This window comes from Acidobacteriota bacterium (genome assembly GCA_009838525.1).
Lineage (GTDB): Bacteria > Acidobacteriota > Vicinamibacteria > Vicinamibacterales > UBA8438 > VXRJ01.
Window position 1 is genome coordinate 5001 of sequence record VXRJ01000004.1, and the last position, 57671, is coordinate 62671.

Annotated in this window: 48 protein-coding genes and 1 pseudogene (2 of these 49 cut by a window edge); 19 read left to right on the plus strand and 30 right to left on the minus strand. The window is 67.6% G+C overall.

The genetic code is table 11. The annotated features are described in order from the left end of the window. From F4Y45_00750 to F4Y45_00795, 10 genes are all read right to left on the minus strand, one after another. A protein-coding gene (locus F4Y45_00750) for a tyrosine--tRNA ligase (protein MXY23036.1) crosses the window boundary here: on the minus strand, window positions 1–1154 show its 5' portion. 82 nt of this gene lie to the left of the window's left edge; 1154 of the gene's 1236 nt are visible here — the first part of the coding sequence; its start codon is at window positions 1152–1154; its stop codon lies beyond the left edge, outside the window. Between the two features lie 71 nt (window positions 1155–1225). After that, window positions 1226–1879: a phosphoribosylglycinamide formyltransferase gene (locus tag F4Y45_00755; protein ID MXY23037.1), complete on the minus strand. Its 654-nt coding sequence runs from the start codon at window positions 1877–1879 to the stop codon at window positions 1226–1228. A gap of 17 nt (window positions 1880–1896) precedes the next feature. Continuing rightward, window positions 1897–2946 (minus strand): phosphoribosylformylglycinamidine cyclo-ligase, encoded by a 1050-nt coding sequence (locus F4Y45_00760; protein MXY23038.1) that lies wholly within the window; start codon window positions 2944–2946, stop codon window positions 1897–1899. 33 nt (window positions 2947–2979) lie between these two features. After that, window positions 2980–4176 carry a HEAT repeat domain-containing protein gene (locus tag F4Y45_00765; protein MXY23039.1) on the minus strand — a complete coding sequence of 399 codons (1197 nt, stop codon included), beginning with the start codon at window positions 4174–4176 and terminating at the stop codon, window positions 2980–2982. Continuing rightward, on the minus strand, window positions 4173–5687 hold the full coding sequence (locus F4Y45_00770; GenBank protein ID MXY23040.1) for an amidophosphoribosyltransferase: 1515 nt from the start codon (window positions 5685–5687) through the stop codon (window positions 4173–4175). Before F4Y45_00770 ends, F4Y45_00765 begins: the two co-directional genes overlap by 4 nt. Beyond that, window positions 5684–7954, minus strand: a complete 2271-nt coding sequence (purL, locus tag F4Y45_00775) for a phosphoribosylformylglycinamidine synthase subunit PurL (protein ID MXY23041.1) — start codon at window positions 7952–7954, stop codon at window positions 5684–5686. The genes F4Y45_00770 and purL overlap by 4 nt, the downstream gene beginning before the upstream one ends. Continuing rightward, the gene (purQ, locus tag F4Y45_00780) at window positions 7951–8697 is read right to left on the minus strand and encodes a phosphoribosylformylglycinamidine synthase subunit PurQ (GenBank protein ID MXY23042.1); all 747 of its coding nucleotides are present in this window, start codon (window positions 8695–8697) and stop codon (window positions 7951–7953) included. Before purQ ends, purL begins: the two co-directional genes overlap by 4 nt. After that, on the minus strand, window positions 8694–8936 hold the full coding sequence (gene purS / locus F4Y45_00785) for a phosphoribosylformylglycinamidine synthase subunit PurS (protein MXY23043.1): 243 nt from the start codon (window positions 8934–8936) through the stop codon (window positions 8694–8696). The genes purQ and purS overlap by 4 nt, the downstream gene beginning before the upstream one ends. Next, window positions 8933–10312, minus strand: coding sequence for an adenylosuccinate lyase (locus F4Y45_00790; protein MXY23044.1), 1380 nt, complete (start codon window positions 10310–10312; stop codon window positions 8933–8935). Before F4Y45_00790 ends, purS begins: the two co-directional genes overlap by 4 nt. Before the next feature lie 85 nt (window positions 10313–10397). After that, entirely contained in the window at window positions 10398–11696 is a 1299-nt protein-coding gene (locus F4Y45_00795) for an insulinase family protein (GenBank protein ID MXY23045.1), read from the minus strand. 49 nt (window positions 11697–11745) lie between these two features. Here F4Y45_00795 and rlmN point away from each other — a divergent pair, with 49 nt between their 5' ends. Then, the gene (gene rlmN / locus F4Y45_00800) at window positions 11746–12918 is read left to right on the plus strand and encodes a 23S rRNA (adenine(2503)-C(2))-methyltransferase RlmN (protein ID MXY23046.1); all 1173 of its coding nucleotides are present in this window, start codon (window positions 11746–11748) and stop codon (window positions 12916–12918) included. Between the two features lie 10 nt (window positions 12919–12928). On the opposite strand, the gene F4Y45_00805 is transcribed toward rlmN, so the two are convergent. Continuing rightward, window positions 12929–13144 (minus strand): hypothetical protein, encoded by a 216-nt coding sequence (locus F4Y45_00805; GenBank protein ID MXY23047.1) that lies wholly within the window; start codon window positions 13142–13144, stop codon window positions 12929–12931. Between the two features lie 230 nt (window positions 13145–13374). On the opposite strand from F4Y45_00805, the gene F4Y45_00810 reads away from it, so the two are divergent. Beyond that, window positions 13375–14664 carry a MiaB/RimO family radical SAM methylthiotransferase gene (locus F4Y45_00810; GenBank protein ID MXY23048.1) on the plus strand — a complete coding sequence of 430 codons (1290 nt, stop codon included), beginning with the start codon at window positions 13375–13377 and terminating at the stop codon, window positions 14662–14664. Between the two features lie 51 nt (window positions 14665–14715). Here F4Y45_00810 and F4Y45_00815 read toward each other — a convergent pair whose 3' ends face one another. The 3 genes from F4Y45_00815 to F4Y45_00825 are packed head-to-tail and all read right to left on the minus strand — an operon-like array spanning window position 14716 to window position 17332. Beyond that, window positions 14716–15273 (minus strand): hypothetical protein, encoded by a 558-nt coding sequence (locus F4Y45_00815; GenBank protein ID MXY23049.1) that lies wholly within the window; start codon window positions 15271–15273, stop codon window positions 14716–14718. 18 nt (window positions 15274–15291) lie between these two features. Next, on the minus strand, window positions 15292–16332 hold the full coding sequence (locus F4Y45_00820; protein ID MXY23050.1) for an SMP-30/gluconolactonase/LRE family protein: 1041 nt from the start codon (window positions 16330–16332) through the stop codon (window positions 15292–15294). A 55-nt stretch (window positions 16333–16387) separates the two neighbouring features. Continuing rightward, window positions 16388–17332, minus strand: a complete 945-nt coding sequence (locus tag F4Y45_00825; GenBank protein ID MXY23051.1) for a sigma-54-dependent Fis family transcriptional regulator — start codon at window positions 17330–17332, stop codon at window positions 16388–16390. 239 nt (window positions 17333–17571) lie between these two features. On the opposite strand from F4Y45_00825, the gene nhaC reads away from it, so the two are divergent. The 3 genes from nhaC (at window position 17572) to F4Y45_00840 (ending at window position 20592) form a co-directional block, all read left to right on the plus strand. After that, window positions 17572–19119 carry a Na+/H+ antiporter NhaC gene (nhaC, locus tag F4Y45_00830; protein ID MXY23052.1) on the plus strand — a complete coding sequence of 516 codons (1548 nt, stop codon included), beginning with the start codon at window positions 17572–17574 and terminating at the stop codon, window positions 19117–19119. Then, window positions 18974–20110, plus strand: coding sequence for a 1-acyl-sn-glycerol-3-phosphate acyltransferase (locus tag F4Y45_00835; GenBank protein ID MXY23053.1), 1137 nt, complete (start codon window positions 18974–18976; stop codon window positions 20108–20110). Before nhaC ends, F4Y45_00835 begins: the two co-directional genes overlap by 146 nt. A 212-nt stretch (window positions 20111–20322) precedes the next feature. Next, on the plus strand, window positions 20323–20592 hold the full coding sequence (locus tag F4Y45_00840) for a hypothetical protein (GenBank protein ID MXY23054.1): 270 nt from the start codon (window positions 20323–20325) through the stop codon (window positions 20590–20592). Window positions 20593–20626: 34 nt separating this feature from the next. Here F4Y45_00840 and F4Y45_00845 read toward each other — a convergent pair whose 3' ends face one another. From F4Y45_00845 to F4Y45_00860, 4 genes are read right to left on the minus strand one after another with little or no spacing between them, the layout of a single operon-like run. Then, a complete protein-coding gene (locus tag F4Y45_00845; protein ID MXY23055.1) occupies window positions 20627–21646 on the minus strand; it encodes an FAD:protein FMN transferase in 1020 nt (339 codons plus the stop codon). Beyond that, window positions 21643–22116 carry a hypothetical protein gene (locus F4Y45_00850; protein ID MXY23056.1) on the minus strand — a complete coding sequence of 158 codons (474 nt, stop codon included), beginning with the start codon at window positions 22114–22116 and terminating at the stop codon, window positions 21643–21645. The genes F4Y45_00845 and F4Y45_00850 overlap by 4 nt, the downstream gene beginning before the upstream one ends. Continuing rightward, window positions 22113–22709 carry an FMN-binding protein gene (locus F4Y45_00855; GenBank protein ID MXY23057.1) on the minus strand — a complete coding sequence of 199 codons (597 nt, stop codon included), beginning with the start codon at window positions 22707–22709 and terminating at the stop codon, window positions 22113–22115. The genes F4Y45_00850 and F4Y45_00855 overlap by 4 nt, the downstream gene beginning before the upstream one ends. 12 nt (window positions 22710–22721) lie before the next feature. Beyond that, window positions 22722–24044 carry a hypothetical protein gene (locus tag F4Y45_00860; GenBank protein MXY23058.1) on the minus strand — a complete coding sequence of 441 codons (1323 nt, stop codon included), beginning with the start codon at window positions 24042–24044 and terminating at the stop codon, window positions 22722–22724. Window positions 24045–24415: 371 nt separating this feature from the next. On the opposite strand from F4Y45_00860, the gene F4Y45_00865 reads away from it, so the two are divergent. The 3 genes from F4Y45_00865 (at window position 24416) to F4Y45_00875 (ending at window position 27474) form a co-directional block, all read left to right on the plus strand. Continuing rightward, a complete protein-coding gene (locus F4Y45_00865) occupies window positions 24416–25744 on the plus strand; it encodes a hypothetical protein (GenBank protein MXY23059.1) in 1329 nt (442 codons plus the stop codon). 43 nt (window positions 25745–25787) lie between these two features. Beyond that, window positions 25788–26624: a phosphatase PAP2 family protein gene (locus F4Y45_00870; protein MXY23060.1), complete on the plus strand. Its 837-nt coding sequence runs from the start codon at window positions 25788–25790 to the stop codon at window positions 26622–26624. A gap of 70 nt (window positions 26625–26694) precedes the next feature. Next, entirely contained in the window at window positions 26695–27474 is a 780-nt protein-coding gene (locus F4Y45_00875) for a VOC family protein (GenBank protein ID MXY23061.1), read from the plus strand. A gap of 45 nt (window positions 27475–27519) precedes the next feature. Here F4Y45_00875 and F4Y45_00880 read toward each other — a convergent pair whose 3' ends face one another. From F4Y45_00880 to F4Y45_00895, 4 genes are all read right to left on the minus strand, one after another. Beyond that, a complete protein-coding gene (locus F4Y45_00880; protein MXY23062.1) occupies window positions 27520–28677 on the minus strand; it encodes a Fic family protein in 1158 nt (385 codons plus the stop codon). Window positions 28678–28873: 196 nt separating this feature from the next. Next, on the minus strand, window positions 28874–30094 hold the full coding sequence (locus F4Y45_00885; GenBank protein MXY23063.1) for a hypothetical protein: 1221 nt from the start codon (window positions 30092–30094) through the stop codon (window positions 28874–28876). A gap of 9 nt (window positions 30095–30103) precedes the next feature. Continuing rightward, the gene (locus F4Y45_00890; GenBank protein MXY23064.1) at window positions 30104–31564 is read right to left on the minus strand and encodes a PDZ domain-containing protein; all 1461 of its coding nucleotides are present in this window, start codon (window positions 31562–31564) and stop codon (window positions 30104–30106) included. A gap of 40 nt (window positions 31565–31604) precedes the next feature. Beyond that, the gene (locus F4Y45_00895) at window positions 31605–32426 is read right to left on the minus strand and encodes a pyrroline-5-carboxylate reductase (GenBank protein MXY23065.1); all 822 of its coding nucleotides are present in this window, start codon (window positions 32424–32426) and stop codon (window positions 31605–31607) included. A 69-nt stretch (window positions 32427–32495) separates the two neighbouring features. Here F4Y45_00895 and F4Y45_00900 point away from each other — a divergent pair, with 69 nt between their 5' ends. Next, entirely contained in the window at window positions 32496–33623 is a 1128-nt protein-coding gene (locus F4Y45_00900) for a metal-dependent hydrolase (GenBank protein MXY23066.1), read from the plus strand. 13 nt (window positions 33624–33636) lie between these two features. Here F4Y45_00900 and F4Y45_00905 read toward each other — a convergent pair whose 3' ends face one another. Then, on the minus strand, window positions 33637–34521 hold the full coding sequence (locus F4Y45_00905) for an ion transporter (GenBank protein MXY23067.1): 885 nt from the start codon (window positions 34519–34521) through the stop codon (window positions 33637–33639). A gap of 11 nt (window positions 34522–34532) precedes the next feature. Beyond that, entirely contained in the window at window positions 34533–35261 is a 729-nt protein-coding gene (locus F4Y45_00910; GenBank protein ID MXY23068.1) for a hypothetical protein, read from the minus strand. Between the two features lie 210 nt (window positions 35262–35471). On the opposite strand from F4Y45_00910, the gene F4Y45_00915 reads away from it, so the two are divergent. The 3 genes from F4Y45_00915 (at window position 35472) to F4Y45_00925 (ending at window position 40064) form a co-directional block, all read left to right on the plus strand. Beyond that, a complete protein-coding gene (locus F4Y45_00915) occupies window positions 35472–36839 on the plus strand; it encodes an alkaline phosphatase (protein ID MXY23069.1) in 1368 nt (455 codons plus the stop codon). Window positions 36840–37100: 261 nt separating this feature from the next. Then, window positions 37101–38423, plus strand: a complete 1323-nt coding sequence (locus tag F4Y45_00920; GenBank protein MXY23070.1) for a sodium:proton antiporter — start codon at window positions 37101–37103, stop codon at window positions 38421–38423. A gap of 42 nt (window positions 38424–38465) precedes the next feature. Further along, window positions 38466–40064: a potassium transporter Kef gene (locus F4Y45_00925; protein ID MXY23071.1), complete on the plus strand. Its 1599-nt coding sequence runs from the start codon at window positions 38466–38468 to the stop codon at window positions 40062–40064. A 1712-nt stretch (window positions 40065–41776) separates the two neighbouring features. On the opposite strand, the pseudogene F4Y45_00930 reads toward F4Y45_00925, so the two are convergent. From F4Y45_00930 to F4Y45_00940, 3 genes and pseudogenes are all read right to left on the minus strand, one after another. Further along, window positions 41777–41893 (minus strand): annotated as a pseudogene (locus F4Y45_00930) (cell division protein ZapC). 102 nt (window positions 41894–41995) lie between these two features. Further along, window positions 41996–44989, minus strand: coding sequence for a TonB-dependent receptor (locus tag F4Y45_00935; GenBank protein MXY23072.1), 2994 nt, complete (start codon window positions 44987–44989; stop codon window positions 41996–41998). Window positions 44990–45116: 127 nt separating this feature from the next. After that, window positions 45117–45620, minus strand: a complete 504-nt coding sequence (locus tag F4Y45_00940) for a histidine phosphatase family protein (protein ID MXY23073.1) — start codon at window positions 45618–45620, stop codon at window positions 45117–45119. A 140-nt stretch (window positions 45621–45760) separates the two neighbouring features. Here F4Y45_00940 and F4Y45_00945 point away from each other — a divergent pair, with 140 nt between their 5' ends. The 6 genes from F4Y45_00945 to F4Y45_00970 all read left to right on the plus strand — a co-directional run bounded on the left by F4Y45_00945 (window position 45761) and on the right by F4Y45_00970 (window position 52283). Then, on the plus strand, window positions 45761–46558 hold the full coding sequence (locus F4Y45_00945; protein MXY23074.1) for a c-type cytochrome: 798 nt from the start codon (window positions 45761–45763) through the stop codon (window positions 46556–46558). A 2-nt stretch (window positions 46559–46560) separates the two neighbouring features. Then, the gene (locus tag F4Y45_00950) at window positions 46561–48216 is read left to right on the plus strand and encodes a PQQ-dependent dehydrogenase, methanol/ethanol family (protein ID MXY23075.1); all 1656 of its coding nucleotides are present in this window, start codon (window positions 46561–46563) and stop codon (window positions 48214–48216) included. Window positions 48217–48287: 71 nt separating this feature from the next. Continuing rightward, window positions 48288–48719, plus strand: a complete 432-nt coding sequence (locus tag F4Y45_00955) for a DUF2384 domain-containing protein (protein ID MXY23076.1) — start codon at window positions 48288–48290, stop codon at window positions 48717–48719. Between the two features lie 3 nt (window positions 48720–48722). Further along, window positions 48723–49190: an RES domain-containing protein gene (locus tag F4Y45_00960; protein ID MXY23077.1), complete on the plus strand. Its 468-nt coding sequence runs from the start codon at window positions 48723–48725 to the stop codon at window positions 49188–49190. Window positions 49191–49260: 70 nt separating this feature from the next. After that, entirely contained in the window at window positions 49261–51282 is a 2022-nt protein-coding gene (locus F4Y45_00965) for a M1 family metallopeptidase (protein ID MXY23078.1), read from the plus strand. Continuing rightward, window positions 51279–52283, plus strand: a complete 1005-nt coding sequence (locus tag F4Y45_00970) for a hypothetical protein (protein ID MXY23079.1) — start codon at window positions 51279–51281, stop codon at window positions 52281–52283. The genes F4Y45_00965 and F4Y45_00970 overlap by 4 nt, the downstream gene beginning before the upstream one ends. Window positions 52284–52343: 60 nt before the next feature. On the opposite strand, the gene pap is transcribed toward F4Y45_00970, so the two are convergent. Further along, complete coding sequence (gene pap, locus F4Y45_00975; GenBank protein ID MXY23080.1) at window positions 52344–53822, minus strand: polyphosphate:AMP phosphotransferase; 1479 nt, start codon at window positions 53820–53822, stop codon at window positions 52344–52346. 30 nt (window positions 53823–53852) lie between these two features. Between pap and F4Y45_00980 the strand changes: the two genes are divergently transcribed. Then, entirely contained in the window at window positions 53853–54611 is a 759-nt protein-coding gene (locus F4Y45_00980) for a BON domain-containing protein (protein ID MXY23081.1), read from the plus strand. Here the strand turns inward: F4Y45_00980 and F4Y45_00985 are convergent. Both F4Y45_00985 and F4Y45_00990 read right to left on the minus strand, forming a co-directional pair. Next, window positions 54502–56943, minus strand: coding sequence for a glycoside hydrolase family 65 protein (locus tag F4Y45_00985; GenBank protein MXY23082.1), 2442 nt, complete (start codon window positions 56941–56943; stop codon window positions 54502–54504). The two genes, F4Y45_00980 and F4Y45_00985, sit on opposite strands and share 110 nt — an antisense overlap. Next, on the minus strand, window positions 56943–57671 hold the 3' portion of the coding sequence (locus F4Y45_00990) for an HAD-IA family hydrolase (GenBank protein ID MXY23083.1). It continues 84 nt past the right edge of the window; only the last 729 of its 813 coding nucleotides appear in the window; its start codon lies off the right edge, out of view; the stop codon is at window positions 56943–56945. The genes F4Y45_00985 and F4Y45_00990 overlap by 1 nt, the downstream gene beginning before the upstream one ends.

Genomic DNA, 57671 nt, shown 5'->3' on the forward strand with positions numbered 1-57671 from the left:
TCGGCTGGTACCGTGTGGAACCGGTCCTGGATCCTGGCGCCATCCACGCGGACGCCTCCCTGGCCGATCACACGGGTCGCCGCGCCGCCGGACGGGGCGAGACCCGCCGCCACCATGATGGCCGACAGGCGTCGCCCCTCGGGCGGCGTCCGGTCCGTCCATTCGTCCACCTCGTCAGGCAGCTCGCGCCTGGAGAACTGCCGTTCGAAGGCCTCCGCGGCGGCGCGCGCGGCTTCCCCGGAATGGAAGTCGCCGACGATCCGCACCGCCAGGTCGACCTTCGCCTGCTTGGGATGGAGGTCACCCGCGTCGACCCGGGAACGCAGCGCGTCGACTTCCGCCGTCGACCGGTCGGTCAACAGCTCCTGGTAGCTCCACATCAGTTCGTCGGAGATCGACATGAGCTTGCCGAACATCTCGCCCGCCGGCTCGGTTATGCCCACATAGTTCCCGGCTGACTTCGACATCTTCTCGGTCCCGTCGAGGCCAACCAGAAGCGGCGTCGTCATGACGATCTGCGGCTCGACGCCAAACGACGGCATGATGTCGCGGCCGACGTTCAGATTGAAGAGCTGATCCGTTCCTCCCAGCTCGACGTCGGTCCGCAGATGGACCGAGTCGTAGGCCTGCGCCAGGGGGTACAGAAACTCGTGGATCGCGATCGGCTGGCCCGCCTCGTAGCGCTGGCGGAAGTCGCGACGCTCCAGCATCTGGGCCACGTTGTAGCGGGCCGCGAGCCGAATCAGCCCCTCGCTCCCGAGCGCGCCGAGCCAGGAACTGTTGAAGTCGATCACCGTAGCCTGAGGATCGAGCAGCTTGAAGATCTGCCGCTTGTAGGTCTCGGCGTTGGCGTCGATCTGCTCGCGCGTCAGGGGCGGGCGGGTCTTCGAGCGACCCGTCGGGTCGCCGATCAGGCCGGTGAAGTCGCCGATCAGGAAGATCACCCGATGTCCCAGGTCCTGAAAGTGCTTCATCTTCCGGATCAGGACGGTGTGCCCCAGGTGCAGGTCGGGAGCAGTCGGATCGAAGCCCACCTTTATGGTCAACGACCGTCCGGTCTCGGACGCCCCGGTCAGCTTCGCGCGCAGCTCCGTCTCGCGGACGACGTCGACGCACCCCTTGGTCAGGTACGCAATTTGTTCGTCAAGGGTCATCTGAACCATTCATTGTACCGGCGCGCCCGCCAGCGAGTGGCGCCACCCCGCGCTTCAGCGCCCGCTGCGGATCAGGCCGGCGCGATGAAACGGCGGCCTTCAATCCGCCAGCCTCCCGCCAATAGTGTGGCAATCGCCTCCGGATAGATCCGGTGCTCTTCGATCAGGATACGGGAGGCGAGGGTCTCCGGCGTGTCGTCCGGCTCCACAGGGACCGTGGCCTGCCGAACGATCGGCCCATCGTCCAGCTCCGGCGTGACGATGTGAACCGTGGCGCCGCTCACGGCCACGCCGTGCGTCCACGCCTGGCGCTGCGCGTCGAGTCCGGGGAAAGCCGGCAGGAGCGACGGATGGATATTCAGAATCCGGTTCGGGAACGCCTTGACGAACGCCGCGCTCAGGAGACGCATGAAGCCGGCAAGGCAGACGACGTCGACCGAGCGGCGCCGCAGCTCGTCCGCCATGGCCAGGTCGAACGCCTCCCGCGAGGGATAGTCGGTGTGGCGCATGACCAGCGTCTCGACACCCGCTCTCGCCGCCCGTTGCAGACCGGCGGCGCCCGGCTTGTTGGAGATGACGACGGCCAGCTCCGCCGCGAGCCGCCCGCCGGCAATGGCGTCGATGATTGCCTGCAGGTTGCTGCCGCGGCCCGAGATCAGGACGCCGATTCGCCGGCCGCCGATCCCGGGCTCCGCCGCCGAATTGCCGCCCCCGCCGTTGGCCATCGCTCTCCGGTCAGCCGTCAGAAGGACGCGGCCTTGTCGAGCGGGGCGTACTCCACCCCGCACTCACCGGCCCGCACCTCGCCGATTACGCCCGCTCCCACCTCGCCACAGGTGATCAGCTTGGCAACGACGTCGTGCACATCGTCCGGCGCACAGACAATCACGAGGCCGATGCCCATGTTGAACGTCCGGTACATGTCCGCGTCCGGCACCGCTCCCTCCTCCTGGAGCAAGTCGAAGATCGGCAGGCGGGACCAGCGATCCGGATCGATGACAGCCTTGCACCCGGCCGGCAGAATGCGGGGCACGTTGTCGGTCAGGCCGCCGCCCGTGATGTGCGCAATGCCCTTTGTCCGGCCCATGTCGATCGCCGGGCGGACCGTCGGCACGTACGACCGATGCGTCCGAAGCAGCTCTTCGCCCACCGTGCAGCCAAGCGCGTCTACCTCCGAGTCCACGGCGAGGCCGAGTTTGTCGAACAGGATCGCGCGGGCCAGGGTGTAGCCGTTCGTGTGCAGACCGCTCGAGGGCAGGCCGATCAACGCGTCCCCCGGACGGATTGAGCGGCCGTCGAGGATCCGGGCGCGGTCGACCAGGCCGACGACGAAACCGGCCAGGTCGTACTCGTCGTCCGCGTAGAATCCCGGCATTTCCGCCGTCTCGCCGCCGAGCAGCGCGCAGCGGTTCTCCCGGCAAGCGGTCGCGATTCCCTGGATAACCTCCGAAGAGACCTCCGGAGACAGCCGGCCGGTCGCGAGATAGTCGAGAAAGAAGATCGGTCGAGCCCCCTGCACCAGGATGTCATTGACGCAGTGGTTTACGAGATCGGCGCCTACCGTGGCGTGGACACGGGCCGCGAACGCGACCTTCAGCTTTGTCCCGACGCCATCGCAGCTTGCCACGAGCACCGGTTCGTCCATCCCCCCGAGTTCGGGGCGGAACAGCCCGCCGAACGTCCCTATGTCGCTCAGCACGCCCTCGCTGAACGTGCTTCGGGCGAGGTGCTTGACCCGCTCGACCACCGTCTGGCCGGCATCTATGTCTACCCCGGAGGTCTTGTAGTCCATCGTCCGCAGCCCGTCGTCAACCGCTGCCCGCGGTCAGAACTCCAGCACCTCCATCGCCCTCTCGACGGCCGCCCGCACCTGGCCCGATTGCCCGTCGGCCCAGTAGAGATCCCGCATCAGGACGTAGAACCGCTCCTCCGCCAGGTCCTCGTCCAGCATGTCGAACGCGTCGCGCAGGAGCAGCAGTACGTCTTCCAGATCGCCCCGCGCCACGATCGCCTCCAGCGCCCGTTCCGGCGTCCGGAGCGCAACCGCCCCGAGCGCAAGGGCGATCGGCGCGCGCCCGGGATCAGCCGCGCCCACACCGGCGTCCAGCAACCCGCCAAGCGCCTCGGCATGTCCCGCCATCGCGAGTGCGGCCGCGGCCGACGACGCCGCACGCAGCAGTTCCGGGTCGCCGCCGGCGCCGCTCGCACCGTACTTCAGGGTTCCGACGACATAGTCCACCTGGCTCCGGCAATCGACCCCGAGCAGGCAGGTGGTAGCCGAGACGATCGGCTGATCGGGATCGTCAGGGTCCACCGCGGTTCCCGCGAGTGCCCGGAGCGCCCTCTCGTCTCCGATCTTGCCGAGGGCAAGAAGCGCGTCGTCCCGCAGCGGTCCCTCCTCGGAAGCGAGAGGCAGCAGTTGGTCGACCGCCCAGGCGGCGCGCTGATCGCCAAGCGCCTCGATGACGGCCGAGCGAAACGCCGACTCGCCCCGGTTGATGTCGGCCGTCAACTGCCCCCGCACCGCCGGGTCCGCGGAATGCGCGGCGAGCGCCCGAATCAGTTGCGGCCGGACGAACTCGGAGGCCTCCTGCTCCAGGGCCCCGAGCAGCCGGCGCGCCAGGGACGGGTCGGGACGGTACGCCGCCGCTTCGTAGGCCACGGCGCGAACGCGGTCGTTCAGCGACTCGAGCGACTCGCGGAAGTACGCGTCTACTCGCGGATCGGGATAGCCGGAAAGGATCACCGCGGCGCGAAACTGCACGTAGCTGTCAGGATGCGTCCGGGCCGCTTCGAGCAGCGCCGGCACGACGATCCCAGCGTCGGTCCGCCGCACGACGCGCGACGCCTCGGCCCGGACCTGATAGCTGAAATCGCCCAGCGCGGTGATCGCCTGTGCCAGATCAGGTGGCGTCTGAGCGTAGACGGACGCTCCACCCGCCGCCGCGCCGGCGATCACCCACGCGCAGGCGGCGACCGCCAGGGCTTCACCACGGGCTCGCGGGGAAAGGCGCACCCTCACGGTTCATCCTGCAACCCGCTGCCCGCCTCGGGCGCCATCTTGAGCACCATCTGCATGTAGGCATCGGAATCCTGCGGTGGGGGGACCGGGTACTGGCGCGTATAGCAGGCAGTGCAGTACTCGACGTTCCGCTCGCCCACCGCGGCGCGCAGCCCCTCGACACTCAGGTAGGCCAGCGTGTCGGCCCCCATGAAATCCCGAATCTCGTCGACGCTGCGGGAGGCCGCAATCAGTTCGTCGCGATGGGGTGTGTCGATGCCGTAGTAGCAGGGCGCCACCGTCGGCGGGCAACTGATCCGCATATGGACTTCGGTCGCGCCCGCCGCCTTGATCATGGCGACAATCTTCTGGCTGGTGGTGCCTCGCACGATCGAGTCGTCCACGAGTACCACCCGCTTTCCTTCCAGAACGTTGCGGACCGTGTTCAGTTTCACCTTCACCTTCAGTCCGCGGACCGCCTGGTGCGGCTGAATGAAGGTGCGACCCACGTAGTGGTTCCGGATGAGCCCCATCTTGAGCGGAAGGCCGGAGCTCTCGGCGTACCCGATGGCCGCTACGAGGCCGGAGTCGGGAATGGGCACGACAACGTCGGCGTCGACGGCCGATTCCTTCGCCAACCGTCGGCCCAGGTTCGTCCGCACCGCATTCACGCTCTGGCCGAAAACGTAGCTGTCGGGCCGCGCGAAGTAGACATGCTCGAAGACGCAATGCGAAACCTGGGTCGGCGGGAACGGTTTGTACGACCGGAGGCCGTCGCGGCCAATCACCAGCACCTCGCCGGGCTCGATCTCCCGCTCGTAGGTGGCGCCGATCAGGTCCATCGCGCAAGTCTCGGAGCAGACGACGTAGGCGTCATCGATACGGCCCAGCGCCAGTGGACGGAATCCGTGGGGGTCGCGCACGGCGATGAGGTTCTCCGGTGTCAGCAGGACCAGCGAGAACGCGCCGCTCACCTGCGAGACCGATTCCACGATCGCGTCCTCCGGCGTGGCGGCGGTGGACTTGGCGTAGAGATGCAGCACCACCTCGGTGTCGCTATTGGTCTGGAAGATCGAACCCTGCCGGACCAGCCGCTCGCGAAGCTCCGCCGCGTTCACCAGGTTGCCGTTGTGGCAGAGCGCTATCTGGCCGTGCGCGCAGTCGATCAGGATCGGCTGCGCATTGACGATCCGGCTGTCGCCGAACGTCGAGTACCGCACGTGGCCAATGGCCGAAGCACCCGGGAGGTTGGCGAGCAGGCCATCGTTGAAAGTGTCGCCCACATAGCCCATGGCGCGCGAGAGCTTGACGCGGCCGTTGTTCGCCGATGCGATGCCGGCGGACTCCTGGCCACGGTGCTGTAGCGCGTACAATCCGAGATAGGCGAGAGACGACGCGTCCGCATGGCCATGGATGCCGAAGACGCCGCACTCGTCGTGGAACTTGTCGTCGTCCAGCGGCTCGCACCGCGCCCGCGTGGTGACGTCCCGTTCCCGCCCGACCACCGACGCGTGCCCTTCCCCTGCACTCATGCGGCCGTCTCCTCAAAGTGACGCGACAGGCCGGTCGACCAGGCCCGTTCCGCCTCCGCGAGCCCAACGTCGACCAGCGCTTCCGTTCCTCCCTCGATGGCAAACCGCAACCGCTCGCCGCCGGTCCGCCCCAGAACACACGCCGGCACGCCAGCCGCGGCCGCGACCGCGGCCACCCGGTCGGCGTCCGCTTCGCGCACCGACACGACAATCTGCGACGCCGCCTCGCCGAAGAGCGCCGCGGCCGCCCCTCCCGCACCGGGAGCGGCGGGTGGCAAAGTCACATCGCCGCCGATTCCGCCGTCGCTGTCGAACGCGCATTCGGCCACCGTCACCGCCAGGCCGCCGTCGCTGCAGTCGTGCGCCGATCGGATCAGCGACTCGGCCGTAAGCATCAACATCAGTTGCTGCAGCGCCCGTTCGTCGGCCAGGTCGATTGCCGGCGGCGCGCCCCGAACGACGCCATGCACCACCTTCAGATACTCGCTGCCGCCCAGTGTGCCGCCTGGCGGCCCAAGGAGCAGGATGACATCGTCCGCCGCGCGGAACGATCGTCCCACACACCGGTCCGCATGGTCCATTATCCCAACCACGCCCAACACCGGCGTCGGAAGGATGGCCTGACCGTCGGTCTCGTTGTACAGGCTGACGTTCCCGCCCGTTATCGGGATCTCCAGCTCCCGGCAGGCATCGCCCATGCCGGCAATCGCGCGTGCGAATTGCCACATGATCTCGGGCCGCTCCGGGTTGCCGAAGTTGAGGCAGTTCGTCGCGCCGACCGGCTGTGCGCCCGTGCAGACGACGTTGCGGGCCGATTCCGCGACCGCGAGCATCGCGCCGCGGTGCGGGTCGAGCCAGCAGTACCGTCCATTGCCGTCAACGGAAAAGGCCAGCGCGCGGCGGGTTCCCTTGACCCGCACGACACCCGCGCCGGCTCCCGCCGGCGCAATGGTGTTGGTCCGGACCATGTGGTCGTACTGCCGGTAGATCCAGCGCCGGCTGGCGATGCCGGGTGACGAGACAAGGCGCAGGAAGCTCTCGCTGGTCACGGCGTCCGCCGCCAGCGCGGCGGTGTCGAGCGCTTGCCGCTCCGCCAGATCGTCCGGCTCGCGCACCGGCCGGTCGTACAGCGGCGCCTCGTCGGCAAGGGGCCGATTCGGAATCTCCGCCACCACCTTCCCGCCGTCGCGGACCCGCAGCAGGCCGTCTCCCGTGACGTCGCCGATACGGACCGCGTGCAGATCCCACTTCTCGAAGATGCGGTCCACCTCCGACTCCCGTCCCTGCCGGACGATGAACAGCATGCGTTCCTGCGATTCGGAAAGCATGATTTCGTACGGCGTCATCTTCGACTCGCGCTGCGGCACGCGGGCCACGTCGATGTCGATGCCGGCGCCGCCGCGCGCTCCCATCTCGCACGACGAACAGGTCAGCCCGGCCGCCCCCATATCCTGGAGGCCGACCAGCGCGTCGGTGCGCAGCACCTCGAGGCAGGCCTCGAGCAGCAGTTTCTCCATGAATGGATCGCCCACCTGCACGTTGGGACGCTTCTCGGCGGAGGCGTCGTCAAACTCGGCCGACGCCATCGTGGCGCCATGGATCCCGTCGCGGCCCGTCTTCGCTCCAACGTAGTAGACCGCGTTGCCGGTTCCCTCCGCACGGCCACGGATGACGCCCTCCGCCGGCGCAACGCCGAGGCAAAAGACGTTCACCAGCGGATTGCCGGCGTAGCTCTCGTCGAACCCGACCTCGCCGCCGATCGTCGGCACCCCGATGCTGTTGCCATAGCCGGCGATCCCGGCCACGACGCCGTCGATCAGCCGGCGCGTCGGCCCGGTTTCGGGCGGTCCGAACCGGAGCGAGTCGAGCAGCGCGATCGGGCGCGCGCCCATCGTGAAGATGTCGCGGATAATCCCGCCCACGCCGGTTGCCGCCCCCTGGTACGGCTCGATGAACGACGGATGGTTGTGCGATTCAATCTTGAAGACGGCCACCAGGCCGCCGCCGATATCGATCACGCCGGCGTTCTCGCCCGGCCCCTGCACCACTCGTGGCCCGGAGGTGGGGAGCGTCCGGAGGTGGATTCGGGAACTCTTGTAGCTGCAATGCTCCGACCACATGACCGAGAAGATGCCCAGCTCCAGCAGGTTCGGATGGCGGCCGAGGATGGCGACGATCCGGTCGTACTCGTCCGGCGTCAGCCCGTGCGCCGCGATCGTCTCGTTATCGATCCGCACCGCGCCGGGCACCGCGTCGCGACCGGTCATCTTGCGGTGGGGCCCGCCACGGCACGGCCGGGCACGGCGGCTGCGAGGCCGTCCCGAGCCAGCGCGGCGGCGACCGACTCGAAGATGATGCGGCCGTCGGTACTGCCGACCGCCGCCTCGCACGCCCGCTCCGGATGCGGCATCAGACCGACCACGTTCCGGGCGCGGTTCGCAATGCCGGCGATCGCGCCGACCGACCCGTTGACGTTCCACGCTTCGTCGAGCGCGCCGTCGGGCGCCGTGTAGCGAAAAATCACCTGGCGGTGCACACCCAGCTCGGCCAGCGTGGCCTCGTCGGCGTAGTAGTTCCCTTCGCCGTGCGCGATCGGAATGCGGAGGACTTGTCGCTCCGCTGCCAGGCCGGTGAACGGGGTGTCCGTCGCCTCGACGCGCAGGTGCACATGCTCGCAGATGAACTTCAGATCGCGGTTCCGTCGCATGCCGCCGGGCAACAGTCCCGCTTCGAGAAGGATCTGGAACCCGTTGCAGATGCCGATCACCGGTCCGCCCGCCGCCGCGAACTCGACGACGCGCTGCATGATCGGCGAGAAGCGCGCAATGGCGCCGGTCCGGAGGTAATCGCCGTAGGAGAAACCTCCCGGAAGAACCACGAGATCGGCATCCGCCAGCGAATCCGCCTTATGCCAGATCAGGTCGACGTCATGACCGAGCACGTCGCCGAGCGCGTGGGCGGCGTCGTGGTCACAGTTCGATCCCGGGAACACGACCACCGCCGCCTTCACGCCTCCACCTCCACCCGGTAGCTCTCGATCACCGGATTGGCGAGCAGCCGATCGGCCACCTCGGCGCCGAGTGAACGCGCCTCGTCGGCGGACGCCGCGTCGATGTCCAGCTCGAAGTACTTTCCCTGGCGGACATCGCGCACCGCGCCGTAGCCGAGCGACTCAAGCGCGCCCGTGATCGTCTTGCCCTGCGGATCGAGAATCGACCGCTTCAGGGTGACGTACACCTTCACCGTCACGAGGCTGTATCCCGCGCGCCGGCGCCGACGGGTTCCCGGCCATCGCCCGCGTCACCTGCATCGCCCTCGCCGACGGCGTCGCCCGCGGCAAACGCGCGGTCCATGATCGTGTCGACATGCCGGAGCTGCACATCGAGGTCGAACGCCTCCTCGATTGCCTCCGGCGGCAGCGCGGCGGTCACTTCCGGGTCGTCGAGCAGCAGCGTCTTGAAGTCGCGCTGCTCGTCGTGCGACCGCATGGCGTTCCGCTGAACCAGCAGGTACGCGTCCTCGCGCGACACCCCCCGCTTCGCCAGCTCCAACAGCACGGTGCCCGAGAAGACGACGCCGCGAGAGCGCTGCAGGTTCTCCAGCATCCGTTCCGGATAGACGACCAGGCCGCGGACGATCCGGGTGAATCGCCGGATCATGTGATCGAGCGCGCAAAAGCTGTCGGGCAGAATCACGCGCTCGACCGAGGAGTGGGAAATGTCCCGCTCGTGCCAGAGCGCGATGTTCTCGAGGGCGGCCATGGCGTTCGCGCGCACCACGCGCGCCAGCCCCGTCACCTGCTCGCACCCGATTGGGTTCCGCTTGTGCGGCATCGCCGACGAGCCCTTCTGTCCCCTGGCGAACGGCTCGGCCACTTCACCGATCTCGTTCTTCTGCAGGCCCCGCACCTCCACCGCGAACTTCTCGAGGGACGCCGCGGTGATCGCCAGCGCACCGAGCAGGTCGGCATGGCGGTCACGCTGGATTACCTGCGAGGCAACCGGCGCCGGAGTCAACCCGAGGCGGTCGCAGACGCCCCGCTCGATGGCCGGATCGAGATGCGCGTAGGTTCCGACCGCGCCGGACAGCTTCCCGACGCTGACTCCCTCCCGAGCCCGCACGATCCGGGCGCGACCCCGCCCGAGTTCCGCGTACCACAGCGCCAGCTTGACGCCAAACGTCATCGGCTCGGCATGGACGCCGTGCGTCCTCCCGATCATCGGTGTGCGCCGGTGCGCATCCGCCTGGGCACGCACGGCGGCGCGCAGGCCGTCGAGGTCGGCGAGCAGCAAATCGCAGGCCTCCCGCATCTGCAACGCCTGTGCCGTGTCGATCACGTCGGACGAGGTCATGCCGAAATGGAGCCAGCGGGCCGAGGGTCCCACGACTTCCGCAACTGCCGTCGTGAAGGCGATGACGTCATGCTGCGTCGTCTCCTCGATCTCGGCCACTCGCGCCGCAGCGACCGCTCCCTTCTCTCGGATATCGCGTGCCGCATCGCGCGGGATGAGGCCGTGCTCGGCCATTGTCACGGCGGCGGCGATCTCGACGCTCAGCCAGGTGTCATAGCGACGCTGCTCCGTCCAGAGGCGTCCCATCGCGGCCGGCGTGTAGCGGGGAATCATCGGCGCTGCCTCATCCTCTTGTCTCCACGCCGTTCAGCCGGGATGCATCGCCGCTCGACTGTAGCAGGGGTTCCACCACGGCCTCCTAACCCAGGTCGAGCCGGGAAGGCTCTATCGGCTCGGCGACCGGACCGACCAGCGCGCCGCCTAGCGCGCCGTTACGGAACAGGTCGTTCGCGACGCGTTGGACATCCCCGGCGGTCACCGCCGCGTAGTTCGCGAGCGCCTCCGTTACCGTCATGTGCCGGTCGTAGTACATCTCCGCATGGGCGAGCTCCGCCATCCGCCCGCCTGGACTCTCGAAACCCAACAACAGGTTGCTCTTTACGTGATCCTTCGCGCGCTGCAACTCGTCCTCCGGCGGAGGCGTGTTCTTGAAGGCGCGCAGCGCCGCAACAATCAGATCGACCACCTCACCCACCGAAGGCTGTCCGCAGCCGGCGTGTATGGTCACCAGGCCGGCGTCACGATAGGCGATCATGCCGCTTCCTACCGAGTAGGCAAGACCCCGCTGCTCGCGGATCTGCTGGAACAGGCGGGAGCTGGTCGGCCCTCCCAGCATGTCGATGAGGAGCGCAAGCGCGTAGCGGTCCGGATGCCGCTGCGGGTAACCGCGCGTACCCAGACAGACTTGCACCTGCTCCAGGCCCTTGTCGCGCACGTCGAGCCGGACGCCGGTCCGCGGTTCCACGTCCTCCACCGGTTCGCATCCGGTCGGCACGGCAGCGAATGCCTCCCCCACGAGCGCGCCGAGGTGGTCCGGGTCGACGTTCCCGGCCGCGGCAACGATCAGGTTCTCCGCCCGATAGGCCCGGCCGAAGTAGTCATTCAGGGCGGCCCCATCGAACGCGGAAACCGTCGCGGCGGTTCCCAGAATCGACCGGCCAAGCGGATGGCCGGGAAAGAGCCCGGCAGTGAGCAGTTCGTAGGCGAGGTCTCCCGGCGTGTCCTCAACCTGATTGATCTCTTCGAGGACGACGTTCCGCTCCCGCACGATCTCCTGCTCCGGGAACACGGGATGCAAAAGGAGATCGCTCAGCAGGTCGACGGCGTGCGGCACGTGTTCATCCAGGGTCAGGATGTCGTAACCGGCGCTCTCGTGCGATGTGTACGCGTCGAGATTGCCGCCGATGCTGTCCACCTCCTGCGCGAACTGTTCCGCCGTGCGCGTGGCCGTCCCCTTGAACAGCATGTGCTCCACGAAGTGCGCGATGCCTCCCTGGGCGGGATCCTCGTGCCGCGATCCGCGCGCCAGCCAGACCCCCAGACTGACGGAGCGGACGCCAGGCATCGGGTCGATCAGGAGGCGGAGTCCGCTCGGCAGGACCCGTCTCGTGATCGATCGCTCGGTCCGATCGGGAGGGGCTACTGCCGCCGTCGCCACGGGAGCGGGACGACCAGTCGTTGGGGACACGTAAACGTCTGTAAAATCTATGGTTAAGGAAATCTCTGGAGATGTCGATCATATCATGGCAGCCTTCCGCGCGGCAATGGCGCGTATACGATTGGCGCCATCCACCGGCCCGCATGGCATGACGACGCACGCGGTCTTGACCGAACTCGAACCGGAGGCATTGGCGTCCGCACTCGCCGCGCTCGACGCCCCAGGGTTCCACGCCCGGCAGATCTATCAATGGATCTACCGCCGCGGGATCACCGACTTCGCCCGAATGACCGACCTCTCCGGCGACCTTCGCGCTCGCCTGGACGACACCTTCACCATCCCGACTCCCGACGTGGTCGCACGGCATGACTCCACCGACGGCGCGGTGAAGTTCCAGCTTCGCTTCGACGACGGCCGGGAAGTGGAGACAGTATTCATTCCGGACACTCCGGCGATGACCTTCTGCGTCTCGACGCAGGTGGGCTGCGCGATGCAGTGCGGCTTCTGCCTGACCGGGAGGATGGGACTCCTGCGGAACCTCACGGCGGGCGAGATCGCGGCGCAGGTGCGGCTGATGGCCCATGCGCTCGACCTGGCCGGCCGTCGCTTCAACATCGTGCTGATGGGGATGGGAGAACCTCTCCACAACTACGACGCCACCATGAAGGCCCTCCGAATCCTCGCCGCGGACTGTGGCCTGGCGGTCCACCCGCGCCGCGTGACGCTCTCGACGGTCGGCGTGCTGCCGGCGCTCGAGCGGCTGGCGCACGAGCCGCTGATGCCGAACCTGGCGGTCTCGCTGCACGCGACGACGGAAGCGCAGCGCGACCGTCTCGTTCCGGTCAACCGGGCTTATGGCCTGGCCGACCTCATCGCCGCGTGCCGCCGCTTTCCGACGAAGCGGCGAGATCGGATCACCTTCGAGTACGTCCTGTTGCAAGGCGTCAACGACAGCGTTGCCGACGCCCGGCGGCTGGGCCGGCTGCTGCATGGAATCCGCTCGAAAGTGAACGTGATTCCGCTGAACGAGGCGCCCGGCATTCCGTACCGCCGGCCGACCGACGCCGAGGTCGACCGCTTCGCGCGCACGCTCGCCGGGCGGGGCGTCACCGTCTCGGTCCGCAAGAGTCGCGGCCGCGACATCCGCGCGGCGTGCGGACAACTGATTGTGGGCGGGACGCGGCCCAGCGCTGGTCAGCGCGCCGCGGCGCTGCTGCCGTAGCTTCCAGCGTCTAGCCGATGAAGCGAAGGACGGCGCCGATGGCGGCCATCGCGCCGACCAGGCGCCACGTCAATCTCGCTTCCAGTGCGGCCAAGTCCGCCTTGGTGGCCATGTCGCCGTTGTGGCAGCCGGCCGCGGCGGCAATACCGGCAGTGATGGCGTCCACCTGCGCCGACGTCAACTGGGTGGCGCTCAATGAACGGGCAATCGCATGGGTGTCAAGCATGTTGAGGTCCCCTCCGATAATCGGTAGACCCCCCAGCGCACGCGACGGTAGTCCGCCCAGCGGTGCGGGTGATTCTTCTTCCTCACCTTGAAGTTCGACTATACACCTGTAAACCGCTGGAGGCGCCCCAGTATCCCTACCCGCGATGCTGCAAGCTTCATTCCGTCGCGCGCGCCAGCACGGGTTCTGGGAGGAGTAGCAGGCTCCCGCCGGCTGTATGATCGCGAGCCGTGACGTTCGCGATCATTACGTTCGGGTGTCGGGTGAACCAGGCCGACTCGTTCGGGCTGGAGAGCCGGCTGCGTGCAGCGGGTGCGAGCCGCGCGCCGGTGGAACACGCCGACCTGGTGGTCGTCAACAGTTGCACGGTGACCGCCAACGCCGATCAGGGGACGCGGCAGGCGATCCGGCGGATCGCGCGGGTGAACCCGCGAGCCCGAGTGATCGCCACCGGCTGCTACGCCTCGCGCGACGCTGAGGCGGTGGCGGCGCTGCCGGGCGTCGTCGCGGTGGTGCCGAACGCGGAGAAGGAAGCGCTGGCGGAGCGGATCCTGGAGGCTGCCGCTCCCACGACGGCGGTCCGGTTCGGCGGCGGCGATGGGGCATGCGGCGCCCTCATCCCGCCGGGAGAGCATGGCCGGACCGCCTGGACGCTGCGGGTGCAGACGGGATGCGACGAGAAGTGCGCCTACTGCATCATTCCGTCGACCCGGGGCGGGGGGCGGAGCGTGCCGCTTGCCAGGGTTCTCGACGAGGTGGACCGGGCGGTGGAAGCGGGCTATCGCGAACTGCAGTTGACAGGCGTGCACCTCGGCTCGTACGGCCGCGACCTCGATCCGCCGTCGTCACTCGCCGCGTTGCTGCGGGCCCTCGACGCACACGCGTCCGATCTGCTCGTCCGGATCAGCTCGCTGGAGCCGATGGACTGCACGCCGGAGGTGGTCGAGCTGGTGACCGGCAGCCGGCGGTTCGCGCCCCACCTGCATCTGCCACTGCAGCATGCGAGCGACGCAACGCTGCGGCGGATGCGCCGGCCGTACACGCTGGGCGCCTACCGCCGCGTCGTGGACGACGTCCGCGCGCGCCGGCCGGATGCCGCGATCGGGAGCGATCTGGTGGTCGGCTTTCCGGGCGAGACCGACGCCGATTCCGACAGGACGCTCCGCTACGTCGCCGAGAGTCCGATCACCTACCTCCATGTGTTTCCGTACTCGGACCGGCCGGGCACCGAGGCAACCGGCATGCGGGACAAGGTGCCGGGCCCGGTAATCCGCGAGCGGGCACGCGCGCTGCGCGACGTCGGCGCGGCGCTGTCGGCGCGGTTTCGCGCGTCGCAGGTGGGGGCGGTTCGCGACGGCCTGACGCTGGCCGGCGCCGCGGACGGGACGGGCGGCGGCACGACCGTCCTGACCGACAATTACCTTCGCGTCCACCTTTCCGATCCGCTTCCCGGCAACGAGCGGATCCGCGTGCGCCTGACCGGCGCCGGGGAAGCGATGACGGGCGAGCTCGTTCCGTAGGGTGCGTCGACGCTGCCGCCCGATCCCGGCGGGCGGCTGGGTGCGTCCGCTCTACTGGGTCGCCTCGCCGTAGCCTTCGAGCACCTGATCGAGGGCGAGTACGCGCCGCACCGCGTCGCTGATCGCCCGGCCGGTGAAGGAAGAGCCGGCAATGGGCCGGATGCCGGCGCGGATCCGCAGAGAGTCGTGAAGGACCTGGTCGTCGAACTGGCGGAGGAAGTCGGATGGCGCCATGTACTGGGCCGGCTCGAAGAAGACGGTGACGTCGACGCGCTTGATCCGGCCCTCCGTATCCAGCGAGATGAGCAGGCTCTGCCGTTCGGTCTTCGCCGTGTGCGTGTCGATGTAGGCCCGCCCCACCACGTCGTCGCCATCGCGCGCGATGTAGCGCGGAAAGATCCGCCCGTGCATGCCGACCCGCGCGATGGCGGCGACCGCGGACATCTGCTCCGGCTCCAGGATCACGCGATCCCGCGTCACCACCGAGCCGGGATAGGCGAGCTCGAGCGCTTCCGCGCGCGTCATCACGCCTTCCTGAGCGTGCGTCCGCGCCGCCGACGCCAGGAGCGACAGCGTGATTGCGAGCGTAGCCGCAACTGGTCTGAGCATCGCCACGCCGGGCGCGGCTTACCGGCCCGGCATCAATCCGGTCACTTCCGTCCGGACCCGGTAGAGACCGGTCCGCGCCGTCATGTAGAGGGTGCGGCCGTCGTTGCCGAAGGCTGCGTTTGCCGGCTGCTCGTCGGGGCGGACGGTCCCGAGAAGTTCGCCTTCCGGACTGATCACGGCGATGCCGCCCGGGCCGCTTGCCCACAGGTTGCCCATCGTGTCCACCGCAAAGCCGTCCGGGACGCCTGCATCTTCGCTGTCGGTGAGGTCCAGCAGAACGCTTCCCTCGCCGACCGTCAGGTCTTCATTCACGGGGTACGCCATCCAGATGCGCGCTTCCTGATCCGAATTGGCCACGTAGAGCGTCTGTTCATCGGGCGACAATCCAATGCCGTTCGGCCGCGTCTGCCCGTCGGCCAGCAGCGTCACCGTCCCGTCCGTGTCAAGGCGGTAGATGCCGTTCCAGTCGAGCTCGGCCGCCTCCGGACTGGCGAGACCGTACGGCGGATCGGTAAAGAACGCGGCGCCGCTCGAGTGGTAGACGATGTCGTTCGGGCTGTTGAGCCGCATGCCGTCGTACCGGTCCGCCAGCGTGATGCGCGTGCCGTCGGCCTCGATCCGCGCGACGCGGCGGTTGCCGTGCTCACAGAGGACGACGCGGCCTTCGCTGTCGACGGTCAGTCCGTTCGATCCCCCCTGGCCATTCGTCTCGAGCTCGGGCAGGAAGACAGGATCCAGGAAGACGCTGGAGCCCTCCCGCTCGGACCACTCGTAGACGCGGTCGGCGGGGATGTCGCTGAAGAGGAGGGAGCCGTCCTCGGCGCCTCCAATCCAGACCGGCCCCTCAGTGAACTGAAAGCCCTCGCTCACTTTCTCGACGACCGCGCCGGCTGCGACCAGGCCTTCGAGACCATCTACGGTCCCCGCCTCGTCGAAAACCGGTGGCGCGTCGGCCGACGGTTCAGGTGCGGGCGCCGGCTCCTCGGCCGGTCCGCCGCACGCGGCGAGGAATCCCGCGGTGATCAACGCCAGGGTTGTCATGGTAAGTTCTCGACGCATCAGTAGTCCTCCACTCTTGTCTGAACCGATCTTAACGAATCGGAAGAGGGGAGTATCACGGCACCGGTTCGATCTTCAACCGCCGCCGCTTTGCACGCAGCGTCTTCAGCGAGATTCCCAGTCGGTTGGCCGCGGCGGTCACGCGCCCGTCGACGGAATCGAGCGCCCGGACGATCAAGGCGCGTTCCACTTCTTCCAGAGCCGTTGCCAACGGCTGATCCGTCGAGAGCGTTACCGTCTCGCGCGACACGTCCGGCGGCTCCGGCGTGCTATCGCCGTGCTCGAGAAAGGGAAGGCGTTGCGTCGTTATGCGCGTTCCCCCGGGGGCAAGCACCACAAGGCGATGCATCTCGTTCACCAGTTGGCGCACGTTGCCCGGCCACGGGTACTGCATGAGGGCCTCCATGGCATCGCCGGACATCTGAAGGCGCTGCCTGCCGTAGTGTGTCGCGAACAGGTGGAGAAAGTACCGGACGAGCGGCGGGACGTCACGCCGCCGCTCGCGCAGCGGCGGAAGGTGGATGTGGACGATGTTCAGGCGGTAGAACAGGTCCTTCCGGAACCGCTGCTCCTTTACCCTCTGCGCCAAATCGGCGTTGGTAGTGACTAGAATGCGGACATCGACGATGGACGGGCGGGACTCTCCTACCGGATGCACCTCGCGGCTCTCGATCAGGCGGAGAAGTTTCGGTTGCACGCGCGGGTCGATGTCGCCGATCTCGTCGAGCAGCAGTGTGCCGCCGTCGACGCTCCGTACCACCCCGAGCGCATGTTCGTGCGCGCCCGTGAACGCGCCGCGGCGGTGGCCGAAGAGCTGTGCATCGACCAGGTCGGCCGGCATGCTGGTGCAGTTGTACGGAGCGAAGAGCTCGCGCGGGCGCCCGGAGTGGTTGTGTATGAAGCGCGCCAGCACTTCCTTGCCGGTGCCGGTCTCCCCGGTGATCAGGACCGGCAGGTCGCTTGGCGCCGCTTGCCGCGCGAGGTTCGTGAGTCGACGCATTTCGCCCGAGGTCCAGACAAGATGAGGAGAACGAACCGCGCGGGCCGCCCCCCTGGGCGCGTAGCGGCTCGTCGGACTATTCCGCTGTGCCCTGAGGTTCCTGGTGGTGTTCACAATCCGGTCGGGTGGGGGCGTCTGACACGCCGACGAAGAAATGAACAATGGTGATGGGCTGAAGCAGGTAGTGTTTTATCACACCTGCGGTAGCACCATCCAGATCGGCGCAACTACCTGTCTCCATGCCTGACTACCCTGCCGGGGAGCGCCCCGACGTACCCCTGCATCTGGCGCTCGTCCCGGTCGTTCTGCTCATCGCGCTGCTTGGCGCTTCCGTCTACCTGTTCGGGGACGATTCATCGTCCGGGCCGAACCAGATTGCGCTCGTGCTCGGCGCCGCGGTCGCGGCAGTCGTCGGCCTGGTGGGCGGTCAACGTTGGAAGGACCTGGAACGGGCGATCAGCCAGGGCGTTTCCACCTCGATGGGAGCGATCCTGATCCTGCTGACGGTGGGATCGGTAATCGGCACCTGGATCCTCGCCGGCGTCGTGCCGACGATGATCTACTACGGGCTGTCGATTCTGGCGCCCTCGGTTTTCTACGCCGCCGCCTGCGTTGTCTGCGCGGCGGTGGCGCTCGCCACCGGCAGCTCGTGGACAACCGCCGGCACGGTCGGCATTGCCCTCGTCGGCATCGCCGCGGCGTACAACCTCAACCTCGGCCTGGCGGCCGGCGCGATCATCTCGGGCGCGTACTTCGGCGACAAGATGTCGCCGCTATCGGACACGACGAACCTGGCGCCCGCCGTCTCCGGGACGGAGCTCTTCACGCACATCCGCCACATGGTCTGGACGACGACGCCCAGCTTCGCCATAGCAGTTGTGCTGTTTGCCGTCGCGGGAGCGGTCGCCGGCACGCCGGAGGGGACGGGTGATGTAGGAGCCGTCCTCGCCGCGCTCGACTCGGCGTTCATCATCGGTCCGCACCTCCTGATACCGGTGGGCTTGGTCCTGGTGCTGGTGATCCGCAAGATGCCGGCCTTCCCGGCCCTGCTGATCGGCGCGCTCACGGGCGGACTGTTCGCCGTGCTGTTCCAGCCGGAAGCCGTACTCCGCTACGTTGGCGAACCTGAGCTGCCCCGGCCGGTGGCCCTGGTCAAGGGGGTCTGGCAGGCGCTCTACGGGGGTTACGCGCTCGACTCCGGCAATCCCGTGCTCGACGACCTGCTGTCGCGGGGTGGAATGGCGAGCATGCTCACCACCGTCTGGTTGATCATGACCGCCATGATGTACGGCGCGGTACTGGAGGCGACCGGCATTCTGCGGACTCTCGCCGGCCGGATCCTCCGCTCGGTCCGGAGCACCGGGTCGCTCATCAGCGCCACGCTCGCCACCTCGTTCAGCATCAACGTTCTGGCGTCGGATCAGTACATCGCGATCGTCCTGCCGGGACGCATGTTCAAGAGCGAGTACGAGCGTCGCCGTCTCGATCCCAAGAACCTGTCGCGCACGCTTGAGGACTCCGGAACCCTCACCTCGGTCCTGATCCCCTGGAACACCTGCGGCGCGTTCATGGCGCAGACGCTCGGCGTCTCCACGCTTACCTATGCCCCGTTCGTTTTCTTCAACCTGATCAACCCGTTCGTTGCGGCCTTCTACGGCTTCGCGCAGATCGGCATCGCGCGGCTGCCGCAATCGGCGCCCGGCGCAGCAGCGGCGGCCGGCGCAGGAGCGGCGCCCGACGCAGACGTCGCCGCGGCCGACAGACATTCCGCGGGTGACCGCCCCTGAGCGGCGGTCCGAACCGAGAACCGTCGTGCAGTCCCCCGAAGGCGATCCTCTCGTCAGCCGTGACCGGCTGATCGACACGGTCATCAAATCCCTCCCGGAGTTCGACGCCGGGAGCGTCAAAGACATTCGCCGACTGTTGAATCGCGAGGTCGACGGGGCCGGCCCCGATGCCCTCTATGCGCTCAACCGGCGACTCGCAAGCGTCGGTTCCGACTGGAGCTACTACCCGCGGGATCCGCTGGCCGGCCGAATTCACGAGCTGCTCGCCGAGCGGGTCCTCAACAAGGGTTCGCGGATCGTGGGTCCCCGGCACCTGCTGAGGGTCGCCGGCGAGCCCGTCGTCATCTTCGCCAATCACCTGTCCTACGCCGACGCCAATCTGCTGGACGTGCTCATGAGGCGCGCAGGCGCCGTCGCGCTGGCCGACCGTCTGACGGTCATTGCCGGACCGAAGGTCTACTCGAGTCTCAAACGGCGTTTTTCCAGCCTGTGTTTCGGCACCGTCAAGACGCCTCAGAGCAGCGGACTGTCAACGGAAGACGCGGTCATGTCCCCGCGGGACGTGGCCCGCGCCGCGCGCCAGTCCATCGAGATCGCCCAGGAGCGGCTTCGTCAGGGCGAGGCGCTACTGGTCTTTGGTGAAGGGACGCGAAGCCGCGACCGCGGCCTGCGCAGGATGCTCGCGGGAGCGACACGCTACCTGGTGGAGGTTCCGGGGACGTGGGTGCTGCCGATGGGCATTGCCGGCACCGAGACGCTGTTCCCGGTCGGCGCCGAGAAACTGCATCCGACCGAGACCGTGGTGCGGGCGGGGCGCCCCGTCCTCGCCACCACCCTGATGGAGCGGGCCGGCGAGGACCGGCAACTGGCCATGGACGTTGTCGGTCTCGTTCTAGCAAGCCTGGTCCCCGCGGAGTACCGGGGGGAATACGGCGATGACGCCGCCGGCTTCGATCACGCGCGGCGGCTTGTCCAGACGCTGTACGCGTGAACTCTGACCGGGCTCATTCGCCCGCCCGGGCCCAGGCGACGAGTCATGCCTAGCCGCCATTGTGCGACACCCGCGACCTGTATAGTTGACTTCAGTGGGCAAGAAAACTTCAGTCCGCAACCAGGTGTTCGCCAATGCGAATCACCTGCCTTTCCAGCCGGGCTTCCGTAGCGAGCGTTGGAGGGTCTGCCGATTAACGGAGGGACCCCAACATGCTTGATACCCACGCAATTGCTCGTTCGTTGAGCGCCACCAAGCTTACGCCCGCTCAGGTGGACGCCATCACGGCCGGGATCGCCGCCGCGGCCGAACGCGGTAGCGGCGACGCGGCAACCAAGGCAGACCTGGCCGCGACGCGCGCGGACGTTACCGCAGAGCTTGCCGTACTGCGTGCGGAAGTGGCCGCACTGGAGACCCGGCTTACATGGCGCCTCGTCGGCGCGATGGCCGCCATCGGCGCCGCCCTTCGCTTCATCGGCTAGACGTCGCCGGTTCCGGTAGTAGCCGCCCGGCCCGTCAGAAACGCGCTTCGAAGGCGGACGTCGCGCGGACGTCGACCTCGTCCACCTCGTCGGCTATGAGAAAGCAGGCGGCGATCCCCCGCGCCTCCGCCCAGGCGATGCCTTCCTCCGGACCCATGACGTAGAGGGCAGTCGAGAGGATATCGGCGTCGAGTGCGCGCTCGTGCCACACGCTGACGCTGAACGGTTGGCGCGCCGGCGCGGGACGCCCGGTGCGTGGGTCAAGGATGTGACCGATGCGCGTGCCGTCCGGCAACGTCAGGTCGCTCTCGGAGCCGCCGCTCGTGGCGAGCGATCCCTCCGACAACGTGATTTCGAGCGCGGCCTCGTTCCGTTTGACCGGATGGGCAATCGCGACCGGCCAGCTCCCGCCCGCCACGGCCACCTGCCCGCCGAAGTCGATCATCCACGCGTCGGCTTCGGCGCCCTCCGCGCGGCGCACCCGGTCGATCGCCTCACCCTTGCCGAACGCGCCCGCATCCAGTGTCACGTCGGCCGTGCGCGTGATCGCACATTCCGCCGCGCCGCCGAGCCCGACCGTCAGATGTTCCCAGCCTGCGTTCCGGCGGGCCGCCTGCAGCGCGGCGTCATCCGGCTGACGACCCTCGCCGCGCAGATTCCAGGCCTCGATCAGCGATCCAATCGCCGGGTCGAACGCACCGCCAGTTGCGTCGTGCCAGCTCTCCACGCGCTCGAGCAGATCGCAGACCGCAACCGGCGCGGACATCGCTTCGCCCACCGGTTGCCGGTTCAGCCGTCCAAGCACGCTGTCATCGCGCCAGGTGCTCAACTCCGCCTCGGCCGCCTCCACGACACGCACCATCCGTTCGAGCTGCCGCAGCCCCGCCGCGCGATCCGCCGCATCGGCCGCGAGGGTCGCGATGGTTCCCATCAGATAAACGGACCGCTCCACCGGCACGGGAGCGAGAGTGGTGGTTCCCGGCGCGCCGCCCGCGCCGAGCAGGAAGCCGGCCAGCAATCCGTACGCGGCGCGCCGCGCGGCGCGCCGGGTCATGTCGAAACCCGTGCGGGAGCGCCAACGCCGTGCGTGCCGGACGGGAGCCGGTTGATGCGCCAGCCGTTCAGCCAATGGCTCGTGTAGCCCAGCAGGAAAACGACGCTCGCCGCGACGTGCGTCCAGACGGCAACGCTGAGCAGCAAGGCCGACGTCACCACCTGAATCAGGTACCCGGAGAACGCCATGATGGAGAAACTGACGAGCGACGTCCAGCCGGTCCAGCGGTTAGCGGGGTCGGGCGAGTAGAGCTTTCGGAACGTGTGCGACCGGAACACCATCCCGAAGAACGCGATGAAGAACGGGGCCGCGATCACATGCGCGGTCAGCATCGCCGGTTCCCACGGATGGTTGACGATCGCGAACGGATCGTCGGTTGCCAACAGGTACTTCATCCAGAAGTAGACGATGCCGGTCGCGGCGACGGTTACGTGCAGCGTGTTGAAGGACCAGCGCTCCCACCAGGTCACGGCGCCGCCTCTCCGCTGCCAGCGCCCGAGCCGGCCTGGAGTACCCGGTCGAGGGCGAGGATGCGGCGAACCGCCTCGTTCACCGAGCGCGTCGTCAGCGTGGCCCCGGCGATGGGACGGATCGCGCGCTGAATCGCCAGGTCGTCGTCCAGCGGCTTCTCCAGGTACTGGTTCCTCCATCGCTCAGAGGGGATGTACTCCGGCGGCTCGAGAAACGCGGTGACGTCGATGCGCCGAACCCGGCCGTCCGCCTCGAGTGAAATGAGCAGGCTCGCCCGCTTCGTACGGACCACGTGCGTATCGACGTAGGCGCGGCCCACAACCGCCCCGCCCTCCGTCGCGACGTAGCGGGCGATGATCTTCGTCACCAGGTCGCCGCGGGCGAGATCGGCGATCCGGTCCGCCTGCGCGTCGGTCAGATAGACCCGGTCGGCGTCGATCGCCGCGCCCGGGAAAACCTCCGAGAGCGCCTCCTCGCGCGACACGACACCGGACTGCGCCGACGCCGCGCCGGCGGCGAGGATGGACATCGTCACGGCTGCGATCGCCGCGCGGCGCCACGTCGTCCATCCTCTGCCCACCAGTCGCGTCATGGCCCCTGCCTGTCAGAATGCGTAGCCGACATTGACGTTGAACTGGTTCACGCCGCTGTCGACCGTGTTGTTCACCCACATGTGATCGACCTTCAGGACGATTCCCGGCACCGGCTTCAGCTCGACGCCGAGGGTCGTGTAGGTGTTGTTCTTCGAAGGATTGCGCGTGAAGCCGGCGGCCACCGCCGCCTGGGTGTCCACTTTCTCGTAGCGGACATACGGCGTAAGCCCCACGCCTCCCGCCTCCGGCACCTGCGACAGGAGGTCGTAGCCGAGCTGCACGTAGCCACCCTTCATGGACTCGCCGACACCGTTGTTGCCCGTCAGGCCGAGCACGTGGTTCAACTCGGCGGTGTCGTCGAGACTCGCCTGCGCATAGAGGGCACGGATGTCGAGCCCGCGCACCTGCGCCTGTCCATGCAAGTCGAAGATGCTGGTGGTGACCGGGTAGATGACGTCGTCGATCGCGATGTCGCCCTGTCCCGACCCGCCGTTGTAGAAGCTTGCTCCGAAGAACACGCCCGGTGTCGGCGTGATGTCGAGCCGCCCGGTGAACGCCATGTTGTCGGCCTTCGCCTTGCCGCCCTTCTGCCGGCCGCCGCGGACGCCGCTCGACGAGAAGGCGGAGCCGTTGAATCCGTTGACCACGTAAGCGCGAGCTGAGACCAGCTCGTGGGCGAAGTAAAAGCCGCCGCCGTTCTCCCGCCACGTGCTCGGGATGATGCTCTTCTCGGTCACCGGCCGCTCGGCCCCGATGAAGACGGTCGGCTCGTGGAACTCGTTCACCAGCCCCATCGGGATCAGCAGCATGCCGGCGCGCAGTCCGAAGTTTTCGGTCGCGAGATAGTCGACGTAGGCGAACTCCACGAAGATCTCCTTCGCGTGCTCCACCTCGATCTCGGAGTTGAAGAGAAACTTGTCGTTGAAGCGGTAGCCGAAGTACATGATGGCGCGCAGGTAGTCGAACTGCGACGTCTTGTCGGACGCGTAGTTCTCGTACAGCGCCTCGCCATAGCCAGCGATCGACACGCCCGCATCCTGCGCGTAGGCCGCGGCGGCAGAGGGCGCCAGCCCTAGCGCGCGCGCCCGATCAATCGTCACTTCACGATCCGGCTCGCCGCTCCGCAGCCGTTCCACCTCCTCGGCCAACAACTCGATCCGGCGCTCGAGTTCCTGTACGTCGGCCTGCTGTTCCGCTTCGACCTCGGTCTCGGCCTCACCCTCCTCGGCTGATTCGGCCTCTTCTGGGCCCCCCGTCTGCGCGAACGTCACGCCGGCGCCTGCCAGGACCGCCAACGCCACGAGCGCGATCACCACCTTATGCTTCCGTTCCACAGTTACATTCACCGCGCAACCTCCATTCGCGAATGGTTGCGCAGCGCCCGGCACGCCCCTAGAATGGAGCGGCTTGTACGTGGCGGACGCCGAGCAACGCCGTTTGCCTGGAGCCGCGTCCCAGCGTTGAGCCGATCCGTCCGGTGTTGCCGCACCGGACGGGTCACCTTCTTTCCGCTCCCCGGTTCGAAACCGTTCGATTCAGGGAGCAGCGCTTCTGCGGCCGTGCCCAACAGAGACGAAATCTCAATTGGCCGGGGGAAGATATCCGACCAGATCGGTCGGAGTCAAGAGCTAAATGAGATCGGTTTGCGAATGCCCCGGAGTACGGGCCTGGATGTCCGGCCGGCGCGTGGCCGGATCCTGCCCGCATGAACCCACCGTCGCTCGCCTACCGGTCGATCTTCTTCTTCTGGCTGCCGCTCGCCGGGACCTGGCTGATGATGGCCGCCGAGGGGCCGTACCTTGCCGCGGTCATCGCGCGTCTGCCCGATCCGACGCCGAACCTGGCGGCGTTCGGCGTCGCCTTCGCCTTTGCCATCATCATCGAGTCGCCCGTCATCATGTTGATGAGCGCCTCCACCGCGCTCGTCGAGGACGGGCCCAGCTACCGTGCGCTTCGACGCTTTGCGATCTGGCTGACCGCGATCGTGACGGCGTTTCAGATCGTCGTCCTGCTGCCGCCGGTATTCGACCTGATAGCGCGCGGGCTGGCACTGCCGGACGACGTCACACGCCTGACCCACGGCGGGTTGCTGATTCTGCTGCCGTGGCCCGCCGCGATCGCGTACCGGCGTTTTCGGCAAGGGCTGTTGATCAGCAACCACCAGACCCGGCGCGTCGCGTACGGCACGCTGATCCGCCTCGCGGCGATGTCGGCCACGGGGTTCGCGGCGTTCCGTTACACGTCGCTGCCCGGCGCCTACGTCGGAGCGCTTGCGCTGTCCGTCGCCGTCATGATCGAGGCGGTCGCGAGTCGCGTGATGACGCATCGCCTGGTTCCGGAGCTGCTCAACCGGCCGCGCGCGGCAGAGCGGATGACGGAACTGTCGATGCCCGCCATCACGCGCTTCTATACGCCACTCGCGCTGACGACGCTGCTGGCGCTCTCCGTTCAGCCAATCGTCACCTTTTTCATGGGCCAGGCCCGCTTCCCGCTGGAATCGCTCGCCGTTCTGCCGGTGGTCCACGGCCTCACCTTCATCTTCCGGGCGATGGGGCTCTCCTTCCTGGAGGTGGCGATCGCCCTGCTCGGCCGCCAGCGCGAGCATTTCGTTCCCCTCCGCAACTTCGCCGCCGGTCTGGCCGTACTGGCATGCGCCGGCCTGTCGGCGATTGCGTTCACGCCGCTCGCCGACGTCTGGTTCAACACCATCTCGGGACTGAGCATGACCCTGACCGCATTCTCGCTCCTGCCGACGCGGCTCATGGCGCCGTTTCCCATCCTCTCGGTCACGATGCACACCCAGCGGGCAGTCCTGGTACACGCCCACCGCACCCGGCCGATCACGACTGCGACCATCGCCGAAGTCGTCGCGGTCGGCGGCGTCCTCGCGTTGACCATCCACCAGTTCGACCTCGTCGGCGCGGTCGCGGCGTCGGTCGCCATCCTTGCCGGCCGGCTTGTCGCGGTCGCCTGGCTCTGGCCCTACTGCCGCAGCGTCCTGAGCGAGGATCGCGCCGCCACGCACGTGGACTGACCGCGGGGTCGCGCCGCGCCGCGGAAGGCGCGACAATGGAATCATGGCCGCGACGCTCCCGGCGCTCTGGACCGCCGAGTGGATCGTCATCGGGTTCTTCGCGTACCTGGTCGTTCTCTGCCTCCTCCGCCCCCTCCCGTCACCTGTCCGGCGGCGCATCCTGCTCGTCGGCATCCTCTGCATCGCGGCGCCAATCCTGCTGGCGCAGCTCCGTCCCTCACCCGCCCTCCTGATCATCCGAGAGTGGATTCCCGGCCTCTACCTGATGGAGGGCTACTGGCTGTGCGGCCTCTTCTTCCGCGCGCCGATGACCGGCGTCGAACGATGGTTGCTCGCCATCGACGCCGCCGCGTTCGACCGGACGCGTCTCCGCGCGCTTCTCGCCCGCGCGCCGGCCGCCGTCGCTTCCTGGTTCGAGCTCGCCTATCTGCTCGCCTATCCCTTCGTCCCCGGCGCGTTCGCCGCGCTCGTCGTGCTGGGCCAACGGGGGCGGGCCGACGAGTTCTGGACGGCGCTGCTCGCGGCATCGTTCGCCTGCTACGGCATGCTCCCCTGGATTCAGACACGTCCGCCGCGCGCGCTCGCCACCGACCGTCCGCTATACGCGCCGCATCACCGCCTTCGGCGCCTCAACGCCGCCGTTCTCCAGCGCATGAGCGTGCAGTGGAACACGTTCCCGAGCGGCCACGCCGCCTCCGCCACGGCCGCCGCCCTCGCTGTCGCGTCGACCGGCCATGCAGTTGCGGGCGCGGCGTTCATCTTCATCGCGGCCAGCATCACCGTCGCGACCGTCCTCGGCCGCTATCACTACCTCCTCGATACGCTGCTCGGCCTCGCCCTCGGTCTCGCCGCCTGGCGAATCGCGGGTATAGTGGCGTGATCCCATTGGCGCCGGGAATCGCCAGCAGCCCGTGGTGAAACCCCGCGTGACCGTTGGAAAGGAAGCAACCATGCGCACCGTGCTCGCCGTAATCGCCCTGATCGCCATAGTAGGGGCCGCGCCCGCCCCGGCGGCCGCCGCCGACTATCACCACATTCATCTCGTCGCCACGTCCGCGGCCGAAGCGAAGGACTGGTACATGACCCACATGGGCTGCACCGACTACGGCCGACACAACGCGTGCGCAGCCGGCGACGATGTGCTGATCATCTTCTTCGAGCGCGAGCCGACCGGCCCGAGCGTCGGGAGCGGGGTCGATCACATCGGCTTCTCGTTCCGCGACCTCGAGTCGAAGATGGAGTCGTTCGAGGCGGCCGGCATCAAGATCCTGGAACCGATCCGGGAGGTGGACGGCCTTTTCAAGCTGGCGTTCATCGAGGACCCGTGGGGAACGAAGATCGAGGTGGTCGAGGATCACGAGTGGCTCGGCTTCCACCACCTGCACCTCCGCTCCAATGACCGCGACGCCGCCTACGACTGGTACGAGAACCTCTTCGGTGGCGAGCGCGACAGCCTGAAGGGCCGGATCGCGGGCCTTCGCTATGGCACCGTCTGGCTGCTCATCTCACCCCACGAGGGCGAACTGGCCCCGACCGAGGGCCGCGCCTTCGATCACCTCGGCTGGCAGTTCCCCGACCTCCGCGCCGCGGCGGAGGAGATCCGCCGCAAGGGAGTCGAGTTCACCATCGAGCCGCGTCCCTTTACCAATCCGTTGGGAGAGGACATGCTGATCTCCTTTGTGGTGGGCCCGGACGACGTCCGGATCGAGATCGTGCAGCCGCGGGCGTAGCTCCGGTACTCCCGTCCCCGGGTCTCCCGCCGCCCGCGCGCCGCGTTACGACTCGGCGCCTTCGTTCAGGATCGCGAGATAGCGGTCATAGACGAAGAACCGGCGGCCCCGGCTCTTGAACGATCCGGCGATCTCCAGATCCTTGAGAGCGTCGGCGGCGGATGCGACGGTCGGATACGACAGGCCGGTCTGTTCCATGACAGCGGCCAGAGACAGGATCGGTCGGGCGGTCAAGGCCTCATGAAGGCGGGTGGCAGAACCGGCGCGACCGCCCTGTTCGATCCGCTGGCGATCCCCGCCGAACAGCTCCCGGAGCCGTTGACACGTCTCGACGGCGCCGGTGGCGGTAACCCGAACGCCTTCGAGGAAGAAGGTGAGCCAAGTCTCCCAGTCGCCGGTGCGTCGCACGTCATTGAGGAGATCGTAGTACGTCGCGCGATGTTCCTTGAAGTAGAGGCTCAGATAGAGGAGAGGATCGCGCAGGACGCCAGCGTCGCACAGCAGCAGGGTGATGAGCAGCCGGCCCAGCCGGCCATTGCCGTCCAGAAAAGGATGGATGGTCTCGAACTGCACGTGGGCCAGGCCGGCTCTGACGAGCGCCGGGATGCCGTCGTCCCGGGCGTGCAGGAACTGCTCCAGCGAGGCCATGCAGTCCGGCACGTCAGTGTGCGGAGGCGGGACATAGGCGGCGTTGCCGGGTCGCGTCCCTCCGATCCAGTTCTGGGACCGCCGGAACTCACCGGGTGTCATCGTGGCGCCGTGTCCGCGCGACAGCAGAACGCCGTGCATCTCGCGAAGCAGCCGGTTCGACAGCGGGAAACCGTCGCGCAACCGGGTCAGCCCGTGTTCGAGGGCGGACACGTAGGTGGAAACCTCGACTACGTCATCGAACGGCGGGGCACCCGGCGCGTCGTCCAGTTCATACCGGAGCAGGTCGGAGAGCGACGACTGCGTCCCTTCGATCTGCGACGAGAGCACGGCTTCCTTGCGGACGTAGCTGTACAGGAAGGTCGTCTTGTCCGGAAGCAGCGTCAAGACGCTGTCGAGCCGACCGACCGCGAGCGTTGCGGCCTCCAGCAGTTGCTGAAGGTCGCCGCCGAGGGCCAGGGGCGGGTTCGGCGGGAGCGGCGCCGGAGTGAACGCGCGAACCAGTTCGCCGGCAGTCGTGGTGAGCGCAAAGCGCCCCGTCTCGCCCCGGTGCATTCACTTGGCCCGTCGTGACTTCAAAAGAGTTGAATGGTCACGAGGGTAGTTTAAAAAATAGCCCATATTTTTTAATTTCTGCAAGCGCTCCTGCAAGAACTTTTGACTCCAGAAACAACTATTAAATATAGGCGCCTAAGGTTTAACACCTTTCCGGACTGGCGGCGCTCCATATTAAATATGGACACCAATTCAATTAATAGAGTTTCGGGGCGTCCGCGGGAGCCGGCGACGGCTGCAGTTGACCCGACTCGCCGGCTTGAACCAGGGCGAATCGCGTGCTGATGGGCCCGATCATTTCGTAGAAGGCGACACCGGCAAGGACGACGGTCGAGACTACGGGCGCATAGTCCTCGAAACGCTGGCCGACCGCCAGTGTCAAGCCGACCGCCAGTCCGGCCTGCGCCAGCAGGGCGAAGCCCAGGAATTGCTGAACCGCGCGTTCCAGCCCAAGCCACCGCGACCCGATGACTGCACCGGCGAACTTGCCGGCGGCGCGCCCCACGACGTAGACGACGCCGATGATTCCCATCGAGGCCAGGAGCGACAGGTCGAGGTCGGCCCCCGCGATGACGAAGAAGATCGCGTAGAAAGGCGGATCGGTGCCGGAAAGCGTGGAGAAGAGGCTGCCGCTCCGGGCCGAGAGGTTCGCCATCGTCGCGCCGACGGCCAGGCTCGCCACCAGCGGCGACATGTCGAGCAGACTCGCGACGCCGACGCAGAGCAGGATGGACCCGGCCAGAAGGATCAGCAGCTCGCCGGTCTCTCGCACCTGTGTCGCCCAACCGGCGAGCATCAGGCCCACCAGATAGCCGAGCGCCGCGGAACCGACTATCTGCCAGAACAACGGGAAGATCGCCCGGTAGAAACCATCGAGAATACCGCCCGGACCGAACCCCGCGCCGAGGTCGATCATCGACCCCACGATGCTGAACGCCACGATGCAGAAGAGGTTGTTGACGGCGATGATGCCGAGGAGATTCTCGGTCAGGGGACCGGCGCTGTCGCATTCCCGGATCACCATCAGCGTCGACGCCGGGGCCGTGGCGATGGCGATGGCGCCAAGGAGGAACGCCACCTGCCAGGGCTGGCCGACGATCAGCGCCCCGAACGTGACGATGACCGAGGCCAGCACCGATTCGATCAGCGTCAGGATGAGGACCTGGCGCCCGATACGAAGGAACCGGGAGAACTCGAATACCGAACCGATCGAGAAAAGGATCAGGCCGAGCGCCACCTCGCTCAGGATCTCGAGAGCAATCAGGTTCTCGGCGGAGACCCAGCCGAGAACCGACGGACCCAGGACAATGCCGGCGATGATGTAGCCGGTTACCTCCGGGACCCGGACGAACTTCACCAGGTGGCCGGCAAGCAGGGCCAGCAGCAGGATCAGACCGAGAGACGTCAGTTCATCCACGAGCCGTGCTCAGGGAAGCAGGATCGCCGTGCGGCGCGTGCCGCGTTCGAGTTCGAGGAGAACCGGTGCGTCGCGATCGGCGGAAAGCGCGTCGCGCACCGCGTCCAGCGTGTCCGGGGCGGCGCCGTCGATGCGGAGGAGGCGGTCTCCTCGACGGAGACCGGCCCGGGCCGCCGGAGTGCCGGGGCGGACGTCGTCCAACCGGTAGCCGCGGCCGGGATCATCCCAGACGAGCCCGCCGTCCGGAGCCGGCGCGTCCGGACCGATGAACGCCAGCGGATCGATGGGCAGATTCAGCACCAGCGTCTCGCCGTCGCGGGCCACGCCCAACTCGAAGACCTCCTGGGCGGCATCGCCCGACCCATCGCCCGACCCGTCGGCGGCAGAAGTCTCATCGCCCGACGCTTCATCGCCCGACGTCTCGCCGGCTGACGCTACCTCGGCGGTCGCGGAGTCGACCGGCGTCTCGCTTGCCGCCGCGTCCTCGCTCTCCACGTCGCCGCTCTCTCCGGCGGCAGAGGTTGCCGCCCGGCGCGCGCTATCATCAATCAGTGGCGAGAGCTGATCGACGTCCAGGATCAGTTCGGCGTTGACGGAAATGACGACATCGCCCGGGCGGAGACCGATCGTGTCGGCCAGCTCGCCGGTCCACACATCGCGAACGAACAGGCCGAAGGGGACCCCCAGATGTCCGCTTTCCTCGGACGTCACGGCATCCAGGGTCATCCCGTAGCGCTGCGCGATGCGTGAGCGGACAGTGGCCGCCTCCTCCGCCAGCGCCGCGACGTCCTCCGCCGTCACCGCGACGAAGCGCGGGCCGCACGGCAGGACGACGGCGAGCAGGTTGTTGTCGAGATCGAACAGCCCGGCCCCCGCCATCTCCGGACCGAGCGCCACGCTGGTAACCACATCCCGCACCATGCGGCCCTCGCAGGCCACGTCGGCAATCTCGATATACGTGGCGGGCGAGAAGCCGGCCCCGTGGCGATCGGTCACGAACACGGTCCATGCGCCGGGGTCCAGATTCTCGATCGACCGGCGGCGCACCGGGATGAACTCGCCCGTCTCCGGGACGTCGAGCAGGGCGACCGGCAGATGCGGGGCGCCGGCGGCGAGCGGAACGCCCAACTCGCCCTCATCGCCGGTCACCGTCGTGGTTGGCGGGAAACGCTGCTCCAGGCGGGCGGTCACCACCAGGCCGGGCGCCCAGACGACGCCGCTCCGGCCGAGCATGCGGAGGCGGACGACGGAGCGGTCGGCGTCGGTTGCAACGGCGCTGAAGTACTCCTTCATCGCTTCGAGAGACCGGCGCTGTGTAATGCGGGTCAGCCGGCTCAGCTCCGCCTGCGACGGCGGCGGCGGGAGCGGCTCGTCGGCCACCGGCGCCGGCCGGAGGAGCGCCCCCAGTACCAGGATGGCGGCTGCGGCGCCGGCCAACGTGACGATGTAGCGACGGTTCTCGGGCGGCACGTGATTCGATACTAAGCGAATCCGATCCGCGCGCGCTGAGTCAGCTTCCGCCTTTGCCCAGCTCGACGCTGCGGTTGTAGGCAGCAACCACCGCCTTCGACATCACCGTCCGGAAGTTCCCCTTCTCGAGCTGGTAGAGCGCCTCGGCGCTGGTTCCCCCCGGTGACGTCACGCGGTTCCGCAGCTCGGCCGGATGCACCGGCTGCTGCTGCGCATAGATGGCCGACCCCCGGATCGTCTGCAGCACCAGCTCCCGGGCCGCGTCGCGCGAGAACCCGAGGTGCACGGCCGCGTCGATCAGCGCCTCCATCATCAGGAAGACGTAGGCGGGCCCGGAGCCGCTGATGGCCGTCGCCATGTCGAGGAACGCCTCGTCCTCCACGAACCATTGCCTCCCGAGCGCGCCGACGATCGCACTCGCCTGCGCGCGCTGCGCCCTCGAAACCTCCGGCGTGGCGCACCAGACGGTCATTCCTTCGCCCACCTGGGCCGGCGTGTTCGGCATCGTCCGGACGATGGCGCGATGGTCCAGCCCCGTCGCCATCGTCTCGATCGTGGCGCCGGCCACGATCGACAGCACCAGCGCGTTCGGATCGATGCGCCCCCGCAACTCGCGCAGCACGCCCGGCAACACCTGCGGCTTTACGGACAGGACCACCACCTGAGCGCCGGTCGCCGCCGCGCAGTTGTCGTGGGTCGTCCCCACGCCGAACTGACCCCGCACTTCGTCGAGCCGCTCGACGTGCCGGTCGCTTGCCTTCAGTTGCCCCGGCTCGACGCCGTGTCGGGACACCAGGCCGCCAATCATCGCCGAACCCATCGCCCCGGCCCCGATGAAGCCCAAGTTCACGTCGCTCAGCACGTTGTCTGTCACGCTACACTCCCGTTTCGTCGCACCCCTCGAACGCGGCGTTTATTCTATGGCGCTGCGATGGACCCAATCGCCCACACCCTGATCGGAGCAACGCTCGCCGAGACCCGCCTCCGCCGGGTCACCGCGCTCGCCACGCCGGCGTTGCTGCTGGGCGCGAACGCTCCCGACCTCGACGCCATCACACTGTTCATGACGCGCGATGTCTCGCTCGGCTTCCGCCGCGGCTGGACCCACGGCATCCTGGCGATGGTCGTCCTGCCCCTCGCCCTGGCCGGCTTGTTGATACTGGTGGACCGCGCCCGGCGCCGGTTCGCGGGGCCGGCCCGGCAGAACAGCCCGCCGGTCCGGCCGCTCGCGCTCCTCGGGGTTTGCTCCCTCGCGGTCTGGACGCACCCGGTCCTCGATTGGCTGAACACCTACGGCGTGCGGTTCCTGATGCCGTTCTCGGGAACCTGGTACTACGGCGATGCGCTCTTCGTGGTCGACCCCTGGGTCTGGCTGCTCGCCGGAACGTCCGTCGTCCTCGCACGCAGCACGTCGCGCGCCGGTCTCGCCGCGTGGGTCGTTCTTGGCGTGGCGACAACATCCCTCGTCACCGGCTTCGAGGGCGCGCCGTTGGCGACCCGCCTGCTCTGGTGCGCCGGCGTCGCGGGCATCGTCTGGCTTCGCGCGACCGGCCGGTGGCGGCATGCCCTGCCGCGCCTCGCCACCGTCTGCGTGTCCGCGATCGCGACCTACATCATCGTGATGGTCGCCGCCTCGCGCCTGGCGGAAGAACAGGTGGCCGCGTGGCTCGTAGAGCGGGGAGACGAGACGCCGATCGAGGTGATGGCCTCGCCCGCGCCCGGCAATCCGTTCCGCCGCGACATCGTCGTCGCCGACGCGGAGCACTACCACTTCCTCGAGCTCGACTGGCTGCGCGGCCTGGATCCGCGCGTGGCGGCGCGGGCGATCGACCGGCGGCCGCGCGGCCCGCAGGTCGACGCGGTCATTGCCGCGGCGCGCACGGCGCCGCACGTGCAGGGCCTGCTTACCTGGATCCGCTACCCGGCGTATGCAGTGGAAGAGACGGCGGACGGCTACCGGGTCATCATCACCGACGCGCGGTATGCTCGGCGTCTTTCTCCCCTCGGGGCATCCGTCGTCGAGCTGGATCGCGACCTCAAGGTGAAACCGCCGCAATAGCGCGTCGGGCAAACTACCCGGTCGCGTCTTCCGGTCGCAGCTCGGCGCCGCAGAACTTGCAGTACCCGGCGTCCGGGTCGTGACCCTCGCGGCTGCACTCCAGGCACGCCTGCGTCGATATCGCCGGGGTCCCCCGCCGCGCAATGGCGGCGGACACGATACCGGTCGGTACGGCGATGATCGCGTAGCCGGTCAGCATCAGCAGCATTGCTGCGAACTGCCCGGGGACGGTCTGCGGCGAGATGTCGCCGTAACCGACCGTCGTCATCGTCACGATGGCCCAGTAGACCCCGCGGGGAATCGACGTGAAGCCGTTTTCTTCCCCTTCGATCAGGTACAGCAGCGCGCCCATCACCACCGCGATCGACGCGACCGCAGCCAGAAAGACGATGATCTTCGGCCGGCTGTCCCGAAGCGCGTCGCTCAGCTCCTCGGCCCCCACCAGGTAGTGGCCCAGCTTCAGGACCCGGAAGACCCGGATGAGCCGCAGCGCGCGGATCACGATCAACGCCTGCCCGCCCGGCAGCACCAGACTGATCCAGGTGGGCAGGATGGCGAGCAGGTCGACCATCCCGAAGAAACTGAAGATGTAGCGGGAGGGATGCTTCACCGCCGCAATGCGCGCGAAGTACTCGATCGTGAACAGGATCGTGAAGGCCCACTCGACCCGCAGGAGCTGGGAGGCCAGCGCCGACTCGCCGTCCGGCAGGCTCTCGATCATCACCACCGCGACGCTGGCGACGATCGCGAGCATCAGAGCGACGTCGAAGAGCTTGCCGCCTCGCGTGTCCGCTTCGAAGATGATCTCGTGCAGGCGGAACCGCCAACCGACGTCGGCCGCACGGTCGTGGCGCTTGAAGATCCCCCGCGCCGGCCGGCGGCGTTCCGTTGTCAGCATCCGTTCGGAAACTAGCCGCGGGGGGCGGTGAGGTCGATGACCGTACCCTCGTTGTCGACGACGAAGTCCCGGTGTCGGGCGGCTTCATGCACGAACTCGATCATGTCCTCAAGCTCTTCGATCCGCTGTGCCGGCGTCGCCGCGAGGCCCGCGCGGAACTGCGCGTCACGCATGCCCTGCCACGTGCAGGCCTGCCACGGGTCGTCCAGCGCCGCGTCCCGTGCGCGGGGCGGGCGGCGTCGGTCCGCCAGGATCTGCTCCAGACGCTCGATATCCTCCCGATCACCGGAGCGCCCGGCGGCGCGCTTCATCGCCAGCAGATCCTCGATGGAGGCAATCCTGACCGGTAGCCCGTCCACATGCTTCGTTTCCGCCCGCGCCCAGAACGCCTCGAAGTCCGACCGCTCGCGAATGAACAGATCGATGGTGAGCCAGGGCCGCTCGCCATCAAACATCGAAAACGCCTTCATTCCCTTTTCGTTGGTCCAGGCCTCCCGGATCCGCCGGTCGGCGAAGTCGTCCGGATCGACCGGCGCATGGGGCAGGAAGCCCTGGGCCTTGAGGGCATCGATCACACGCCGGGCCGCCGCGGGTTCGAGATCGACGACGACGTCGAGGTCCTTCGTGAAGCGCAGAAAGCCATGCAGGATGGTGGCAACGCCTCCAATGACGACGTACCGGGCGCCGCACTCGTTCAACACGCGGAAGAGTGGCTTGAAGCGGCGGAACTCGCCAGCCATCTTTCCATTATAGGTTTCAGCCCCCTGGCGCTCAGGGATGGCTGTGAAGCGCGGCCTGCGACGGGCATGAGCTACCCTTGGACGGTCCGGGAGGCCACAATGGCGGCGATGCAGAAACACCTGATTCTTGGGGCGGCGGCGCTCGCGCTGGCGGCGTGCGGAAGCGCGCCGGAACCAGTCGAGATCCTGATGACGAACGGGCAGGGGGAAATCGCGGGCGAGGCGACCGACACCTCGATCATCCTGCAGACCCGCCTCACCGCGAAGTCGGGCTGGGCGGACGGCGATCTTCCGGGAATGGCCGGCGTCGCGCGGTTCGAGATTGCGACCAACCCGGAATCCCGGGCGCCGCGGGTCACGCCCTGGCTGGAGGCGCTGGCCGAGAACGATCACATCGTCAAGGTGAAGGTGGAGGGCCTATCGCCCGGGACCGAATACCTCTATCGCGTCGTGTACGGCCCGGACCGTGACAACACGGAGACGGGACCGGCCCGCTCGTTCGCCACCCACCCCGGCGCCGACGCGGCGGCAACCACCAGCTTCACCGTCGTCACCGGCATGAACTACCACCAGTTCTACAACAACCCGAACCGGATGTACACGGGGCCCGACCGGGAGCTCGGCTTCCCCGGCCTGGCGTCGATGCTGGCCCTGGAGCCCGACTTCTTCGTTGCGACCGGCGACAACGTCTACTACGACGCGCCCTACGACGGGCGGGCGGCCGACGCGCCGGCCATGCGCAGGAAGTGGCACGAGCAGCTCCGCCGGCAGCGCTTCATCGATTTCTTCGCCGAGACCCCAACCTACTGGGAAAAAGACGACCACGACTACCGTTACAACGACTGCGACAACACGACCGACGCCGCCCCGCTGCCCGACCTCGGACGCCGCATCTTCCTGGAGCAGGTGCCGATAGCGGACCCGAACGATCCCGACCCGGTGACCTACCGCACCCACCGGGTCAGCCGCGATCTGCAGATCTGGCTGGTCGAGGGACGTGAGTACCGAAGCCCCAACATGATGGAGCCGGGCCCGGACAAGACGCTCTGGGGCGAGGAACAGGTCGCGTGGTTCAAGGAGACGCTGCTCGCGAGCGACGCGACGTTCAAGATCCTGATCTCGCCGACGCCGATGGTCGGCCCGGACGATGCGAACCAGGCGGGGCGGGTTGCCGAGGGACACGATCCGGTGAAACGCGACAACCACTCGAACCCGTTCGGTTTCCGTCACGAACGCGACGAGTTGTTCGACTGGCTGATCGAGAACGACTTTCTCGAAAAGCACTTCTACATCGTCACCGGCGACCGGCACTGGCAATACCACTCGCTCGACCCCACCGGTCTCGAGGAGTTCTCGACCGGCGCCCTGGTCGACGCCAACTCCCGCCTCGGGCGGCCGCCGGGCGACCCGGACTCCAACGACCCTAACGCGCTGGTGATGCAGTACTACACGTACGACGAGCCGACCGGCGGTTTTCTGAACGTCGTCGTCACGCCGGGCGAAGCGCCGACCGCCGCGTTCCGCTTCTACGACGAGCAGGGAGTCCTGATGTACGAGGACGTGAAGACGGCGGACTAGGAGTCGCCGGATGATCGGCGCTCCCGCACCTTCGCGCGGCGCGGTAATCACCGGCCGAACGCCTAGCTCGCGCCGACCCAGACGCAGGTGACGGTCATCATCGGCTAGACTGGATTATTGTGAATTGAGCTGCGGTCGTTCGCTTCTTCCTCATCGGAGCCGCGCGACAGCTCGAGCCGCCCTTCGGAACCGCGCGCTGCGACGGTTGCGTCAGCACGACCCGGACCGTCGGTTCTTCCGAAGTCAAGGACGGTTGAACGTATGCGCATAGTTCTTGCCTATTCGATCCTGCTCTTCGTCGGTCTGGGGCTCTCACAGGTGCTGCCGGCGCTGCTGGGAGACGCGCGCGATGCCGTCGCGACGACCGTCCGACTGCTGACGATGACGGGGCTGGCCTTCATCATGATTCGGGTCGGCTTCGAATTCCACATCGACAAGTCCAACCTGAGGCAGTACGGATGGGACTACGTGGTGGCCTTCACCGCGGCGTCGTTTCCGTGGGTGTTCGTGACCGGCTACTTCGTGTTCGCCATGCTGCCGCCCGAGTTCTGGGCGGACCTCGACGCCTGGAAGGAGACGCTGCTGGCCGGCCGTTTCGCAGCACCCACCTCCGCCGGGGTGCTGTTCAGCATGCTGGCCGCCGCGGGACTGGGAACGACCTGGCTGTTTCGCAAGGCGCGCATTCTGGCGATCTTCGATGACCTCGACACGGTGCTGTTGATGATCCCGCTGAAGATGCTGATGGTGGGAATCGCCTGGCAGCTCGGCCTCATCGTGGTGGTTATGGTCGTGATGCTGGCGGCCGCCTACCGCTGGCTGCATCTGCGCACGATGCCGGTCACCTGGGGTTGGGTGCTGGCCTACGCCGCGGTCATCGTGGGCGCCAGCGAGCTGCTGCACGTCTGGAGCACGGTTTTCGATGCCTCGGTGCCCATTCACATCGAGGTACTGCTGCCGGCGTTCGTCCTCGGCTGCATCGCGCGCCCGCCGGCCGTGGCGGCCGATGCCGATGCAACGTCCGTCGAACACGCGTTCCACGCGGTGGTAGAGCAGCGCGGCGAGCGGCGAGCGGCGGCGATCGTGTCGGCTGCCTTCATGGTGCTGGTGGGCCTGAGCATGCCGCCCATCTTCGAGGGGCCGGACGCGCAACATCCGGCGCCCCCGCCGGAGGCGCTTCACGCCGCCGCGCCCGGCAGCGTCGTGGACGATCCCGCGCTGCACGGCGGCGAGCCGGACGCGAGCTACACGACCACGGTCACGGCCAGCCAGCCGAGCATCGGCTGGGACGCCATCATCTGGCACTTGCTGGTGCTGACGCTTCTGAGCAATCTCGGCAAGATGTTCCCGGCGTTCTGCTACCGCCGAGAGGCGCACTGGCGTCACCGCCTGGCCGTCAGCATCGGCATGTGGCCCCGCGGCGAGGTCGGCGCGGGGGTGCTGGTGCTCAGCCTGAGCTACGGCATCGGCGGCCCCATCGTGACCGTGGCCATGCTGTCGCTGGCGCTCAACCTGGCGCTGACGGGCGTGTTCATCTTGATCGTGCGCAAGCTGATCGACGGAGTCCCCGAGGCGCCGACCGCGTGAGGCGCGGTTGCGAGCCTGGTCCGGCTGTCCACCCGTAGCGCCATGGATGTCGCCGTTGCCGCGCAGGACGTCGCCTGGATCGCCCTGGCGTTCGTGCTGGGCTTGTTGTCGAGAACTGTCGGGCTGCCGCCGCTGGTCGGTTTTCTCGCGGCGGGCTTCCTGATCAACCTGTTCGGCACCGTCAGCGGCGAGATGCTCCAGACGTGGTCGGACCTGGGCATCACGCTGTTGCTGTTTCTCGTGGGCCTGAAGCTCGACGTCAGGACCCTCGCGCGTCCGCAGGTCTGGGCCGTTGCCAGCCTGCACATGTCGATAGTCGTTCTGGTGCTCGGAACGGCCATCCCTGCGCTAGCGCTCCTCGGTGCGTCCTTCCTGACCGGCGTCGACTATCCCCAGGCCCTGCTGATCGCCTTTGCATTGAGCTTTTCCAGCACCGTCTTCGTCGTCAAGGTGCTCGAGGAACGAGGAGAAACGGCTTCGCTGCACGGCCGCATCGCGGTCGGCATCCTCATCGTGCAGGACGTGGCCGCAGTCGTCTTCATGGCGCTTGCGGCAGGTGAGTTGCCCACAGTTTGGGCCCTGCTGTTGCTGATCCTCGTTCCGCTGAGGCCAGTGCTGATCCTCGTCCTCCGGCGCGTCGGCCATGGCGAACTCCTTGTCCTCTACGGCTTCCTGCTCGCGCTCGGTGGAGCGGGAGCGTTCGAGCTGGTGGGCCTGAAGGGTGACCTGGGCGCCCTGGTCCTCGGCGTCCTGGTGGCCGGCTACGGCAAGAGCGACGAGTTGGCAAAGACGATGCTCCGGTTCAAGGACCTGTTCCTGCTCGGCTTCTTCCTTTCCGTTGGAGTGTCCGGCCCATTGACCACGGAGGTGGTTCTCATCGGCGCGGCCGTCACCCCATTCGTGTTCTTCAAGTCGGCTCTCTTCCTGGGTCTGCTGGCCGCGTTCAAGTTGCGGGCGCGAACATCGCTGCTGGCGTCGTTGAACCTGACCAACTTCAGCGAATTTGGGCTCATCGTTGCAGCCGTCGGCGTCGCCAGCGGTTGGATCGACAGTCTCTGGCTGAGCGTTATCGCGGTCGCGCTCTCCCTGTCGTGCGGCATCGCGGCGGGAGTGAATTCTGTCGCCGATCGGACCTACAGCAGATATCGGGCGGCGTGGCACCGCCTGCAACGGAGAGAGCGTCTCGCCGACGACCGGCTGCTCGACACCGGCGGGGCGAAGATCCTCATTCTGGGTATGGGCCGCATCGGCGCCGGGGCCTACGAAGCGATGCATCGACGGCACGGCAAAACGGTCGTCGGCGTGGACATCGAACCGAAAACCGTACAGAAGCACCAGTCGGCGGGGTTCAACGTGCTGCTCGGCGATCCGAGCGACGCAGACTTCTGGGATCGCGTTCAGGACACGAACACGGTCGAACTCGTAATGTTGGCCCTGCCAAACGTGACCGCAAGTCTCGCCGTTCTAGACCAGCTCAGGGCCGCTTCGTTCAGGGGCCGGGTTGCCGCCACCGCCAAGTTCCACGATGAGATCGAGCCGCTAGAGCGGGCTGGCGCGTCTGTCGTGTTCAACGTCTACGAGGGGGCCGGCTCGGGTTTTGCCACGCATGTGGCCACACAGGAATGGGCTGCTGGAACGTAGTTCCTCACGCTGCCCGAGTCACGGTGTCGGATTCGCCGAGGCGCCCGGGTTCAGCCGCGTCTCCACACGCATCCGCCCGTCGGTGGCTTCGCTGAACCAAGGCTCCCACTGTCTCCGGATCGTGTCGAGCTTGGCGAGATCGTCCGGATCCGCAGTGCTGGCTTGCCCGACAACATAGATGAACGCCTGCCGGTGGACGCGAGGAGACCGGTCGGCGCTCGGGACCCGCGGCCCCTCGACTTCGATGACGTGCTGTATCAGTACGTCGCGCCGGGTGCCGTTGAAGGTTACGCCGACCTCCGGCGACGTCGTGCTTCGCGCGGGAGGCGACACGTTGGTCGGCGCTTCGACATAGAAGAACGGCGGCACCTCGTAGTCGTGGCGCAGACCCATCGCATACTGATCGAGGGCGCTATAGCGCTCTTCCGCCGCCACCGTCCGAAATTCTCCCCCGCCGAGGTCCTCGATGTCGTTGCCCTCCATCACCGAGGCATCGCTGTCGACAAAGAAGCTCCAGTGAGCCCGCTGCCGGCCCAGGAGGGCCTCGGAGCGCTCGCGGTTATGGTCACTGAATTCCAGGAAGGCCAGCCACCGGTGCCCGGTCTCATGCCCGAGCACGGCCATCGTCGTCGCCTCGCCGGCGACCGTCTCGGAGAGATCCTCCGAGTACTTGCCGAGCCACCCCATCACGACCAAGCTCTCCAAAGTGTCGCTCGCGAAGTCTGACGGCGTCGCGTAGAGCGCCTGCCCGATGCCCTGGATAGCGTTCGCGATCGTGATCTCGTAGGCGAACGCGTCGAACACAACCGGCCGGTTCGCCCAGATGACGATCTGGTCGTAGATGTCGGGATGGGACGCGGCGAACCTGGCCGCGACGGCGACCACGTCGAGCTCGTGGTCCATTGAGAACCGTTCCCCCACGGCGGCGGCGCCACCCGGCGTGGGGCCGGTGTCACTCAGGTCGACCGCCTCCAGCGTGAAAGTACGGCCCGGGGACAACCCGACAACGGCCCCGCGGGTCCTGATCTCCGGGTCGAAGGTCATCTCGACGTTGCCGTTCGGCAGCAGGCTCACCTGGACCGTGACGGCGCTGGTTTCGTTGTCGAACTCCGGTACCGCGCACCAGGTGACGGTGACGGCGTCTGCGGCGCTGCGCGCGTATACGGCGCCACCGGCCGACGGATCGAGATCGGCCAGGAACGGCGCAACGCGCGGCCAGCCCGTCAGCAGGCGGGAGATGCCCCGCGCGGTGCTCGCGTCGTCGCCCTCCACGAAGGTGAGATTGCCGTCGGAGTTGACGAATGCGCTGGCGTGGGCGCCGTCGTAGTACGGAAACTCGAAGGGAAACGTCAGCGGGGCAGTATCGTCGTCCCCGAGCGGCACCTGCTGCCCCACCGGTGACCGGTAGGTGGCGGGGCCGACACGCCTCGTATCGTAACCACCGGCACTGTTGGGTTCGAAGCGCAAGGTGACGTCGCGCAGGTCATAGGTGTTGGATCTCAGGATCAGGTCGCCCTCGTCCTGCATCACTGCGATATCACCCACATCCTCGGTCGCCGCGCGCGTCCCCGTGGGCAGTATCAATCCTCGCTCCAGCCCGATCCGGTGCGCCCAGACTGCGTCGAGTACCGTCGGGCGCACGTGGCCGTCGACGGACGCGGCACGCTTCTCGGCTCCGAGCCCGGTTGACGCGCCGAGGGCGCTTGCAAGGGCTGATGACGACGACGATGGCGTCGACGGACACGGATTCGACTGCTCTGCCGTCGGTTGCGTCGGCGTCGTGGGTGTCGTGGGCGTCGCGGTGGGCGTGGGCGTGGTCTGGTCGGACGGGCCGCAGGCGTACTGGATTCCCGGCGTCGCGACGACGAGAGTTACCGCCAGAGCCCGCGCACGACCGAGAAAACGCGAGAGATTCACCCCTTGCCGAAGCGTTAGAAGCGGAAGCTCAACGACAACAGGAACGACCGGGCGCTGGGATGGTGACCGGCCGAGGTCGCTTCGCCGAAATTATCCCCCTCGGTGTACGTAGTCGGGATTCGCAACTCGTCCGTCGGTCCGCTGAAGTCGGGCCGAATGGTCGTGTTGAAGAAGACCAGCTTGTCGTTGTTGGTCACGTTGTACATCTCGAACTTCAACCATGGCCTCAGGTTTCGCCACACCGGGATGTCGTAGTGGAGCGACAGGTCGAACCGGCCGACGCCGTTGTACAACTCCGATCCGCGTCCCGCCGAGTAATAGAGCGTCCGCGATGAAGGACCATCCACGTAGCCCAACTCGTCCAGGATCGCCTGCTGCTCCGACGTCCGCCGGAAGCTGCTCGACGCCAGGCTGTAGTTCTCCGCCGAGTCGTACCGCCAGAAGCCGCCGACGTCCAGATCGCCGAAGCCGCCCATGCCAAGGGTGTAGATGCCCCAGACGCGCACGCGGTGCTTCTGGTAGTCGTCGAGGCGGCCCCACGGGTAGAACCGGTCGGCCGGCGTAATCTCCGGCCAGTCGCCGTAAGTCGACGAGACGCCCGGCTGGTTCGTGTTCTCGCCGTCGAAGTTGCCCTCGTTCCGGAGCTGGAGCGTCCAGGATCCGTTCAGCAGCAGGTCGCTGAACAACTGGTAGCGCGTCTCGAACTGCAGCCCGTCGTAGTTCCGCTTGAGAGCATCGGGATCGTCGCCCAGGTCGCCCGGATTCCGGAAGACCTTGTTCGTGAACGTGCCGTACTGGTTGCCGTCGTCATCCATCAGCGTCGTCGTTCCCGTCGTGAGGTCCTGGTAGTCCTCCACGAAACTGCCGGAGCGTCGCCGGACGTAGGTCGCCTGGAAGTACCCGCGGGTCCCGAGCGCCGTGCCGGTCGACAGCGTGAACTCCTCCGTGACGGGCGAGTTCAGCCGCTCGTCGGTGAAGACGTTCTGCGTCGGGAAGCGGCCCAGAACGGTGAAGTAGTTGTCCGGGTCGAGGCCGGGGCAATCCGCCGCGGTCGCGTTGGGCAACCCCCGGCATACATGCGGAGGACCAAGGTAGACGCCCAGCAGCAGGCTCGGGTTGCCGACGTTGGTGTTCTCTGCGAACTGCGCCTCGCTGTACTTCCCGGAGTAATGGCTGTAGGTCGCCTGTATCGAGTAGCGGCCGTCGCCCAGCGGATCGTACGACGCGGCGACGCGCGGAACGATCGCCCGGGTATCGACGGTCGTGATGTCGCCGGGCGTCGCCTCGCTCGAAACGAACTCGCCCCGCACGCCCAGGTTGAACGAGAAGTGCTCGTTGAACGCCCAGTTGTCGTTGATGAAGAACGACGACGTGTTGATGTCGATCCGGGCGCCGCGCGACGCGCGCCAGTCCTCGATCAGTGAATCGAACGGGCTGAAGACCGGGATCAGCCGGTTGTTCTCCAGCACCGGGTCGCCGTTCGCGTCGGTCAGATAGTCCGCATCGAAGACGTAGCCGGTCGAGGTCTGCGAGTTGCCGCCGGTCCGCGTCGACCGGTAGCTCTCGTAGCCCATCTTGATGTTGTGGGAACCGAACGACTCGGTTGCCCGATACCACGTGACGTTGCCGGTCACCTGCAGGTTGTTCCGGTCCTCCGGGTCGGTGGCATCGAAGTAGGGTGCGTTGTAGTGACCCAACTGCTGCGTCAGGGTGATGAACGGCGAATAGCCGATGGCCGTCTCGGTGCCGCCGCCGCCCCGGAAGCCGAACCGCTTCTGCGACACCTGGGCCTCGGCGAAGACGTTCTGGCTCAGGCTGCCGCGGTAGGTTGTCACGTACAGGTCGTTGGGCCGCGTCGCGTCGTTCTGCGTATCGGGCGTGATGCTGAACGAGAATGTGGGATCGTCGCCCCGCGCCGTGTAGTTCCGCATGTACTGTCCGGACAGCGTGTGTCCCGGCGCGAGGGTCGCGGTCAGCTTGAGCTGGTTCCGGTCGTTGTTGTTCGTCTCGTCGAATGAGATGCCGGTCTGCGCGAAGCTGTCGCTCGTGGTAACCCGGGCGCGACGGTAGGACGTGAAGAACCAGAGCCGATCGCGGACGATCGGACCGCCGAGCGTGGCTTCGTGCGTCTGGTTCAGGATATCCGTCCGCTCCACCTCGTTCTCCACCTCGTAGGGGTTGAGCCCTTCCCAGGTCGGGTTGTCGTAGTTCGTGCGCCAGCTTCCGGAGAACGTGTTGCCCCCGCTCTTCGTTATGACGTTGACGACGCCGCCGGAGAAACGCCCGTACTCGGCCGAGATGCCGGACGTGAGGACCTGCGTCTCCTCGATCGCGTCGGCGACGTAGAGGGCGTTCGACGTGCCGAACAGGTTGTCGTTCGTGTCGACGCCATCCACCAGGTAGACGTTGTCGTAGGCGAACGCCCCGTTGATGGCGAGCTGCCCGGCGTTGGGCGTGTTGGTGTTCAGCCCGGGCTGAATCGCCGCGATGCCGAACGGCGTCCGGCCCATCGGCAACACGTTCACTTCATCGTCCACCATGTTCGAGGCGGTCTCCGTCGTCTGGATCTCCGCCGGTACGACGCCCACCACCTGCACAATCTCCGTGACGCCCCCGGGCGCCATGACTGCGTTGACGCCGACCTCGCCGCCGAGCGGGACCGTCGCGGTTTCCTCGACGTCTCCGAAGCCGGACAGCACGAATACGACCGAGTATTCACCCGGTGGGAGTTGCGGCAAAGAGTAGTTGCCGTTGATGTCCGTGATAGCGGTCCGCGTGCCTTGCAGGGACGGCGAACCGACGGTGATCGTGACCCCCGGGAGGGAAAGCCCCTGGGCATCTACTGCGGTTCCGCTGATGGTGCCGGTCTGGCGGCCCTGCCCGAGGGCGTCCGCCGCGACCGTCAGGGCCAGAATCAGGCTGAACCCCGTTACTAGTGTCTTCCTCACGTTCGTCCTCCTCCGGGCGGCGGCCACCGCCCGCCAGCAGGCCCCTCCGGGCGCGTCCAAACCAAGGCTGTGTAGCCGAGAATTCGCTGCGACCCACGCACTCGATGGAACCTACCGTTGAGTACCATCGTATGCCTATAGATCGGGCGGGGCAACTCCCGACCCCGCCAGCGGAGTCAGTGCGCCGTCAGTCGCCTTCCGGCAGGAACTCGCGGGGTCGCCAGATGTTGGCGAGACGCCCCGGGCTCCGGAGCGTCAGTTCCTTCCAGGCAGGAATGTCGAGGTGGACCTCGGCGAGCGCGGCGGTCGGCAACGGTTCACCGACGCCCCCGAACCGGGCGACGAGTTCCTCCAGGCCGGGGTTGTGGCCCACGACCATGACGCTTGCCGCCTTACCGCCGGTTTCCCGGAGGACTTCGACAATCTCGGCCGGGTTGGCAAGGTACAGCTGGCGCTCCAGTTGGACCGCGTCGCGGTAGCCGGCCTGCGCGGCCACCGCTTCCGCCGTGATCCGGGCCCGCTTGGCGGTGGAGCTGATGATCCGCTCCGGGCGGAGACCGCGTTCCGCCACGAGCCGGCCCATCCGGGGGGCGTCGCGCTTCCCCCGCTTGTTCAGCGAGCGGTCATGGTCCGATTTCTCCCGATCCTTCCAGCTCGACTTGGCGTGGCGCAGAATCAGGAGGGTCTTCATGGCGCGGCCGCTCCCATCATACCGGCAGTGTCTTCCCGGACCGCCCCTTCATGCCCGTCCCGATTACCCCAGCATCGCGAAGACGAGGCCGGGGCGGTGGTATGATGCGCGCCAGACTTGTACCCGAGTGAGGTGGCACCATGCGGACTCCCATGATGGCTCTCAGCCTCCTGGCGGCCGGATTGATCGTCTTCGGCGGCATCGTTGTTGCGCCCGCCGCCGCGCAGGAAAACCCCTACGACACCACGGTTGACGCCCGGATGGGCCAGCGGCTGTTCCGGGCGCAGTGCGGCCGGTGTCACGGCCGCGACGCCAGGGGCAACGACGAGACCGGCGCGCCCGACCTGACGACCGGGCAATTCACCTACGCGAGCACCGATCAGGGCATGTTCGACGTCATCCGGGACGGCATCGACAACACCGCGATGATCGGGATCAGCAGCCGTGCGTCGGATCAGGCGGTCTGGCAGATCGTCTCGTACGTCAATTCCCTCAGCTTCGATCCGAGCGACTACGACCTGCCGGGCGACGCCGCGCGTGGCGCCCAGGTATACGAGGCGCAGAACTGCACCCAGTGCCACATGGTGAACGGCGAGGGAGGACGCCTCGGCCCCGACCTGTCGGATGTCGGCCGGCGATTGACTCCCGATGAGATCCAGGCCGCCCTGACGGACCCCAACGCCGAGGTCGCCCCCCGCTGGTGGACGATGCGGATCGTCCGCGAGGACGGATCGCGCGTGGACGGGCTCCGGATGAACGAAGACACGTTCTCGGTCCGGATCATGGACGAGGACGAGCGGCTCTGGCACTTCCTCAAGAGCCAGGTCCGCTCGGTCGAGCGCGTGACGGATTCGACGATGCCCGCCGCTGGGGTGTCGGGCTCGGAGCTCGATGACTTGGTCGCCCACGTCTTCTCCCTGCGCAAGGAGGACAACTAGTCATGAAGCGGATTGCCCTGCTCATCACCTGCCTCGCCATCGCGGCGGTGGCGTTCGTCGTTGCGGATCGGCTCGCCGTCGTGGACGTGAGCGCCCAGTCGGACGGGACGCCGGCGTTTCGGCCGGTCACGTGGGAGAGGCTGCTGAACGCGGCGGACGAGCCGGAGAACTGGCTCATGTACAACGGCACGCTCGACGCCCAGCGCTACAGCGGGCTGGAGCAGATCCACAGCCGCAACGTGCAGAACCTCGAACTGAAGTGGGCGTACCAGATCCCGGAAATCGACCGGGCCGAGACGACGCCGCTCGTCGTCGACGGCATCATGTTCGTCACCGAGGCGCCCAGCAACGTCGTCGCCCTCGACGCCGCGACGGGTCGGCAGTACTGGCGCTACGAGCAGGAACTGCCGGACGATCTGCGGATCTGCTGCGGCCGGAACAACCGCGGCGTCGCCATCCTCGGCGAGACGCTCTACTATAGCTCCCTCGACGCGAAGCTTGTGGCCCTCGACGCGCGCAGCGGCAACCAAGTCTGGGAATCCGTGGCCGCCAACTACCAGTCGGGTTACTCCAAGACCGCGGCGCCGCTCATCGTCAAGGACCAGGTGGTGACCGGCATCGCCGGCGGCGAGTTCGGCATCCGCGGCTTCCTCGATGCCTACGACGCGGACACGGGGACGCTCACCTGGCGCACTTACACCATCCCGGGGCCGGACGAGCCGGGGAACGACACATGGATGGGCGACTCCTGGCGGACCGGCGGATCGCCCACCTGGATCACCGGCGCCTACGACCCGGATCTCGACCTGGTGTACTGGGGCACGGGCAACCCTGGACCCGACTGGAACGGCGAAGTTCGCCTCGGCGACAACCTCTACAGCGACTCCGCCCTCGCCCTGAACGGCGAGTCCGGCGAGCTGGAGTGGTACTTCCAGTTCACGCCTCACGACATCCACGACTGGGACGCCATCCAGGTCCCGATCCTGGGAGACATCATGTACGAGGGCGAGATGCGGAAGGTGATGATGTGGGCCAACCGCAACGCCTTCTACTACACGCTCGACCGCGAAACCGGGGAGTTCCTGGTCGGCACGGAGTACGCGAAGCAGACGTGGGCCGAAGGGCTCGACGAGAACGGCCGGCCGATCCGCGTGCCGAACATGGAGCCGTCCATCGAGGGCACCCTCGTCTCGCCGTCGATCGGCGGCGGCACGAACTGGTGGTCGCCGACGTTCAGCCCGCGCACCGGCCTGTTCTACGTCAACGCCTACGACGGCGAGCAGATTTACTTCATCCGCGAGGAGGAGTACGTCGAGGGCGAGCAGTACACGGGCGGCGGCGGCCAGAACGCGGCGCCGCAGGACACGTACCACAGCGCCGTCCGCGCGATAGACCCGGCGACGGGCGACGTGCGGTGGGAGTACCCGATCGCGCCCCGCTCCACGTCGGGGCTGACCTCGACGGCCGGCGATCTCGTCTTCGGCGGGACCGTCGACGGCTACTTCTTCGCCATCGACGCGGTCAGCGGCGAGGAGCTGTGGCACGTGGCGGTCGGCGCGCGCGTCCACGCCGCACCGATCACCTACGCGGTGGACGGCGAACAGTACGTCACCATCGCGGCTGGCAACGTCGTCTTCACGTTCGGCCTGAGCGACTAGAACTCAGCCGGTTGCGCCGGTGGGAGTCTGGCAGTTGAACGTTCGCCATATGTCCGATAAGATGCTGACATATGGCGGGTAGAGCACTGCAGGCAGCCACCACCGACCCAGACCCGACGCAGATTGGCCTGAAGGCGCGTGTCTCAGCCGCCCGTCGCGGCGTCACCGTCGCAGAAGCGGCGGAGACCATGGAGAGTTGGTCGGTCCCGGTAACGCGGTTCGCCGCCATCCTCGGCTGCTCCGAGCGAACCTGGTTGCGAGCTCGTGGCGGTCCGCCGGAAGTAGTGCTTCCGGCGGCAGCCTCTGACAGGCTGCTCCGCACGCTGCGAGTCTTGACGCATGCCGGAGCCGTATTCGACGGCAAGGCTGACGCCCGCGCATGGATGTCCTCACCGAATGCCGCGCTCGGCGGCGAGTCGCCCCTTGCATTGTTGGACACCGACGAAGGTGTGCGACTTGTGGACGAGGTGCTGACGCGCCTCGAATTCGGAGTGTACGCCTGACCCTTGCGCGTCTATCGCTTGACCCTGTCGAGGCATGCGCACACCGCCTTTTCCGGGGAAGGTGCGCGGCGTGTTGGCGGCCGATGGACACCGCCAGGCCGGCCAGTCGTCCATACCTCCTCCTCCGTTGCGCTCGCCGTGCTCGAAACGCTGGTACACACGCCCGTAAACTCGATGCCGTCGCACGATGTCATTGCGGTCGACGTTCCGGACGAACTGCCTGTGGATGTCGTCTCGGCTACCACCCTCCCGGACGACTGGCGGCGCACACCGCCACCATCGGCGTTGCAGGAACTGGGTAGAGCGTGGTTGGACACCGAACACACGGCGGTACTGCGGGTGCCCTCTGCCATCGTCCCGCTCGAGGTCAACTACCTCCTCAATCCCCAACATGCAGACTTCAAGCGCCTGCTGATCCACGAGCCGGCGCCGTTCCGGATTGACAAGCGCCTCTACAGACTCGTGCCGTGACCGGTGCGCCAGCGTCCACGCCGACCTGGATGCCGGCGCACCATGGCGTACGCGTATTAACATCTCGCGCATGCGCGCGAGACATGCCGCCGTTGCTGCGTTCCTGCTGGGTCTGGCTGTTACCCCGGGCGGCGCGCAGGCGCCGACTTCCCCGCGCAACGCGAACTACGACATCGACGTCACCCTCGATCCGGCGGCCCGGACGCTGACCGGCCGCGAGACGCTCACCTGGCGCAACATCTCGCCCAATCCCACGTCCGAACTGCAGTTCCATCTCTACTACAACGCCTGGCGCAACACGCGCTCCACCTGGATGCGCGAACGGCTTCTGGGTCGGGGCGCCGGTCTGCACAACCGCGCGGAAGAAGACTGGGGCTGGATCGACGTAACCAGCATGCGCCTGCGGGGTGGCGCGGCGGGCGGCGACGACCTCGACCTGTTGGGTCAAGCGGCGTTCATCGCCCCCGATGACGGCAACCCGGACGACCGGACGGTCCTGCGCGTGCCTCTCCCCGCTCCCGTCGCGCCCGGAGAGACGATCGACGTCGAGATCGAGTGGACCACCCGAATCCCGCGTCCCTTCGCACGCACCGGCGCCGTGGGCGACTACTTCTTTCTGGCCCACTGGTTCCCGAAGATCGGCGTGCTCGAGGCGGACGGCTGGAACTGCCATCAGTTCCACACGGGGACGGAGTTCTTCTCCGACTACGGCGTCTACGACGTCCGGATCACCGCGCCATCCGGCTGGGTGGTGGGCGCCACGGGCCGCGCGCAGGGAGTGACCGACAACGGCGACGGAAAGACGATCCACACCTTCCACGCGGAGGACGTGCACGAGTTTGCGTGGACCACGAGCCCCGACTTCGTGGTGGTGGAGGACCGGTTCGAACACCCGACGCTGCCGCCGGTCGACATGCGCCTGCTGCTGCAGCCGGAGCACGCGGGCCAGGAAGAGCGCCACTTCCGGCCCACGCGCGAGACCCTCCGCCTCTACGGCGAGTGGTTCGGCGCGTACCCCTGGGACCACCTCACCATCGTCGATCCGGCCTGGCGGAGCAGCTCCGGCGGGATGGAGTACCCGATGTTCATCACCGCCGGCACGCGCTGGCTGGCCCCCGCCTCGACCGACGGCCCGGAGGAAGTGACGGTCCATGAGGCGGGGCACATGTTCTTCCAGAGCGGTGTCGGCAACAACGAGATGGAGCACTCGTGGATCGACGAGGGGCTGGATACCTACGCCACCGCGCGCGTGATGGAACAGGAGTTCCCGTTCGTCCGCGAGCTCCGGTTCTTCGGCGGCTTCGTGCCCTGGCCGCAACCGGACGTCCCGTGGGATCGCGTCATCCACGGCGATCGCATCGCCGGCTACCGTGCCGCCGCGCGCTCCGACGTGCAGGCGACGCCGACGTTCCGCTACTGGCCAGGAACCGGCGGCGCGATTACCTACAACAAGTCGGCCCTCTACCTGCACACGCTGGAACGGCATCTTGGCTGGGACGTGGTGCGGCGCGGCATGGCGGACTTCTACCGGCAATGGAAGTTCGGCCACCCGAAGCCGAACGACTTCTTCGACGCCATGAACGGGGCGGCCGGCGAAGACCTCGGCTGGTTCTTCGATCAGGTGCATGGCAGCTCCGCCGTCTTCGACTACGGCATCGCCGCGCTCAGCAGCCGCAATGCGGCCGGGCGGGGATGGTTCGATGACGGCCGCTACCGGGACGAATCGGGAAGCGGCGCCGGCGCGAACCGCGAGGCCCGGTCCGGGCCCGACAACTGGTACGAATCGCTCGTGACCGTCCGCCGTTACGGCGACGGCATCTTCCCCGTCGAGGTCGTCGTCGAGTTCGCCGACGGCACGAGCGAACGCCGCCGCTGGGACGGTCAGGCCCAGTGGACCTATTACCGGTTCGTCCGTCCGTCCCGCGCCGTGACCGCAACCGTGGACCCGGATCGTGTCTTGTTGCTGGACATCGACTTCACTAACAACAGCCGGACCACCCGGTCGCGCGCGGGCGAAGCGGCGGCCAAGTGGACGCTCGCCTGGATCGTCTGGGTCCAGGATCTCCTCCTGACGGCCGGCTTTCTCGCATGATCTCCGCTTTCCTCGACGGGCTTCGCCGCGCCGCCGCCGCACCGCTGGTGGTCGTGGGCATCTGGGCGGCCACTCTCGCCACCGCGCTGCCCCTGGCGCTGATGCTGTTTCTCGGCATCGCCGGCGACCTCGGGCCGAGCGTCACCTCCGCCGCGGTGGCCGAGGGTTGGGACGAGATGTGGTGGACCGAGTTCCGCGGCGACGCGAACGCGGTCGAGGGCACGTTCGGTCCCTGGGTGATCGGCTTCGCGGCGGCCCTGTTCAACCTGTCGAACCTCCTCGACGGGGTGCCGCCCCGGGCGGCCACGCTGCCGGCGATCGTCTGGTTTCTCGCCTGGATCTTTCTCGCCGGCGGCGTGATCGACCGGTTGGCGCGACAGCGGCCCATCGGCAGCGCCGCCTTCTTCTCCGCGTGCGGCGGTTTCGTCGGGCGCTTCGTCCGGCTCGGCCTCATCGCGGCCGTCGCCTACGGCGTGCTGTTCCTGTGGTTCCGTCCCTGGCTGTTCGGCGACGTGTACGAATCGCTCGCGCGCGACGCCACGGTCGAGCGAACCTGGGCAGTGACCCGCTTCGGGCTCTACGTGATCTTCGGCGCGGCCCTCGCCGCCGCCGACCTGGTGTTCGACTACACGCGGGTCCGCGCCGTCGTGGAGGATCGCCGCAGCATGATCGGCGCCCTTCTCGCCACGCTTCGGTTCATGCGCCGCCATCCGGCCGGCGTCGCGGGGCTGTGGCTTCTGAACGGCCTGCTCCTCGCGCTCGTCTACGCCGCCTACGCTCTCGTCGCCCCGGGGGCCGGAGCGAGCGGCGGGGCCGTCTGGGGCGCCTTCGCCGTCGGCCAGCTCTACATCGCGGCGCGCGTGTTCGCCCGGCTCGCGGCGTACGCCTCGCAGATCTCCTACTTCCAGTCCCGGCTCGCCCACGCTACCTACGTGGCCAGCCCCGAGCCGCGCTGGCCGGACTCGCCGAGCGCCGAGGCCTTGGGCCCGCCGGCGACGTAGCCGCCCGTCCGGCCGGCGCCGCCACCCGCCGGGCGCCGGCTGGCGTGGCGAACATGGCTGCTACCGGCGCTTGAGGGCGCGGCGAATCCGATCCGCCAGCGTCTTGACCACCTTCACGCGCGCGTAGCGTTTGTCGTTGCCTTCGACCAGCGTCCACGGCGCGCGGCGAGTGCTGGTGCGATCCACCATCTCGTTGACGGCGTCGGCGTAGGCGTTCCACTTGTCCCGGTTGCGCCAGTCCTCGTCGGTGATCTTCCACTGCTTGTGCGCGATTTCCTGCCGCTTGCGGAACCGGTCGAGCTGCTCGTCCCTGCTGACATGCAGCCAGAACTTCACCACGACGACGCCATGCTCCGTAAGCTGTTCCTCGAAGTCGTTGATCTCGTCATAGGCCCGCTGCCATTCGTCGGGGCGCGCGAACTTCTCGACCCGCTCCACGAGGACGCGGCCGTACCAGCTCCGGTCGAAGATCGTGACGTGGCCAGCCCGACCGATGTGACGCCAGAAGCGCCAGAGGTAGTGGTGCGCGAGTTCTTCGTCGGTCGGCGCCGCGATGGGGACGATCTGGAAATAGCGCGCGTCCAGCGCCGCCGTGCAGCGGCGGACTGCGCCCCCCTTGCCGGAGGCGTCCCACCCTTCGAAGACGGCGATGGTCGAGATGCCGCGCTCGCGGGCGAGACGCTGGGCTTCGTACAGTCGGCCCTGGTGACGTTCGAGGTCGACCAGCGCGCGCCTCTTGGACACGGTCCTCGTGAGGTCGAGGGCGGACAGTCGGTCCTTTACGGGGGAGGCGACAGCCGGCGTCGCCGGCGCCCCGGGGACGGACGCCGATGCGCTCTTCAGAGCCTGGCGGATCGCGTCGCGGACGGCGGTGGCGACGCCCGTCATCGGAGATTTCGCGTCCGAGCGGTCGATGACACGCCAGGGCGCAGCCGGACTGTCCGTCAGGTCGGCGGCGCGCTTCCAGACCCGGACGACGGCGTCGTGGCGCTGGAGGCGGTGCCATTGGTCGGCCCCGGCCCGCCAGCGGCGAAGCGGATCGGCCTCCAGAGCCTTCAACCGCTCGCGCTGCGTCTCCTGATCGACATGGAGCCAGATCTTCACGACGACCGCCCCGTCGTCGGTCATCGCGCGCTCGAAGCGGTTGATCTCCCGCACCTGGCGTTCGAAGGCCCGTTTGCCCGACCGGCTCTCCGCGAAGTCCTGTATGACCGGGCCGTACCAGCCGCTGAGGTAGAGCGCCACCAGGCCGCGCGGTGGGAGTGCGCGCCAGTAGCGCCAGAACCAGGGACGCTCCCGTTCCTCGTCGGACGGCTCGCCCCAGGCCCACGTCTTGAGCCAGCGGGGGTCCATCCAGGCGTTCAGTTCGTTCGCAGTGTCTCCCCGATCCGCGGTCTCGGGGCCGGCGAGGACGACGAGCACCGGGCCCGCGCCCTGTTTGCGGAGTTCGTGCTGCGCGGCAAGCAGGTCGGTGCGTAGGACGGACTCGGCCACCGGCGTCAACTCTAGCAGGCGCGCGACCGCACGGGTGTGGTACAAGGGAGGGAGACCCGGCGCCGGGAGAACAGGATGATTACGATGCCCCGTTCCGTTGTTCGTACCTGCGTTGCCCTGACCTTCGTTGCCGCCACGGCCGTGGCGTCGCCGACCGGCGCAGCCCTCGCCGAGGGGCAGACACCCGATCAACTGCAGAAGCGGGTCGAGGACGCGTTGCACGATGAACGCGCGTGGCGGAACCTCGAAGTGACGGTTGCGGGCGACGAAGCGACGCTCACCGGACGACTCAACCACTTCTGGGACAAGCACCGGGCCATTCAGCGGGCCCTCTCCGTCAACGGCATCAGCTTCGTCGCCAGCGAGATCGTCATACCGGTGGAAGAAGATCAGCAGAAACTCGCGGAGGAGGTCGGGCGCCAGGTGCAGCGGTATCCCCACTACACGATGTGGGACGTCATCGACGGCCGCCTCGACAACGGCGCCGTCACGCTTTTCGGCAGCGTGACGCCGGAGCGCGACAAGTCCGGCGAACTGTTCGAGCGGATCGCCAAGATCCGCGGGGTGCAGGACGTGCAGGTGAACTTCGACGTGCTGCCGCCTTCAACTTCCGATGACAGGCTGCGCTACGCCATCGCGCGGCAGGTATTCAGGAGCCCGCACTTCGAGCGCTTCGGGACGATGACCAACCCTCCGTTCCACATCATCGTGGACAACGGAGTCGTCACACTGGTCGGCTACGTCCCGAGCCAGATCGAGCTGCTTGAGCTTCAGCGGATCGTGGCCCAGACGCAAGGGGTGCTGCGGGTCGAGAACCAGTTGCAGACCCAGTAGGCCGGGTCACCGGCACACCGGGCGCCAGCTCGAGCGCGTCCCCCTCGTGCACGATGATGGCCGGCGTATCTCCGGTCAGCGTGTAGGTAGCCTCGGCCGGAGTCATTTCGACGTCGAGCCGCTGCCCGCGGATTTGCAGCGCGAAGCGGAGCCGCCCGAGCGCCTCCGGGACCCGCGGCGAGAACTTGATGGCCCCCCGGAAGTCGCGCATCCCGGCGAAGCCGTAGATCAGCGTCATCCAGAACCCGCCCATCGAGGCGATATGGCAGCCGTCCTGCACGTTGCCGGCCACATCCGCGAGATCCATGAGCCCGGCGTCGGTCGAATAGCGGAACGCCCGGTCCGCCTCCCCCACCTCGGAGGCGACGATGCTCTCGATCGAGCACGAGAGTGAGGAATCGCGCGTCGTCAGCGGATCGTAGAAGTTGAAGTTGTTCCGCTTCTGTTCGAACGAAAACTCGTCGCCCAGAAGGAACATCGCCAGCACGACGTCCGCCTGCTTGACCACCCGGTGACGGTATATGACGAGCGGATGGTAGTGCAGCAGCAGCGGGTACTTGTCCTGCGGCGTGTTCGCGAAATCCCAGTCCTCTTTTTCGTTGAAGCTGTCGTCCTGCAGGTGGACCCGTTGCGATTCGTCGTACGGGACGTACATCAGGCTCGCGGCGCGCCGCCATTCGTCCACTTCGTCCAGATCGAGCCCGGTATCCCGAACCAGTGCGGCAAACTGCGCCGGATCGGCGTCGTGCAACCGGTTGATCGTGGCGGCGGCATACCAGAGGTTCTCGCGCGCCATCAGGTTGGTATAGAGATTGTTGTTCACCACCGTGTTGTATTCGTCCGGCCCGGTGACGCCGTTGATCTTGAAACTGACGTCGTCCGGACGATCCGGCCGCTGCGCATAGAAACCCAGGTCCGCCCAGAGCCGCGCCGTCTCCACGAGGAGCTCGGCGCCCACCTTCGCCAGGAAGTCGTCGTCCCCCGTCACGTCGACGTACTTGCGCAGCGCGTAGGCGATATCCGCGTTTATGTGGTACTGCGCCGTGCCGGCCGCGTAGTAGGCGGAGGCCTCGTCGCCGTTGATTGTCCGCCAGGGGAAGAGCGCGCCCTTCTGGTTCACCTCACGCGCCCGTTGGCGCGCCTTGCCGAGGTAGCGGTGCCGCTCGCGCAGCAGGTTCTGCGCAATGCGCGGCGTCGTGTAGGTGAGAAACGGCAGGAGATAGATCTCGGTGTCCCAGAAATAGTGGCCCTCGTACCCGGGTCCGGTCAGCCCCTTCGCGGGAACGCCTACCCCCTCGGCGCGCGCCGTCGCCTGGCAGATGTGAAACAGGTTGAACCGGATCGTCCGCTGCCATTCCCGGTGACCGACGACGATGTCGGCGCGGTCCCAGAATCCGTCGAGAAAGCGGCGTTGGCTCTCGAGCAGGTCCTGAACGCCGCGCTTGACCGCCCGGTCCAGCACGCGCCGCGCCTCGCGGCAGAGCTCTTCCGCACCGCGGCGGCTCGATGAGGAGTGGTAGGCGATGTACTTGACGATCCGGATCCGCGTGTTCGCCCTGCCGTCGATCGAGAAGACGACGCGGCCGCCCGCGGCGTCGGCCTGTGTCTCCGTGGTGACGGCGCAGTCGGTTTCAACGGTGTGATCGACCGAGCACGACAGCGTCATCCCGCTCGACCTGGCGGCGTAGCCCCGGACGATGCGGAGGCCGCGCGTCTCGCTGACGCGCGACTTGAGCACCTCGCATCCCACCTGCCTGCTGCGGGGGTCGCCGTTCTGATGTTCGGCACGGCGCGAATCGGCAATCTCGGACTCGATCACAACCGGCGCGTCGTGGGCCAGGGTCACGTCGTAGATGATCGCCGCAAGGTGCCGGTGCTCGAGCGAGACGATGCGTCTCGACTCGAGGGTGACGCGCTGGCCCGAGCTGTGGCGCCACACCAGGCGGCGGTCGAGCGTGCCGGCCCGCATGTCGAGCGCCCGCTCGAACTCGTCGAGCGTGGCGGTCGGCAGGAAGAGCGGTTCGTCGTCGACGTAGAGCCGGAGGATCTTCGCGTCCGGCACGTCGACAATCGTCTGTCCCACCTTGGCGAAGCCGAACGCCTCCTCGGCGTACACGATCGGCCAGGTCTCGTGGAAACCGTTCACGTAGGTGCCGCTGTAGGCGACCGGCAGCCCTTCGTCGCAGGTACCGCGCATGCCGACGTAGCCGTTGGCGAGGGCAAAGATCGACTCCGACGCGGCAAGACGCCGCTCATCGAATTCCGTCTCGATGAGACGCCACTCGTCGTGCTTGTAGATGCCGTCAAGCGAGTGCGGCCTGTGGTTCGCCATTAGCCCAGCGTCTCGGCCAGATCGTTCACGACGACATCCGCTCCCGCCGCCGCCAGCTCCGTCGGCGCGCCGGTCCGGTCAATCGCGACGACCAGCCCGAACCCGCCGCCGCGCGCCGCCTGCACACCGGCGATCGCATCCTCGACAACCGCCGCACGGTCCGGCGGGATGCCCATTGCCCGCGCCGCATGCACGAACATGTCGGGCGCCGGCTTCCCGGCCAGTCCCTCCGCCTCCGCCGTCAGTCCGTCGACCCGTAGTTCGAAGCGATCCGCAATTCCCGCCGCGTCCAGTATTTCCCCGCACCCGCGGCTCGACGAAACGACGGCTGTCCGCACGCCGTTCGCGCGCAGGTGCCGGACCACGGCCAGCGAGCCATCGTAGGTCTCGACGCCCTCGGTTGCCACCAGCTCGTGAAACAGCGCGTTCTTCCGGTTGCCCAGGGCGCAGACGGTTCCGTCCCCGGGAGCATCCGACGGCTCGCCGTCCGGCAAGGTGATTCCGCGCGATTCCAGAAACGCCCGCACGCCGTCATAGCGCGGCCGCCCGTCAACGTAGCGCGTGTAGTCCCGGTCCTCGAACGGGCGAAAGCACGCGCCGGCGGGCCCGCCGGCCGGTGCGCCGGTCGGTGCGCCGGTCTCCAGACCGGCACTTCCAGCACGTCCGCCGCTTCCGGCACCTGCGGCAGCCGCCTCCCGATCCGCCAGAAACCGGTCGAACATCCGCTT

Excerpts from the sequence above, each read along its gene's own strand:
- F4Y45_00755 (MXY23037.1), bottom strand. The coding sequence starts at position 1,879 with ATGGCCAACGGCGGGGGCGGCAATTCGGCGGCGGAGCCCGGGATCGGC.
- F4Y45_00760 (MXY23038.1), bottom strand. The coding sequence starts at position 2,946 with ATGGACTACAAGACCTCCGGGGTAGACATAGATGCCGGCCAGACGGTG.
- F4Y45_00770 (MXY23040.1), bottom strand. The coding sequence starts at position 5,687 with ATGAGTGCAGGGGAAGGGCACGCGTCGGTGGTCGGGCGGGAACGGGAC.
- purL (MXY23041.1), bottom strand. The coding sequence starts at position 7,954 with ATGACCGGTCGCGACGCGGTGCCCGGCGCGGTGCGGATCGATAACGAG.
- F4Y45_00790 (MXY23044.1), bottom strand. The coding sequence starts at position 10,312 with ATGATTCCCCGCTACACGCCGGCCGCGATGGGACGCCTCTGGACGGAG.
- rlmN (MXY23046.1), top strand. The coding sequence starts at position 11,746 with ATGGTTAAGGAAATCTCTGGAGATGTCGATCATATCATGGCAGCCTTC.
- F4Y45_00805 (MXY23047.1), bottom strand. The coding sequence starts at position 13,144 with ATGCTTGACACCCATGCGATTGCCCGTTCATTGAGCGCCACCCAGTTG.
- F4Y45_00815 (MXY23049.1), bottom strand. The coding sequence starts at position 15,273 with ATGCTCAGACCAGTTGCGGCTACGCTCGCAATCACGCTGTCGCTCCTG.
- F4Y45_00820 (MXY23050.1), bottom strand. The coding sequence starts at position 16,332 with ATGCGTCGAGAACTTACCATGACAACCCTGGCGTTGATCACCGCGGGA.
- F4Y45_00825 (MXY23051.1), bottom strand. The coding sequence starts at position 17,332 with ATGCGTCGACTCACGAACCTCGCGCGGCAAGCGGCGCCAAGCGACCTG.
- nhaC (MXY23052.1), top strand. The coding sequence starts at position 17,572 with ATGCCTGACTACCCTGCCGGGGAGCGCCCCGACGTACCCCTGCATCTG.
- F4Y45_00840 (MXY23054.1), top strand. The coding sequence starts at position 20,323 with ATGCTTGATACCCACGCAATTGCTCGTTCGTTGAGCGCCACCAAGCTT.
- F4Y45_00845 (MXY23055.1), bottom strand. The coding sequence starts at position 21,646 with ATGACCCGGCGCGCCGCGCGGCGCGCCGCGTACGGATTGCTGGCCGGC.
- F4Y45_00855 (MXY23057.1), bottom strand. The coding sequence starts at position 22,709 with ATGACGCGACTGGTGGGCAGAGGATGGACGACGTGGCGCCGCGCGGCG.
- F4Y45_00865 (MXY23059.1), top strand. The coding sequence starts at position 24,416 with ATGAACCCACCGTCGCTCGCCTACCGGTCGATCTTCTTCTTCTGGCTG.
- F4Y45_00870 (MXY23060.1), top strand. The coding sequence starts at position 25,788 with ATGGCCGCGACGCTCCCGGCGCTCTGGACCGCCGAGTGGATCGTCATC.
- F4Y45_00875 (MXY23061.1), top strand. The coding sequence starts at position 26,695 with ATGCGCACCGTGCTCGCCGTAATCGCCCTGATCGCCATAGTAGGGGCC.
- F4Y45_00880 (MXY23062.1), bottom strand. The coding sequence starts at position 28,677 with ATGCACCGGGGCGAGACGGGGCGCTTTGCGCTCACCACGACTGCCGGC.
- F4Y45_00900 (MXY23066.1), top strand. The coding sequence starts at position 32,496 with ATGGACCCAATCGCCCACACCCTGATCGGAGCAACGCTCGCCGAGACC.
- F4Y45_00905 (MXY23067.1), bottom strand. The coding sequence starts at position 34,521 with ATGCTGACAACGGAACGCCGCCGGCCGGCGCGGGGGATCTTCAAGCGC.
- F4Y45_00910 (MXY23068.1), bottom strand. The coding sequence starts at position 35,261 with ATGGCTGGCGAGTTCCGCCGCTTCAAGCCACTCTTCCGCGTGTTGAAC.
- F4Y45_00920 (MXY23070.1), top strand. The coding sequence starts at position 37,101 with ATGCGCATAGTTCTTGCCTATTCGATCCTGCTCTTCGTCGGTCTGGGG.
- F4Y45_00925 (MXY23071.1), top strand. The coding sequence starts at position 38,466 with ATGGATGTCGCCGTTGCCGCGCAGGACGTCGCCTGGATCGCCCTGGCG.
- F4Y45_00940 (MXY23073.1), bottom strand. The coding sequence starts at position 45,620 with ATGAAGACCCTCCTGATTCTGCGCCACGCCAAGTCGAGCTGGAAGGAT.
- F4Y45_00945 (MXY23074.1), top strand. The coding sequence starts at position 45,761 with ATGCGGACTCCCATGATGGCTCTCAGCCTCCTGGCGGCCGGATTGATC.
- F4Y45_00950 (MXY23075.1), top strand. The coding sequence starts at position 46,561 with ATGAAGCGGATTGCCCTGCTCATCACCTGCCTCGCCATCGCGGCGGTG.
- F4Y45_00955 (MXY23076.1), top strand. The coding sequence starts at position 48,288 with ATGGCGGGTAGAGCACTGCAGGCAGCCACCACCGACCCAGACCCGACG.
- F4Y45_00965 (MXY23078.1), top strand. The coding sequence starts at position 49,261 with ATGCGCGCGAGACATGCCGCCGTTGCTGCGTTCCTGCTGGGTCTGGCT.
- F4Y45_00970 (MXY23079.1), top strand. The coding sequence starts at position 51,279 with ATGATCTCCGCTTTCCTCGACGGGCTTCGCCGCGCCGCCGCCGCACCG.
- F4Y45_00980 (MXY23081.1), top strand. The coding sequence starts at position 53,853 with ATGATTACGATGCCCCGTTCCGTTGTTCGTACCTGCGTTGCCCTGACC.
- F4Y45_00985 (MXY23082.1), bottom strand. The coding sequence starts at position 56,943 with ATGGCGAACCACAGGCCGCACTCGCTTGACGGCATCTACAAGCACGAC.